At 57.9% G+C, this 57,671-nt stretch carries 46 protein-coding genes and 1 pseudogene (1 of these 47 only partly in view); 32 read left to right on the top strand and 15 right to left on the bottom strand.

The window, feature by feature from the left end; translation table 11 throughout:
• Positions 1–75 precede the first annotated feature (75 nt).
• Positions 76–1,119, bottom strand: a complete 1,044-nt coding sequence (locus CFN46_RS15970; protein WP_024952228.1) for a DctP family TRAP transporter solute-binding subunit — start codon at positions 1,117–1,119, stop codon at positions 76–78.
• Between the two features lie 556 nt (positions 1,120–1,675).
• Here CFN46_RS15970 and CFN46_RS15965 point away from each other — a divergent pair.
• The 9 genes from CFN46_RS15965 (at position 1,676) to CFN46_RS15925 (ending at position 12,884) form a co-directional block, all read left to right on the top strand.
• Positions 1,676–3,298, top strand: a complete 1,623-nt coding sequence (locus tag CFN46_RS15965; protein WP_024952227.1) for an MFS transporter — start codon at positions 1,676–1,678, stop codon at positions 3,296–3,298.
• Between the two features lie 262 nt (positions 3,299–3,560).
• On the top strand, positions 3,561–3,980 hold the full coding sequence (gene rbsD, locus CFN46_RS15960; protein WP_088744137.1) for a D-ribose pyranase: 420 nt from the start codon (positions 3,561–3,563) through the stop codon (positions 3,978–3,980).
• A gap of 11 nt (positions 3,981–3,991) precedes the next feature.
• On the top strand, positions 3,992–5,605 hold the full coding sequence (locus CFN46_RS15955) for a sugar ABC transporter ATP-binding protein (RefSeq protein WP_254918524.1): 1,614 nt from the start codon (positions 3,992–3,994) through the stop codon (positions 5,603–5,605).
• A complete protein-coding gene (gene rbsC, locus CFN46_RS15950) occupies positions 5,605–6,582 on the top strand; it encodes a ribose ABC transporter permease (protein WP_024952224.1) in 978 nt (325 codons plus the stop codon). The genes CFN46_RS15955 and rbsC overlap by 1 nt, the downstream gene beginning before the upstream one ends.
• 120 nt (positions 6,583–6,702) lie before the next feature.
• Complete coding sequence (gene rbsB, locus CFN46_RS15945) at positions 6,703–7,608, top strand: ribose ABC transporter substrate-binding protein RbsB (RefSeq protein ID WP_088744135.1); 906 nt, start codon at positions 6,703–6,705, stop codon at positions 7,606–7,608.
• A gap of 119 nt (positions 7,609–7,727) precedes the next feature.
• Entirely contained in the window at positions 7,728–8,738 is a 1,011-nt protein-coding gene (locus tag CFN46_RS15940) for a LacI family DNA-binding transcriptional regulator (protein WP_088744134.1), read from the top strand.
• A gap of 245 nt (positions 8,739–8,983) precedes the next feature.
• Positions 8,984–10,216: an MFS transporter gene (locus CFN46_RS15935; RefSeq protein WP_088744133.1), complete on the top strand. Its 1,233-nt coding sequence runs from the start codon at positions 8,984–8,986 to the stop codon at positions 10,214–10,216.
• A gap of 207 nt (positions 10,217–10,423) precedes the next feature.
• Positions 10,424–11,629, top strand: coding sequence for a dicarboxylate/amino acid:cation symporter (locus tag CFN46_RS15930; protein WP_088744132.1), 1,206 nt, complete (start codon positions 10,424–10,426; stop codon positions 11,627–11,629).
• A 217-nt stretch (positions 11,630–11,846) separates the two neighbouring features.
• The gene (locus CFN46_RS15925; protein ID WP_024952220.1) at positions 11,847–12,884 is read left to right on the top strand and encodes a hypothetical protein; all 1,038 of its coding nucleotides are present in this window, start codon (positions 11,847–11,849) and stop codon (positions 12,882–12,884) included.
• Between the two features lie 211 nt (positions 12,885–13,095).
• On the opposite strand, the gene CFN46_RS15920 is transcribed toward CFN46_RS15925, so the two are convergent.
• From CFN46_RS15920 to CFN46_RS15905, 4 genes are all read right to left on the bottom strand, one after another.
• A complete protein-coding gene (locus CFN46_RS15920; RefSeq protein ID WP_088744131.1) occupies positions 13,096–13,629 on the bottom strand; it encodes a hypothetical protein in 534 nt (177 codons plus the stop codon).
• 234 nt (positions 13,630–13,863) lie between these two features.
• The gene (locus CFN46_RS15915; protein ID WP_217897850.1) at positions 13,864–15,432 is read right to left on the bottom strand and encodes a cytochrome c; all 1,569 of its coding nucleotides are present in this window, start codon (positions 15,430–15,432) and stop codon (positions 13,864–13,866) included.
• A gap of 2 nt (positions 15,433–15,434) precedes the next feature.
• On the bottom strand, positions 15,435–17,048 hold the full coding sequence (locus CFN46_RS15910) for a GMC family oxidoreductase (protein WP_088744130.1): 1,614 nt from the start codon (positions 17,046–17,048) through the stop codon (positions 15,435–15,437).
• 228 nt (positions 17,049–17,276) lie between these two features.
• Positions 17,277–17,897 (bottom strand): sugar dehydrogenase complex small subunit, encoded by a 621-nt coding sequence (locus CFN46_RS15905; protein WP_088744129.1) that lies wholly within the window; start codon positions 17,895–17,897, stop codon positions 17,277–17,279.
• A gap of 376 nt (positions 17,898–18,273) precedes the next feature.
• Here CFN46_RS15905 and CFN46_RS15900 point away from each other — a divergent pair, with 376 nt between their 5' ends.
• The 4 genes from CFN46_RS15900 to CFN46_RS15885 all read left to right on the top strand — a co-directional run bounded on the left by CFN46_RS15900 (position 18,274) and on the right by CFN46_RS15885 (position 21,873).
• Positions 18,274–18,807, top strand: coding sequence for a hypothetical protein (locus CFN46_RS15900; RefSeq protein WP_024952216.1), 534 nt, complete (start codon positions 18,274–18,276; stop codon positions 18,805–18,807).
• An 81-nt stretch (positions 18,808–18,888) separates the two neighbouring features.
• Positions 18,889–19,623, top strand: coding sequence for an AraC family transcriptional regulator (locus tag CFN46_RS15895; RefSeq protein ID WP_024952215.1), 735 nt, complete (start codon positions 18,889–18,891; stop codon positions 19,621–19,623).
• Between the two features lie 153 nt (positions 19,624–19,776).
• On the top strand, positions 19,777–20,805 hold the full coding sequence (locus CFN46_RS15890) for a DMT family transporter (RefSeq protein WP_088744128.1): 1,029 nt from the start codon (positions 19,777–19,779) through the stop codon (positions 20,803–20,805).
• A gap of 141 nt (positions 20,806–20,946) precedes the next feature.
• Entirely contained in the window at positions 20,947–21,873 is a 927-nt protein-coding gene (locus tag CFN46_RS15885; protein WP_254918523.1) for a DMT family transporter, read from the top strand.
• 129 nt (positions 21,874–22,002) lie between these two features.
• Here CFN46_RS15885 and CFN46_RS15880 read toward each other — a convergent pair whose 3' ends face one another.
• The 4 genes from CFN46_RS15880 to CFN46_RS15860 all read right to left on the bottom strand — a co-directional run bounded on the left by CFN46_RS15880 (position 22,003) and on the right by CFN46_RS15860 (position 26,941).
• Positions 22,003–22,332, bottom strand: coding sequence for a HigA family addiction module antitoxin (locus CFN46_RS15880; RefSeq protein ID WP_088744126.1), 330 nt, complete (start codon positions 22,330–22,332; stop codon positions 22,003–22,005).
• Between the two features lie 107 nt (positions 22,333–22,439).
• Positions 22,440–22,532: a type II toxin-antitoxin system RelE/ParE family toxin gene (locus CFN46_RS17760; RefSeq protein WP_254918525.1), complete on the bottom strand. Its 93-nt coding sequence runs from the start codon at positions 22,530–22,532 to the stop codon at positions 22,440–22,442.
• A 140-nt stretch (positions 22,533–22,672) separates the two neighbouring features.
• A complete protein-coding gene (codB, locus tag CFN46_RS15870; RefSeq protein ID WP_024952211.1) occupies positions 22,673–23,968 on the bottom strand; it encodes a cytosine permease in 1,296 nt (431 codons plus the stop codon).
• Between the two features lie 480 nt (positions 23,969–24,448).
• A complete protein-coding gene (locus CFN46_RS15860) occupies positions 24,449–26,941 on the bottom strand; it encodes an FdhF/YdeP family oxidoreductase (protein WP_254918522.1) in 2,493 nt (830 codons plus the stop codon).
• Positions 26,942–27,232: 291 nt separating this feature from the next.
• Between CFN46_RS15860 and CFN46_RS15855 the strand changes: the two genes are divergently transcribed.
• Positions 27,233–27,685: a hemerythrin domain-containing protein gene (locus CFN46_RS15855; RefSeq protein WP_339379004.1), complete on the top strand. Its 453-nt coding sequence runs from the start codon at positions 27,233–27,235 to the stop codon at positions 27,683–27,685.
• 270 nt (positions 27,686–27,955) lie between these two features.
• Here CFN46_RS15855 and CFN46_RS15850 read toward each other — a convergent pair.
• Positions 27,956–28,624: pseudogene (locus CFN46_RS15850) on the bottom strand (spermidine synthase); the annotation flags it as partial.
• Positions 28,625–28,895: 271 nt separating this feature from the next.
• Between CFN46_RS15850 and CFN46_RS15845 the strand changes: the two are divergent.
• The 3 genes from CFN46_RS15845 (at position 28,896) to CFN46_RS15835 (ending at position 31,983) form a co-directional block, all read left to right on the top strand.
• Positions 28,896–29,261, top strand: coding sequence for a hypothetical protein (locus CFN46_RS15845; RefSeq protein ID WP_024952207.1), 366 nt, complete (start codon positions 28,896–28,898; stop codon positions 29,259–29,261).
• Positions 29,262–29,527: 266 nt separating this feature from the next.
• On the top strand, positions 29,528–30,601 hold the full coding sequence (locus tag CFN46_RS15840; RefSeq protein ID WP_217897849.1) for a patatin-like phospholipase family protein: 1,074 nt from the start codon (positions 29,528–29,530) through the stop codon (positions 30,599–30,601).
• A gap of 170 nt (positions 30,602–30,771) precedes the next feature.
• A complete protein-coding gene (locus tag CFN46_RS15835; protein ID WP_217897848.1) occupies positions 30,772–31,983 on the top strand; it encodes a hypothetical protein in 1,212 nt (403 codons plus the stop codon).
• A gap of 68 nt (positions 31,984–32,051) precedes the next feature.
• Here CFN46_RS15835 and CFN46_RS15830 read toward each other — a convergent pair whose 3' ends face one another.
• Positions 32,052–33,548, bottom strand: a complete 1,497-nt coding sequence (locus tag CFN46_RS15830) for a PLP-dependent aminotransferase family protein (RefSeq protein WP_088744123.1) — start codon at positions 33,546–33,548, stop codon at positions 32,052–32,054.
• Positions 33,549–33,799: 251 nt separating this feature from the next.
• Here CFN46_RS15830 and CFN46_RS15825 point away from each other — a divergent pair, with 251 nt between their 5' ends.
• The 9 genes from CFN46_RS15825 to CFN46_RS17660 all read left to right on the top strand — a co-directional run bounded on the left by CFN46_RS15825 (position 33,800) and on the right by CFN46_RS17660 (position 45,091).
• Positions 33,800–35,224 (top strand): APC family permease, encoded by a 1,425-nt coding sequence (locus tag CFN46_RS15825; RefSeq protein ID WP_024952204.1) that lies wholly within the window; start codon positions 33,800–33,802, stop codon positions 35,222–35,224.
• A 102-nt stretch (positions 35,225–35,326) separates the two neighbouring features.
• Positions 35,327–36,808 (top strand): NAD-dependent succinate-semialdehyde dehydrogenase, encoded by a 1,482-nt coding sequence (locus CFN46_RS15820; RefSeq protein WP_176426508.1) that lies wholly within the window; start codon positions 35,327–35,329, stop codon positions 36,806–36,808.
• Between the two features lie 143 nt (positions 36,809–36,951).
• On the top strand, positions 36,952–38,223 hold the full coding sequence (gabT, locus tag CFN46_RS15815; RefSeq protein ID WP_024952203.1) for a 4-aminobutyrate--2-oxoglutarate transaminase: 1,272 nt from the start codon (positions 36,952–36,954) through the stop codon (positions 38,221–38,223).
• A 326-nt stretch (positions 38,224–38,549) separates the two neighbouring features.
• On the top strand, positions 38,550–39,980 hold the full coding sequence (locus tag CFN46_RS15810; RefSeq protein WP_088744122.1) for an amino acid permease: 1,431 nt from the start codon (positions 38,550–38,552) through the stop codon (positions 39,978–39,980).
• Positions 39,970–40,953 carry a homocysteine S-methyltransferase gene (gene mmuM, locus CFN46_RS15805; RefSeq protein WP_088744121.1) on the top strand — a complete coding sequence of 328 codons (984 nt, stop codon included), beginning with the start codon at positions 39,970–39,972 and terminating at the stop codon, positions 40,951–40,953. The genes CFN46_RS15810 and mmuM overlap by 11 nt, the downstream gene beginning before the upstream one ends.
• A gap of 227 nt (positions 40,954–41,180) precedes the next feature.
• Positions 41,181–41,834, top strand: a complete 654-nt coding sequence (locus CFN46_RS15800) for a DsbA family oxidoreductase (RefSeq protein ID WP_088744120.1) — start codon at positions 41,181–41,183, stop codon at positions 41,832–41,834.
• Between the two features lie 185 nt (positions 41,835–42,019).
• Complete coding sequence (rihA, locus tag CFN46_RS15795) at positions 42,020–42,964, top strand: pyrimidine-specific ribonucleoside hydrolase RihA (protein WP_088744119.1); 945 nt, start codon at positions 42,020–42,022, stop codon at positions 42,962–42,964.
• An 85-nt stretch (positions 42,965–43,049) separates the two neighbouring features.
• A complete protein-coding gene (locus CFN46_RS15790; protein WP_088744118.1) occupies positions 43,050–44,708 on the top strand; it encodes a GMC oxidoreductase in 1,659 nt (552 codons plus the stop codon).
• An 8-nt stretch (positions 44,709–44,716) separates the two neighbouring features.
• Positions 44,717–45,091, top strand: a complete 375-nt coding sequence (locus CFN46_RS17660) for a glutaredoxin family protein (RefSeq protein WP_217897847.1) — start codon at positions 44,717–44,719, stop codon at positions 45,089–45,091.
• 407 nt (positions 45,092–45,498) lie between these two features.
• Here the strand turns inward: CFN46_RS17660 and CFN46_RS15780 are convergent, their stop codons facing one another.
• Positions 45,499–46,629: a hypothetical protein gene (locus CFN46_RS15780; protein WP_088744116.1), complete on the bottom strand. Its 1,131-nt coding sequence runs from the start codon at positions 46,627–46,629 to the stop codon at positions 45,499–45,501.
• A 316-nt stretch (positions 46,630–46,945) separates the two neighbouring features.
• On the opposite strand from CFN46_RS15780, the gene CFN46_RS15775 reads away from it, so the two are divergent.
• Complete coding sequence (locus CFN46_RS15775) at positions 46,946–47,353, top strand: hypothetical protein (protein ID WP_088744115.1); 408 nt, start codon at positions 46,946–46,948, stop codon at positions 47,351–47,353.
• A 660-nt stretch (positions 47,354–48,013) separates the two neighbouring features.
• Here the strand turns inward: CFN46_RS15775 and CFN46_RS15765 are convergent.
• On the bottom strand, positions 48,014–48,679 hold the full coding sequence (locus CFN46_RS15765; RefSeq protein WP_024953419.1) for a GntR family transcriptional regulator: 666 nt from the start codon (positions 48,677–48,679) through the stop codon (positions 48,014–48,016).
• A gap of 414 nt (positions 48,680–49,093) precedes the next feature.
• On the opposite strand from CFN46_RS15765, the gene CFN46_RS15760 reads away from it, so the two are divergent.
• The 4 genes from CFN46_RS15760 (at position 49,094) to madM (ending at position 53,694) form a co-directional block, all read left to right on the top strand.
• A complete protein-coding gene (locus tag CFN46_RS15760; protein ID WP_254918521.1) occupies positions 49,094–50,554 on the top strand; it encodes a malonyl-CoA decarboxylase in 1,461 nt (486 codons plus the stop codon).
• Between the two features lie 75 nt (positions 50,555–50,629).
• Complete coding sequence (locus tag CFN46_RS15755) at positions 50,630–52,174, top strand: malonyl-CoA synthase (protein WP_088744114.1); 1,545 nt, start codon at positions 50,630–50,632, stop codon at positions 52,172–52,174.
• 260 nt (positions 52,175–52,434) lie between these two features.
• On the top strand, positions 52,435–52,920 hold the full coding sequence (gene madL / locus CFN46_RS15750; RefSeq protein WP_088744113.1) for a malonate transporter subunit MadL: 486 nt from the start codon (positions 52,435–52,437) through the stop codon (positions 52,918–52,920).
• Between the two features lie 12 nt (positions 52,921–52,932).
• A complete protein-coding gene (madM, locus tag CFN46_RS15745; RefSeq protein WP_024953415.1) occupies positions 52,933–53,694 on the top strand; it encodes a malonate transporter subunit MadM in 762 nt (253 codons plus the stop codon).
• 142 nt (positions 53,695–53,836) lie between these two features.
• Here madM and CFN46_RS15740 read toward each other — a convergent pair whose 3' ends face one another.
• A complete protein-coding gene (locus CFN46_RS15740) occupies positions 53,837–54,727 on the bottom strand; it encodes an alpha/beta hydrolase (RefSeq protein WP_176426507.1) in 891 nt (296 codons plus the stop codon).
• An 89-nt stretch (positions 54,728–54,816) separates the two neighbouring features.
• Positions 54,817–56,988, bottom strand: coding sequence for a TonB-dependent siderophore receptor (locus tag CFN46_RS15735; protein ID WP_254918520.1), 2,172 nt, complete (start codon positions 56,986–56,988; stop codon positions 54,817–54,819).
• 135 nt (positions 56,989–57,123) lie between these two features.
• Between CFN46_RS15735 and CFN46_RS15730 the strand changes: the two genes are divergently transcribed.
• Positions 57,124–57,671, top strand: the 5' portion of a protein-coding gene (locus CFN46_RS15730) for an AraC family transcriptional regulator (protein WP_088744111.1). Its footprint extends 457 nt past the window's final position; the window shows 548 of its 1,005 coding nt (coding positions 1–548); it begins with the start codon at positions 57,124–57,126; the stop codon falls past the right edge of the window.

Below are 57,671 nucleotides of genomic sequence, written 5' to 3'. Positions count from 1 at the left end.
GCACTAGAACCTCAGTGAAAGAAACACTAGCGTGCAGCGTGCAGAGTGGGTCATCACGAAAACCACCCCACGCATTTAGCGCGATGCAGCGACCTCAGTGCGCGCCGTCTCGACCAATGCCTCACCAATCTTCGGCGTCCAGTTGGCGTAGACAGACTGTGTAGCATCACGGAAGGCCTGCATGGCGTCTTCATCGAGCGTGATCACGTTGACGCCACGGCTTTCGATATCCGCCAGCCGTTGAGCGTTGCCTTCGCGACTCATGGCCGTTTCCCAAGCACCCGCCTCTTTCGCCGTCTCAGTCAGCAACGTGCGCTCTTCTTCGTTGAGCGATTTCCAGACACGCTGATTGGCGGCAAAGATGAGCGGATCTGCCATGTAGTGCCACAGCGTCAGGTGGGCCTGGCCAACCTGATCGATACGTGCCACATCAAATACCGACAGCGGATTTTCCTGACCATCCACCGCACCAGTCGTCAGTGCCGGTTTGGCGTCGGCCCAGCTCATCTGAGTCGGGTTGGCACCCAGCGCAGTGAAAGTATCCTGGAACAGTGGCGAACCGACGACGCGAATCTTGAGACCTTTAAGGTCCTCAGGTGCCTCAATCGGACGTGAGGAGTTGGAAACTTCACGGAAGCCATTCTCCCCCCATGCCAACGGAACGATGCCCTTGGACTCAATTGCCGCAAACACCTGCTTGCCAGACTCACCCTGAGTCAGCGCATCAATCGCTGCGTGGTCTGGCATCAGGAACGGCAGCGAGAACAGATTGAGTTCGGGTACCTGCGGCGACCAGTTGATGGTCGAGCCCACCGCAAGATCAATCAGCCCCTGACGCATGGCCGAGAATTCCTTGGTCTGATCCCCTGCGACCAGCTGGGCATTGGGATAGACGCGCAGTGTCAGTTCACCGCCTGAGCGCTCCTTCACCAGCTCGGCCCATTTTTCAGCGGCCTGCCCCCACGGAAAAGCATCAGACAGTACAGTTGACACAGACAACTCACGCGCTTGCGCGTTATTGGCCATCAGCGGAGTCATCAATGCCAGCCCGAGTAGACCCGTGGCAAGGAAGGGACGGCGGCGTGTCGTGGCGGTGATATGTTCAGCAAGCAGGGTCATGAATAACCTCTTGATTATGATTTTTAGAGTGAAGTGTCAGCGTCCAACAGCAAAAACATGCGCGTGTTCATGATTCCTTCATTAGTTCATTAACTGCACGCGTCAACGAATGTCGCACATGCAGTACGCATGCAGAAGAAGATTCTCATCTGCATGGCGGGGTGACCATTCGACCATGCGACGGGAAGACTCGCCCACCGCCGGAGATCAAGCGACACGGAGCTGTATATAAATACAGCATTCGTAAATTTTGACATTTAACATCGAAAAATCACCGCCTCACAGAGCACTGAAAGCCCTTTTCTGGGCCAAATCCTTTCTTGATAGCCAATCAGTCATTAAAAGCTCGTGAGTTAAGGAAAATGCACTTTGCATCGATACTGTATATTAATACAGTATCATTCATGAATCCCACATACCCAGCAGCGACTCATCGGCTCTCGTCTGGTGCTTTCCTGTCGCAGTCCTGGCATAGGGTGGGTAGACTGGCCGCCATTCTCCCAAGGATTGACTCACGACTGCCAACGTTACCCCCTGAAGATGAGGCCCCTCTTACATGCAGAACCCCCAGCAGGAATCTATCTCCACTCCCGCCTTCGAGACCGCTTACGAAAGCCAGGACCTCGACACGCTGCCGCCTAGTAGCCACAAGCCGGCCAGCAGTCTGAGCGCTGCCATTGTGCTGTGGTCTCTCCTGCTAGGCGTTGGCATGCTGATGCTGGCCAACGGACTGCAAGGGAGTCTGCTGGGGATACGCGCCTCATCGGAAGGTTTCAGCAACACGATGACAGGCGTGATCATGTCGGCCTACTTTGCCGGTTTCCTGCTGGGCTCGACGCTGGCACCACGCAAACTGCGCAAGGTAGGCCACGTACGCACCTTCGCGGCGCTCGCCTCGATCACCTCGGTCTGCATCCTGGTGCATGCTCTGTATGTCGTGCCTGAGGTATGGATTGCGATGCGCTTCATTACCGGCTTCGCGTTTGCAGGCCTTTATGTTGTCGCCGAAAGCTGGCTCAACAGCCAGGCGACCAACCAGATGCGCGGGCGTCTACTCGCCATCTACATGGTTATCACCTATCTCGGAATGGGCGGCGGACAGCTATTGCTTAATGTCGGTAATCCCGACACCTACCTGCTATTCATTCTGGTCTCGGTGATCATGTCACTGGCCCTGGTGCCGATGCTGCTATCGGCTTCACCACAGCCAGAAGGCGCACAACCGGAAGCCATGGGACTGATGCGTCTACTGCGTCTCGCACCGCTTGGCACCGTGGGTAATTTTGCAACCGGCATCGCCAACGGCACCGTGTTTGGCATGGGCGCGGTCTATGCTGACCGTGCAGGATTGTCGCTACAGGAAGTCTCGTGGTTCATGAGTGCCTTCATCCTCGGGGCCGCGATACTGCAATGGCCGCTCGGCAAGCTGTCCGACAAGATATCAGCCAAGAAAGTCATCCTGGTATCGAGTGTCGGCGCCATCTCGCTCTCCTTCGGCGGCATACCACTGACCGGTGGCGGCATTTGGACCATGGCCCTGCTCGGTGCGGGCCTTGGCGGACTCATCCTCACGCAGTACTCATTGTTCTTGGCTGCTGCCAACAATCTGTTGACCACACCGCAGATCATCTCCGCCAGCGGCACCCTGGTACTAGTCCATGGCGCCGGCGCTATCCTCGGCCCGCTGACCGCAGGCCTGCTGATGGAGCGCTTCGGCGCCAACGGTTTCCTCTATACGCTGGCTGCAGTTCACATTCTGATCGTGATCGTCGCCGCCAGTGTTACCGGCAAGCCACGCCAGGAACTCGGGGATGATGACGGGAATCACCCCGGCCATTACGTTGTCGCGCCCTCGACCACCAGCCCACTGGGGGCTGTCTGGGTCGAAGAAGCCATCACGGAGCCAGACACCGGCCAGCTGGAATTCGACTTTGACGCCGACCCTGCACTGGAAGCAGAGATAGAGGCAGAACTTGAAGCCAAGCGCGACGCCGAACGGGAGAGTGAGGAAGGCGACGACGCAGTTCAGCAGGTTGATAGCGATGAAGGCGTAATGAATGATCGCGTTACCGGCATGGAAGATGACTGGCAGCTGGATGGCCATGTCGATGAGCAAGCGCAACATCTCTCCGAAGAGGAGCGACGCGTGAAAACCGAGCCTGAACGCGAGAGCTACTAGCCTTCTCCCTATCTAACCGCTGCTAGCATCGATCATCAAAAACACCGCCTTGAGGGCGGTGTTTTTGATTCTGCCTGTTAGAGCCGCTGTCCAAACCCCACTGAAACTTACCCTCAAACTACAAAAAAGTAGTCTCCTTACAGCATCTACGACGTTTCGCCTACCGCACCGCAAACGTTTGCGGTCCATACTTGGCACCATTGTGAACCCGTCAAGTAAACGACTGGATCGGCTCACCCCTGCCCCTTTCAAGGACTGAGACGTGAAACGACATGGCATATTGAACGCCCCGCTCAGCGGACATCTTGCTCGCCTCGGGCACACCCAGACGCTAGTCATCGCGGATGCCGGCTTGCCCATTCCGGCCGGAGTGTCCTGTGTCGATCTTGCCGTCGTGCCTGGTCTGCCCGGTATGCTGCCAGTGCTGGATGCGCTGCTCCACGAACTGTGCATCGAAGCGGTGACACTGGCCGAAGAGCTGCCGCTGAAGAGCCCGGCACTGCATGACACCCTCACCACACGCCTTGCAGCCATTGAACACCAGACCGGGACAGCCATGATTCGCCATGAGCTAAGCCATGAGGCCTTCAAGGCCGAACTGACCAAGGCCAGCGTGATCGTGCGTACCGGCGAATGTACCCCTTACGCCAACCTGATCTTGCATTGCGGGGTACCCTTCTAATGAGTGCGCTTTTGACGAGCAACGGCCAGGCCGCTGTCAGCGACGTGAGCGAAGAGCCACGCGTGCTGATGGCGCTGCGTGGTATCGACAAGGGCTTTTCGGGTGTCAGCGTGCTAAAGAGCGTCGACCTGACACTGCGTGCCGGGCGCGTACATGCGCTCGCAGGCGAGAACGGTGCCGGCAAGTCGACGCTGATGAAAATTCTCTCCGGCGTGTATCGCTACGATGCGGGCACGCTGTCATTACGAGGCGAGGAAGTTGTCTTCACGACGCCACGCCAGGCAATGGATAGCCGGATCGCCATCATCCACCAGGAGCTGAATCTGGTACCGGGCCTGTCCGCCGGCGAGAACATATTTCTCGGTCGTGAGCCGCGTACAAAAATCGGCACTGTCGATTGGAAGCGATTGCACGGTGATGCCAGTCGCCTGCTGGCACGTCTGCGCCAGTCATTGGATTCACGCACGGCGGTCGGTGAGCTGAGTATCGGTCAGCAGCAAATGGTCGAGATTGCACGTGCGCTGTCGCTGGATGCCGAAATCATCATCATGGATGAGCCGACGGACGCCCTGACGGACATCGAAACCGGGATATTGGCCGAGGTCGTCACTGAGCTGCGCGCAGAAGGCCGCTCGTTGGTACTGATCACTCATCGCCTGAATGAAATCTTCAGTATGTGCGATGAAGTTGCCGTGCTACGTGACGGCCAGATGATTCATCAGGGACCGACTGCTGATCTCGATGAAGATGGGCTGATTCGCCTGATGGTTGGCCGAGAGCTGGCCGAGCGCTATCCATTCATCCCCGCAAGCCTCGAGGGTGAAGTGATGTTGGAGGTCAATGATCTGACCGCGCCTGGAGTGAATGGCATCAGCTTCTCGGCGCGCAGCGGTGAAGTACTTGGCTTTGGCGGCCTGATGGGCGCTGGGCGCACCGAGCTTGCGCGAGCACTGTGTGGTGATACCCGCATCAGTGGTGGCGACGTCATCTTCAAGGGGCAGCGCCAGCAATTTTCCTCACCGGGCGCAGCGCTCGCTGCAGGTCTGGTCTATGTACCGGAAGACCGCAAGCAGGCCGGATTGATTCTGTCGCACTCGGTTGCCAACAACATGTCACTCAGCGCCCTGCCAAACTTCTGTGGTGCCTTTGGACGCATCCGTCACGGAGAGGAAGCTGCCGCGGTGGACCAGTTCGTCAAGAGCATGCAGATCAAGATCAGCGATACCGCTCAGCCGGTCGATACGCTGTCCGGCGGCAATCAGCAGAAAGTCTCGCTGGCCAAAGCGCTGATGCCCACACCAGAGCTGGTCATCCTTGATGAGCCGACACGCGGCGTGGATGTTGGCGCCAAGCGTGAAATCTACCTATTGATCAATGAGCTCAAGCGTCAAGGCAAGTGCATCCTGCTGATCTCCTCCGAGATGCCGGAACTGCTGGGCCTCGCTGATCGCATTCTAGTGGTGGCCGACGGGCGTATCTCCGGCGAGTTCAGCCGCGAGAATGCCACCCAGGAAGCCATCATGACCGCTGCCTCTGGCCTTGAGAGTGATCTCAGTACCAGCGCTGCCGCCTCGAACTCTACTGCCTCTCCTCTCTCCTCTTCCTGCAACGAGATGCCGATCTGATGTCCACACCTTCTTCTTCCGCCAGCAGCGCACGCCGCATCGACATGATGCGCCTGCTGGTCGACAACAAGGCGCTAATTGCACTGGCGCTACTGATCGCGGTTAGCGCGGGCCTGTCCGACAACTTCCTGTCGACAGACAATCTGCTTAACGTGCTGCGTCAAACCAGTATCAACGCCATCATCGCGATGGGTGTGACCTTCGTGATCCTGACCGCTGGCATCGACCTGTCCGTAGGCGCAGTGCTTGCCTTGACCGGTGCCTTCGCTGCCTCAATGACTGCCGCTGGCTTGTCACCGTGGCTGAGCGTGCCGGGCACCATCGTGGCCGGCGCTGCACTCGGGGCCATCTCGGGATTGTTTGTCGCGTTTGGTCGCATTCAAGCCTTTATCGTGACACTGGTCGCGATGACAGTGCTACGAGGCGCAACGCTTGTCTATACCGATGGACGTCCAGTCTCCATCGGCGTCAGCGAAGCCGCTGACAGCTTCTGGAACTTGGGCGGCGGCTACTGGCTGGGCGTACCGATCCCGATCTACATGATGTTCTTCGTCTACGTGCTGTGCTGGGGCGTGCTGCATCACACCCGCTTCGGGCGTCACGTCTATGCCGTCGGCGGCGGCGAAAAGGTCGCGCGCCTCTCCGGTATCAACGTCAATCGCATCAAGATCAGCGTCTATGCTATCGCCGGGGCCTTTGCAGCGCTGGCCGGTGCCATCCTCGCTGCACGCCTCGGCTCTGCCCAGCCCAATGCCGGCACGGGTTATGAGTTAGATGCCATCGCAGCTGTCGTCATTGGCGGCACCAGCTTGATGGGTGGCCGTGGGCGCATCTTTGGCACCTTGATCGGTGCGCTGGTGATCGGGGTGCTCAATAATGCCCTCAACATCATGGGCGTCTCGAGCTACTACCAGATGATTGCCAAGGGCGCGGTTATCCTGCTCGCCGTCCTGATCGACAGCCGCGCACAGAAATAGATCAGGTTTAGAGAAAGATCACAGAGAAGCCAGACGACGCAACACAACAACATTCTCGCAGCATCGAAAGCCCGGCTCTGCTCGCCAACCGCAGGGCCAACGCCAACAAGGAAATATCTCATGAAGAAACATCTTGCCAGCTCCATCAAGACAGCCATCGCCACCACCGTCGTGACAGCGGGTCTAGGACTTGTGACCACCCAGTCGGCCATGGCCGACAAGATCGCGCTAGTCGTATCGACACTGAACAATCCGTTCTTCGTCAGCCTTCAGCAGGGCGCCAAGGACAAGGCGGCAGAATTGGGCCACGAGTTGATCGTGCTGGATTCCGGCGATGATGCAGCGCGCGAGTTGTCCAATGTAGAAGATGCCCTGTCTCGTGGTGTCGATCTGCTGCTGATCAACCCGACCGATTCCGATGCCGTCGTTTCCAGCGTGCGCACCGCCAATGGCCGAGATGTACCAGTGGTGACACTTGATCGCAGCGCCAATGGCGGGCATGTCGCGGCCCACGTGGCGTCCGATAATGTTGCGGGTGGCAAGCTGGCCGGCGAGTTCATCGCCGACAAGCTTGAGGGCAAAGGCCAAGTCGTTCAGCTGGAAGGCGTCGCTGGGGCCTCCGCCACGCGTGATCGTGGTGAAGGCTTCATGAAGGCCATTGAAGGTAAGTCGGACATCAGCCTGGTCGCCAGCCAGCCGGCCAACTTCAACCGCACCCAAGGCCTCAATGTGATGGAGAACCTGCTGCAGGCACATCCGGAAGTGAACGCTGTATTCGCACAGAATGACGAGATGGCACTTGGTGCTCAGCGTGCATTACAAGCAGCAAACAAGGACATCCTGTTGGTCGGCTTTGATGGCACCGATGAAGGTATCAAGACAGTCAAGGCGGGCAAGATGGATGCGACCGTCGCTCAGCAACCGGCACTGATCGGTAGCCTGGGGGTCGAAGTGGCTGACAAGCTACTCAAGGGCGAGAAGGTCGAAGAGACCACCGCCGTGCCGCTCAAGTTGATTACCCAGTAAGCCCGATCGGCGCCCATGGCAATCAATAGCAGTGATCGAACGCCGGCCTTGAGTCGGCGTTCGTATTTGGACAATGAGCATGCCTCGCCTCTCCCGCCAGAATTTCAAGGAACCGTAACGTGATTCGACTCAAGGATGTGGCAGCACGCGCGGGCGTATCAGTAACGACGGTCTCACATGTCGTCAATGCCACGCGCCCGGTGGCCAGTGCCACCGAAGTGCGAGTGCGTGATGCGATTGCCGCGCTGGGCTATCGCCCCGACAGCGTAGCGCGGGCATTGAAATCCAATCGTAGCCGCACGCTAGGGATGATTGTCACCAGCGCACATAACCCATTCTTTGCCGAGGTCATTCGTGGCGTCGAGGACCGCTGCTACCAGGCAGGTTATAGCTTGATCCTGTGCAACAGCGACGATATCGATGACAAGCAGCTCAATTATCTGGCCACGCTTCGCGACAAGCGCATCGATGGCCTGGTCGTGATGACAGCCAAGAATGGTGCGGGCTTTCTCGAGGCGCTCAGCGCACTGCCTCTGCCAACGGTCATGATGGACGCCGATCCACAACCGGGCTGGGATATGACGGTAGTCAATGACGACTCACATCTCGGCGGACGGCTGGCCATCGAGCATCTGCTGGCACAAGGCATTGAACGCATCGCACTATTGACTGGCCCCACGGACCACGCCCGCTCGCGCGAGCGTCTCGCCGGCGCCATGTCCGCGTTATGTGATGCCGGGCAGGGACTGCCTGAAGACTGGCAAGTCGCGACAGAGTTGATGCTGGCCGATGGTCATCGCGCCGCTCATCTGCTGCTGGCCAATCCCGCGGATCGCCCTGAGGCGATATTTGCCTTCAATGATCTTCTGGCGCTCGGCTGTCTGCGCGCCGCACAGGATATGGGCATTCGCGTGCCGGAAGACCTCTCCATCATCGGCTATGACGATATCGAGATCAGCGCCTACCTCAGTCCAGCGCTGACCACCCTCCGCCAGCCGATCTACGCGCTCGGCACTACCGCTGTAGATCAGCTGATTGCTCGCCTGGAGGGCGCTCCCTTCCCGGGCCAGACACAGCTGGCACCATCACTGGTGGTACGCGATAGCGTCAAGCTCGCCACTCCAGCGTAAAGGCAGCCCCATCGCGACAGGCCTTGTGACGACAGACCTCGTTATGACAGCCCTGTCTCACGATGAGTGAGCAGGAAACCATTGCATGCACGTAATTCTCTTCCCACAGCATCCATACTGATTTGATATCAAATATATCAATTATCAACATTTCTCTTATAAATTTCCTGACCCTAGACTGTCCGTCATTCCCCATCTGTGCCCCTTGCTCAAGGGCGCGCGGGACACGACATCAAGGACATGACATGGTCAGCGCGACACCTTTGAGAGAGACATCCCCAATAGAGACCCAAACGCCACCGGCGATAGGACGCGCGCTATTACTGCTGATGGCCATTGCCGTCGCCGCCACCGCTGCCAATCTTTATTACAACCAGCCGCTACTGGCCGAAATGGCCGCCTCACTGGGTCTGAGCCAAGGCACTATCGGCCTGATACCGTCTGCGACCCAGTTTGGCTACGCCGCCGCTATCCTGCTGATTTCGCCTCTGGGTGACACCATGGACAGGCGCGTACTGATCCGTAATCTATCGATCACCCTGTCACTGGCCTCACTGGGCGTCTTTCTCGCGCCCAGCTTCTGGCCGTTGCTGGTCGCAAGCTTCGTCGTCGGACTCGGCGCCAACATCACCCAGCAGCTGATTCCGCTGGCAGCATCGCTGTCGACACCCGAAACACGTGGCAAGGTGATTGGTACGCTGATGACAGGCCTGACCATCGGCATCCTGCTGTCTCGCACCTTGAGCGGTACCATCGGTGAGTACTGGGGCTGGCGCAGCGTCTTCCTGGTGGCAGCCATCATTGCCGTGGTCATTGGTGTGCTGCTACATCGCCATCTGCCCAGCCAGAAAGCCTCGGTCAGCATGGCGTATCCGCAGTTGATCAGCTCGATGCTCACCCTCGTCAAACGTCATGCCTTGCTACGTGAATCGGCACTGACCGGCGCACTGTGGTTTGCAGCATTCAATGCAATGTGGGCCACGCTAGCCATTCACGTCACCGATGCGCCCTTCAGCTACAGCGTTCAACAGGCAGGGTTGTTTGGCATCATCGGACTGGCCGGCATCTTCGGCGCCAAGGCAGCAGGTCGTCTGGTCAACCGTGTCGGTGCTGGTCGTTTGATCACGCTGGCGTTGCTGATGGTGGTTGCTTCCTTCGTGGTACTGGCGCTCTGGGGCGATAGTCTGGCCGGATTGATCGTGGGCATCATCCTGCTGGATCTCGGCGTCTTCGGTGCGCAGATTCCCAACCAGGTACGCGTCTTCTCGATTGATCCCAAGGCGCAGAGCCGCATGAACGCCGTCTATATGCTGGGCTATTACCTGGGTGCAGCAGCGGGTTCTGCCATCGGCGTCAAGGTGATGAGTCTCTACGGCTGGGAGGGTCTGTCCATCTTCGGCCTGGCACTGGCCGCTGCCGCGCTGCTCCATCACGGCATCAAGCAGCGTCGCGATCCAGCGGTGACTTCAAAGGCGTGAGCCGGATGGCCTTGCGAAGTGACGAGGACGATTCTTGCGTGGTGAGCTCCCGGAAGCTAGTGGCCTGAAATGCCAGCGTAATTCAGGTAGACTCTGCGCGCCATTTCGGTGCATGCGCAGGGTCTGTTCAGTGCGATGCAATACGAAGTGGTACGCGATTCAAGGCCTGCGATCTGGGCAAGAACCCGTCAAACCTTCGAGATCCACATGAAGCTCATCGTTAAATTAATCCTCGGCATCATTGCCGGTCTGCTGATCGGCCTGATGGCTCCGGATGTTCTCGTCCGCATCGCCCTGACGGCGAAGATCATCATCGGCCAGCTGATCAACTTCACCATCCCGTTGATCATTCTGTTCTACGTCATGAGCGGCATCGCGTCGCTGCCGAAAAATTCCGGCGCCATGCTGGGCCGCACTGTCGGCATGGCGTACGGTTCGACGATTCTGGCCGGCATCCTGGCCTTCCTGGTGGCCAGTAACCTACTGCCGGGCATGCTGTCGGGCATGGCACCGGTCGCAGAGGGCCGCGAGGCACTGGCCCCCTTCATCGATCTCGAAATCCCGGCCGCGTTGCCGGTGATGACAGCGCTGGCCCTGGCCTTTGTATTCGGCGTGGTGATCAGTCGACGTGAACTGTCGACACTGAAGAGCGCCGTCTTTGAATCACGTGAAGTCGTCGATGTCTTCCTCAACCGCGTGATCATTCCACTACTGCCGCTCTTCATCGCAGGTACCTTTGCCGAGATGGCCTATGAAGGCCAGGCGCTCTCCACACTGGATACCTTCTGGAAGGTATTGATACTCGCAATCGTGATGCATTGGGTCTGGCTGAGCGCTGCCTACCTGATGACAGGCCTGTTGCAGCGTCGCTCGCCACTAGGTCTGTTACGCAACATGCTGCCGGCCTACCTGACGGCACTGGGCACCATGTCATCGGCAGCGACCATACCTGTCAGCTTGCGTCAGACCAAGGCCAATGGCGTGAGCGATGAGGTGGCCGATTTCAGCGTGCCGCTGTGCGCGACCATTCATCTGTCCGGTTCCACCATCACCATCGTGACCTGCGCCACGGCTGTGATGATGATGAGCCACAACCTGAACATCGCGAGTGTCGGTGAGATGGTGCCCTTCCTGATCATGCTGGGCCTGACCATGATTGCCGCTCCCGGTGCGCCGGGCGGTGCCGTGATGGCCGCGCTGGGTGTGCTGGGCAGCATGCTCGGCTTCGGCGAAGCGGAACTTGGCCTGATGATCGCGCTGTATCTGGCGCAGGACAGCTTCGGTACCGCTACCAACGTCACCGGTGACGGTGTCATCGCGCTGTGGGTCGATCACTTCGCGCGTCGCGATGGTGTCGTGTCGAAGAAGTCACCTGAGTGCCTCAACACGGCCGAGTCAGCCAGCAATCGCTGATTTCTGGCACTCGCTCCCGGGCTAGTACTCACACGCCCCATCAACCTCCCCTCACTCATGTGGCGGGAGGTTTTTTTGACCCACGACAGCACGCACGGACAACCTCGTCTCAGCGACAAGACGCCGCAACGAGGCCTCTGCCGCTGACAGTCACACTCCAAACGTCTACCATAGCCGCCATTCATGGCCACCATTCGTCCCGTTGCCGGAGTGCACGATGTCCCGTTCCTTTCTGTCCGTTCCCTCCCATCTATCAAAGCTTGGTCTGGTGGGTTCGCTGTTGCTGGGCGCCCAGTCCGCCAATGCGCTCGAGATTGGCATGCCGACAGATGCCGGTGTCAGCGCAAGCCCCAGCGTAATGCTCGCAGCGCAAGGCAGCCTGTCATCACCGCTGACACTCAAGGAATTTGCCAACACCCAAGCAGTCGAGCAAGGCCTGGCCGATGGCTCACTGGATGCTGTCTACGTCACACCACAGATGCTACGCGAGCTGATCGACCAGGGACTGACACTGCGCGTACTGGATGGCGCAGACCTTGATGATGTCAGCCTGGTCGCACGTGATGAGTTGATCCGCTATACCAAGCTGTTCGAGCCTGCCGAGATGCTGATTCGCTTCCTCAACGACACCACACGCGCCATGCGCGTTGCGATGAAGGATGATGACGCCCGTTCACATCTGGCGCTCAAGCAGTGGGTCGAGGTCAAGGTGGGTTCCAGCATGCAGCTGGTCAGCCCGCGTTCGTTGGATGAGCTGGAAGGCGATGAATACGCCGGTGATGCGCCCAAGGCGCTGGTCAACAGCCGCAAGATTCACGCAGCCTTCCTCAATGGAGATGATGCTACACGTCTTATCGCAATCCACCCGCTATCCAAGGATTGGCTACCACGCGCCAACATGCTGGACCTGCCGCGCATGTTGCTGATCAGCCTGGCCGATACACAAGACGCGACACTGAGCCGTGAACTGGACCAACTCGCCGTCGAACATGCGCGCGTGCAACATGCGCTGCACGACGACGAGCCCATGAAGGTCGCCTTTATGCTGAAGCAGGCCTGGCCTGCCGAGGCCGGTGAAGCACCGAGCCTACCGCGCGTGGTCCATGCACTGAACGGCCATTCGATTCCAGCCGTCGACATGCGCAAGGCACTCTCTGATTGGCTTGATCCCAAGGACAGCGATCAGCCAGCGGTCACCTGGCCTGACATCGCTACACCTCCCTCGCAGACAAAGGCTGAGGCGGCCAAGGGCTGACACTCATTTTCAAGACATAAAAAAACCCGCCATCTGCTATAAAGAGCAATTGGCGGGTTTTTCATGTCGCGAGTGACAGCATTCGATGATGCGTCTGACCAAACAGATGGCCGCCAATCATGCTTCACAGGAGAAGCTGACAGCGGCCAATCGATACTGAAGGGCCATCATCGACATCCGGTACCCATCAAGCGATACCGAAAGGTCTATCTCAGGCGTCGAGCGCTTCAGTGATCTGGGACTGAGCCTTGGGGCCAATACCCTTCACTTCTGCAATCACGCCATCAGCGTGCGCCTTGCGTACCTTGGCAACGTCATCGTAGCCAGCATCCGTCAGGGCGCGGATAGCAGCAGCGTTCAGACCGAGGTCTTCAAGCGTTGCTGCATCTTCTTCAGTCTGCCCGTCTTCAGCAGAAGCACCCATCGGCATCATGCGAGACTGGGCAATTGCCTGCTCGCGCGCCAGACGTGCCTTGTACTGGACCAGCTTCTGATTGAATTCGTGTTCAATCTGCTTGCGATGCTTGTCAGAAGCATTCGCCTTTTCGCTGAGACGCTCATTACGCGCGCGCAGCTCCTCAACTTCTTTCTTGGCCTTGTCACGGGCACTACGGAGCTTGTCGGCTTCCTTGGCAGCTTCACGCAGCTGACGTTCCAGCTCCTTGATGCGGGCATTCTGGTCTTGCTTGGTGTCCTGCTCCTGAAACAGGGATGCAAGCTGATCGTCAAGAGTGGCGTCGGTCATACTGCTATGTTGCCTCGAATAATTGGTAAAGAGCTAAAGTCTGGGCGCACATTCTACCGCAGTTCTTCAGTTTGTGCTGCATTTGCACGCAACCCGCACGGCATGAATGCGAAATAGGGGACTACGTGCTGCAATTTTACCCCAACTTCGCGATAGCGCCAGTGCGAGATGCACCTAAAAGTGATGTGAGCACGACAGACCGGCGCTCATCGAGTGAGCACCGGTCGGTGGCACTTACTCGCCGCGCCAGTCTTCGAGCTTATCGCTCAGCTGCTGACGGCGCGTATCCGGCGTTGCCAGTGTCTTGGCTTGATGACCTTCGCCGAAACGGTTTTCCAGGTAGTCCATCAGATTGATCAGCTCATCATCGGTCAGGCTGGTGTCAAAGGCCGGCATGAAGACGCTGTGGCCATTGTTCTCACGTTGCACACCATTGAGAATGGCCTGCGCCAGATTATCCGGATAGACGCTGCCGGTAACACTGTTGTGGAACAGTGACGGATAGTAGCCATCCTGCGTACCCGCACCATCAGCACCGTGACACATGGCGCAGTGGCCCAGATACAGGCGCACGCCAGGCGTGGCCTCTGTCAGCTGACCAATGAGGTCCTCGTCATCCGGACGCTTGTCCAGCGGCTGACCGCGCAGCAACAGCACATCGTCAGCCGGCGCGCCCTGATTGAAACGAGTCGCGACCTGCGGGGTATCTTGCGAGCCCTTGTCGTCGGCCTGCTTCTCAGAGGACTTCGCAGCTTCAGCCTTGCGATCGTCATCATTGACCGCTTCGCCCTGCTCGCCCTTGCCATTCAGCGCCGGCAGCGACTTCAGATAGACCGCCATCGCGTTGAGGTCTTCGTCAGTCATATGACGCATGGAGTGGGTGATGACATCCGCCATCGGACCACCTGCCTGCGCCTTGCCCTTCAGGTTGCCGGTCGAGAGATAGGTGACAATATCCTGCTCGCTCCAGCTGCCCAGGCCATCCTTGATGTCTGGCGTCAGGTTGAAGGCGCGCCAGCCTTCAATCATCGCACCACCGAGGTAACCCTCCTCATCGCCAGTCAGCGCCTTCTCCTGGAAGGCGAGGCCGCGCTCAGTGTGACAGCTGCCACAGTGACCCGGCCCCTGCACCAGATAGGCACCGCGATTCCAGTCAGCACTCTTGTCTGCGGTATCCTGCCACGGCTCCAACGGCGAGAAGATCTCCTCCCACAATCCCATCGGCCAACGCATGTTGAGCGGGAACGGAATCTCGCTTTCACGATTCGGCGTGCTGCTCGGCTCTACATCATGCATGTTCCACGCATACAGCGCCTTGATGTCGTCATCCGTCAGGCGCGCGTAGGATGGGAACGGCATCGCCGGGTAGAGATTATGGCCATCAGCGGCTTCACCTTCGCGCAATACACGGGTGTATTCCTCAAGGGTGTAGTTACCAATACCGTGCTCAGTGTCCGGTGTGATATTGGTGGAGAAAATCTCGCCGACCGGTGTCTCGAACGTGAGGCCACCTGCGTAGTCTTCACCATCCTCGGTCGTGTGACAGGCGGCACAGTCACTGGCCTGCGCCATATAAAGGCCTTGCTTGATCAGCGCTGAGTCACTGGTTGCTGCCTTGTCAGCCTCAACCTGCTTGGCATGCTCATCTTCACCGTTGCCACAACCACTCAACAGCAGCGTGCTGACACCGGCAAATGCCGCAAGACGAATGGCGCTTCCCAGATGGCGATGCGTAGGGCGGACCATCAGGCGTTTCTTGGCAATACTCTCATCATTCACGGCGTTACGACCTGGCTGGTCCATGCTCACATTTCCTGTTCTAGCTGATCGGCGATACGGAGAGACAAGGCCGCGATGGTCAGGGTGCAATTGACCGACCCAACGGTCGGCATGCAGCCGGAGCTGGCGACAAACAGGTTGTCATGGCCATGCACACGGCAATCGCGGTCCACCACGGACTGCTTGGGGTTGTCTCCCATCAGGGTCGTACCGCAGATATGCTGGTTGTTGGAGAATTCGTCACGGAACGCGATGTCCGTGCCTCCCATCAGCTGAGCGATACGTGCATATTGTTCACGGGTATGCACGGCGCTGCGCTTGACGTAATCATCTATAGCATAACGGAATTCTGGCCTTGGCAGGCCAAGTGCGTCACGTTTTTTCGACGGAGTGATGCGATTGCTCGGCTCCGGCAGTAACTCATGGAAGCTATCAAACTGCACAAAGCGGCTAGCACGATTATCGATCTGTGCCTGCAATTCGGCGCCAAGACGCAGCGGTGTTTCGGACAACACCTCCGTCGTCATCTGCTGTGTACGCGCCATGTTCGAGAGATGCAGCTTCTTGGAGGAATATTCACTGCGGAAGTCACCATCGCGCCAGGTAATGATCGAGGTCATCTCCTGCGGACCACGGCCGGCCCAGAGCGTTTCATCCGCCAGGAAGCTGACGCCAGTCCCCGGGTGGTCCATCAGGTGACGGCCCACCATGTCATTCTGGTTGCCCACGCCGTCCGGTGTATGTGCATTCACCGACATCTGCATCAGCTTGGGCGTCTCGATGCCATTGGCTGCCAGTACGACACGCCGCGCGCTCAGGCGGTGCTCCTTGCCCGCGGGGTCGAGATAGCGCACTTCTCGGATAGTCCCGCTCTCATCACTTTCCAGATGATGGACAACGGCATTATCAATCAACTTGGCGCCCGCGCGTTCAGCCTTCTCAACGTGGATGATGCCGGAATACATGGCCCCAATCGGACAGATCGGCATGCAGTTATTGTTGCCACAGCAGGTTGGGCGATCGTCATACGGACGACTATTGCGCGCGACCGGCTCGGTGACCATATCGAAACCGTGGGGGTTGATGCGATCACTGACGCGCTGCTCGTTCCAGGACAGCGGCAACGGCGCCATCGGATAGTCAGCACTTCGCGGGCTACCGAGATCGACATCGTTCGGCCCCCAGACACCCAATGCCACTTCTGCGCGAAAATAATAGGACTCAATGTCCTCATAGGCGATCGGCCAATCCAATCCGACGCCGTATTCGCTTTTCAGGCGAAAGTCGCTGGGCAGAAAGCGCCATGCGGACGCCGCCCAATGCCAGGTCGTGCCGCCAACGGCACGGATATATTGCGCGTCATATGGGTGTTCGCCCTTCTGCACCAGATAATTGGCATTCTCGCCGTAAAGCATCGGGTGAGGCGCGGCCTTGCTGGCCGGATAAGGGCCCATGAAGTCCATCTTGTCGGCCTGATTGCGGAAGCGCTCGACAATTTGCCAACGCTGCATGCGAGGGCCAGCCTCGAGCATGATCACTGATTTTCCAGCTTCGGCAAGCCGGTGAGCAATCAGGGCGCCAGCGACACCAGAACCGACGATGATCACATCGGCATCGTGCGAATGGGATTCCGCAGCCATGCAGGTTTCTCCTCAGGGGGACATCTTTTAGTGCGTAGGCCTTGAGCGGAAACTTCACGTCTCAAGGGGGCAGCAATAGGGAATAACGGTCCGGCATTTGCTGAAGCACTTATCTCAGGCACTGATTCTCAAGTGCTTGCTCTCAAGTGCTTCAGCAGCGCACGGCATACGCCCGATCAGATCGACAGTGTCAGGACTGATGATCCAGGGCGCAGTCAGCAGACGGCATCACTCAGGACGCTGCGTCCAGAACCCCGGCTGGTTGGGGCAATAGGTGCGGATGACCTGCACATCGCGCGGGCCGGCATACATGGCGGCGTACTCATAGGTGATCACTTCGGCAGCCGGGTCATCAATCGCCGTGCCGACAGTGCCCAGCATCCATGCCTGAAGCACCCGTCGCACCAGCTGCATCTCGGACGCCTCAAGATCATCATCCTTCAGATAGTCACGCGCTTCGCCAAGTGCCAGCAGCTTTTTCTTCAAGGCTGGCAAGCTGCCCATGCCGGGCACATTGGTGGCGGGAATGCGTACCATCGCCTCAAAGAAGCGCTGCCCCAGACGCTCATCCAGCGTCTTGTCGCTCAATAGCCAAGCTGACAAAGTCATGAATGCCGAGAAGGCAGAGGCATCCGTCGCATCAGCGGATGCTTCCTCTGATGAGGCGACACTGGCCGCCAACGCGGACAGTGACAGGCTGGAAAGTGCCGCCACACCCACTCCCGAAATACCTAGCTTGAGCAGATGACGGCGTGACGGACTCGCGGGAGTAGCGCCGTGGGGCTCGCCGTGATGATCAGTCTGTCGCCTTGAGACCTGGTGCGGAATACGCTCTTCACATGTGGGCATGCGACTCTCCGAAGAATGAAAACTCGATAACGAGCTTGCGATATACCCTCAGGTAGCCACGCAAATATTAACGATGTATGAATGGAGACAACTGTCTCCTATTAATAGACAAAGGTCTAATTAATAATGCTTTTCTGCTTTAGAAATCTCATAGGCTGCCTGACAACACACCAAATAGCATGAGAGGAAGTATAGGCAGATGCCACAAGCGCCACCCTGGAGCGACGATGCTCTTTGCTCACAGACATGTCGGTTACCACTGACAGTTTCCTGAACCCCGCCAGCCCAGTAGGATGGCGCTATCAAGGTGGCCCTTGTGACTCGCTGCGTCCATCAGCCGCCATCGGTACATCATCTTCTTCGAGGAAGGCCCATCATGCTTCGCCAATTGCGTACTCCCCTTGCCCTGCTGCTCTGCACGGCAGCACTTGCCGGTTGCGAAAGTGCCACGCGCATTGCCGACAGCATCTCCATGCCCGACTTCGGCATCACAGAGCCCAGCGAGCAACGCGTCGAGCGCACGGTTGCCTTCCCTGAAGCCGAATACGCCGAGCTTGAAAAGACCGGCAGCTCCGCCATCAAAGGCCGCATGTCCTACGACTGGCAGGGCCAGACGGTCTATGCCAACGGCGATGGCATCTCGGTCGCGCCTGTCACCACCTATTCGGCAGAAGCGGCTGAACTAGCCCTATCTGGCAAGACTGTTGAACGCGCCGACTCCCGTGCTCAGGCGTATACCCACATCGTGCGCACTGATAGCAATGGCTACTTCAATGCCACTGGCCTGCCCTCTGGCACCTTCTATGTCGCAGGCGTCATCAAGCTACCCGATGGCACCCGCAGCCCACTGATACTGAGCCAGGTTCAGGTAGGCCGTGGCCAGACCCGCAGCATCGAGCTGAGTCGCTGACAGCATTCTCACTCCTGATCTCACTGCCACTAGCACGGCTGCTCTCATTCGCATTCACCGCCTGACGATGGCCACAGCACCATGACGACACTCTCGCTGCGAGCCTATACCTCGCAGGCCACCGTACATGACCATGAGCAGCACCAGCTGGTGCTGCCGATTCGCGGGCATCTCGATATCCAGGTCGGCAGCCATCAGGGCACGGTGGTCACCGGGGAGTGCGTCATCATTCGCCCCGGTGAATCGCACCTGTTTCATGCCAAGGATGCCGCGCGCTTCATCGTCGCCGATCTCGACTCTCTGCCCGACAACCTCGCGGCGTCTCAGCGAGTGGTGTTCTCGATCAGCACTCTGCTGATGAATTACCTGCTGTTCCTCGAAGCCCAGCTGCAGGGTGAGGTAGACAGAAATATCGACCAGCTGTCGATCGCGCTGTTTCTCGGCTTGCTGGAGAAGCAGACCTGCGATCATCGAGTCGATCGGCGACTCCTGAGAGTCCTGGATACCATGAAGGCACAGCTTGACCAACCCCACGACGTCGCATCACTGGCCAGGCTGGCTCACTTGAGCCCGACCCAATTCCACAAGGTGTTTCGCGACAGCCTGGGGATCAGCGTCAAGCAGTACCTGACTGCAAGACGCATGGAGCGCGCCCGTGCCCAATTGATCCATACCGACCTGAGCGTCCAGCAAGTCGCCGAGGCCGTCGGCTACCAGAACCTCTCCGCCTTCTCGCGACGCTTTTCCTGCTATTTCGGGCAATCCCCGCGTGAGATGACACGCCAATATTCCAGCCTCACGCCAGCGACTGATTGAGATGTCTGCCTGAATTCTCGTTTTCTCTGACGTATGGGCATATGACGCTTTGCTTCTCTCGGCAGGTCAGAGCGTAGTTTCAGCACAATATCTTTCCGCAATGAAGCGTAATCTCGTCTTCACCGAGACACACTTCATTGCGAGTCACCCACCATGCAGCACTCCTTCTCCCATACGCCCTTGGGCCCTGCCCTCCAACGCCAGGTCGGCAACCTCTCCGTCCTCACGGCAGCCTTGTTATGGGGCACGACCGGTACCGCCGCCCACTTCAATCAGGATGTCAGTCCACTGGCGACCGGCGCCTTTGCCATGGGCTTTGGTGGCATATTGCAGGCAGTGCTATCGCGCAGAATCCTGCGCGCTGAGCTAGCCACACTGCTCGTCCACAAGCACCTCATCCTGTGGGCTGCGCTCTTCATCATCGTCTATCCCCTGGCGTTCTATTCCGCGATGGAATACACCGGTGTGGCGATGGGAACCGTCATCACCATTGCCACGGCACCGTTGGCGGCAGTCATCCTGGAGTATGTGCTGGACCGCAAGCAGGTCAGTGCACGCTGGTATGCAGCGTTGATGCTGGGCATGGTCGGAGTGGGCCTGATGGCCATGGGCGAGACACGCCTTCCTGATGCATCAATGCCGGCAGATGCCACTGGCTTCGCACAGGAAAGCCACAAGCTCATCGGCATCGGGCTGGGAATACTTGCCGGCGTCAGCTACGCCACCTACTCCCTGCTAGCACGACGCATGATGCTGTTGGGCATCCACCGGCGCGCGGCCATGGGCGCGATGTTCGGCATCGCAGGAGTGATGTTGTTGATCGGCCTAGCGATCAGCTGTCTGTTCATCAATCCTCGCCTGTTCGCCACGCCGGTGAACGCCACGGTCGCTGTGTACATGGCATTGACCCCGATGCTGTTGGCCAGCTTGATCTTCGGGCGTGGACTCGCCTGCGTGCCCATCAGTCGGGTCACCGTACTGACGATGTTCGAGCCGCTGGTCGCCGGCCTGCTGGCCGTCATCGTGGTAGGCGAACAATTCACGCTGATGGGTGCCGTCGGCATGGTGCTGATCATGACGTGCCTGATGCTGCAATTGCGTTCGCAGACGTCACAGGCCGCGATGACAAGGCATCAGGCAGAGCCTGGGGCATTGAACATTCATGATACCTCGTCACATTGAGCGAAAGTGGTTTTAGCACACTTGTTGGCCAAGGTACCGACCAGACTATCGGCCATGATTAAGCCGCAGTATTGACATGAAAAGGGCAGCAGAATGACAACGGCACACTCCAATATTGCAGCACCTTCAAGGTCCACCGACATGGGAAGCCTCGCGGTACTGTTTGCCGCGCTGCTGTGGGGCACCACTGGCACGGCAGCCCACTTCAATCAGGATGTCAGCCCGCTGGCGACTGGCGCCTTTGCCATGGGCGTCGGTGGCATGCTGCAGGCATTGATCGCACGCCCCAACATTCTGGGGTGTCTGGAGCTGCTGTTGGCTCAGAAACGGCTGGTGTTGCTCGGCGCAGTCTGTGTCGTCATCTATCCGCTGGCCTTCTACTCCTCCATGCATCTGGCAGGCGTCGCCATTGGCACGGTGATCACCATCGCGACGGCGCCACTGGCAGCGGCGATTCTCGAGCGCCTGTTCGGCAACCACCGACTCACGCTGAGCTGGTATATCAGCCTCGCGCTGGGCATAGCCGGCGTGGTGATGATGGCGATGGATGAAACAGCCAGTCATGGAGTCACCGTTGCCCCAGCCAGTGAGCTCAATGCGAGAGGTGAGCCCAGCGAAGAATGGCAACGGCTGGCCGGTATCGTGCTGGGCATCATCGCCGGCGTGACCTACGCCGCCTACTCCCTGATCGCACGACGTATGATGGACCGTGGCACCCACGCACGCGCTGCCATGGGTAGTCTGTTCGGCGTCGCCGGTATCGCGCTGATCGCAGGTCTAGGGTTGAGCATGCTGTTTTCCGACCCACGCCTGTTCGCTACGCTTGGCAACACCAGCGTAGCGCTCTACATGGCACTGGTGCCGATGTTCCTCGGCTATCTCGCCTTCGGCTACGGTCTCAAGACCATCGCCGCCAGCAAAGCCACGTTGCTGACATTGTTCGAGCCACTCGTGGCTGCCCTGCTCGCCGTTACTATCGTCGGAGAGCATATCGCCCCACTCGGCTGGCTCGGCATGGCGCTGATCGCCGTGTGCCTGGTGATTCAGGTGAAGCCGAAAACAGCCTGAAAAACACGCCCTGCTCAGTAAAGATTCCCGAGGTACAGAAAGCAAAAAGACCCAGCCTGACAATCAGGCTGGGTCTTTTCATTGCTGCGCAGATACCTTGCTGGCTCGGACAACCATCTAATCGGTGCGCTAGCTGGAGACCAGCTCGCCGGCATCAGCTTTCGGCGTTATGCGACATACACCCTTGGCATCCTGCGCGTAGGCACGATGGCGCACATCCCAGAGCTCCACGGCGTGCTTGATATTGAGCCAGAACTCCGGCGTATTGCCCAACGCAGCCGCCAGCTTGATCGCCATCGGAGCCGTCAATGTCCCCTTGTCGTGCACGATACGGCTCAGCGTATTTCTATGAACCCCCATCGCCTCGGCTAGAGTACGAATGTCGATATTCATCGGCTCCAGAAACTTTACCGCCAACATCTGGCCTACCGTCAAGGGACGCCGCTTGGTATTTCTCATGACTGCCACCTCCTCTAGCCCTTGTAAGCATACGGGTCTAGATATGTATCGTGGGCAACACCCTCTACCCAGCGAAAGATCAATCGATACTGTTTGTTGATGCGAATCTAACACCAGCCTGCGAGATTACCCTGGAGATGCTCAAAGCGATTTCCTGGTGGAATCCTCAAGTCAGATTCCTGAGTCGCAGCATCGAGGATCTGTACCTTGCGATACCATCATTCTATGCACAACGACACTGTGCATAAAGTCTATCTGCAGCCACAAAAAACGCCCAACAAGTCCATGGCTCATTGGGCGATTCGTGTTCACCATCTCTTCAGTAAAGGCGTTCAGACACTTATGCAGCGGTCTTGTTGGCGAGCTCGACCTTGGAGAGCTTGAGCAGTGCGCCATAGACGACGAAGGCGACCACGACCCCGACAACTGGCGGCATGAAGGGCGAAGCCCAGGCACACAGGCAGGCGATGGCATAGGCCGCAAGGCCAGGCCAGTGATAATCAACCTGTGACATCTCGGCGAGACGCGGATATTTGCCACGATGACCAAGCCAGAAGTTGGCCATGATCACGCCACCGATCGGCGGAATGAAGGTACCGAGCAGAATCAGGAACGGGATCAGCCATTCATACATGCCCAGCACAGCCAGCAGCGTACCGATGGCGGCACCTACCAAGGTGACACGTTGGCGATGCGGGGTGCGCAGCAGGTTGCAGCCGGCAATCGCGAAGTTGTAGATGGTGTTGTCCTGCGTGGTCCAGATATTCAGGAACAGCATCAGTACGGCGAGACTCACCAGCCCCTGAGCAATCATCACATCGACGATATCGGCCTGCTGATAGATCATCGCGCCGAGCGCGCCCGTCAGCACCATCAGGCCATTGCCGACGAAGAAGGCCGCCAGCGTCGCGATCACGGCGATACGTGGTGTGCGAGCAAAGCGGCTCCAGTTGGTCGCTTGCGTCCCACCACTGATAAAGGTGCCGATGACGGCGGTGATGGCAGCCGTCCAACTCATGCTCTCGCTCGGGACAATCGAGGCCAGTCCTGACATGCCGCCGATATCGACCATGCCGGTATAGAGGCTGAACAGGATGAACAGCAGCATTGCCGGGACAGCAAGACGTGACAGCATGTCCAACCCGCGATAACCGATCATGGCGGTCAGACAGAAGGCGAAGCCAAACACCACCATCAGTGGAATGGTCAGCCACTGTGGCAGTGACAGCGTCTTGACCAGCACGATGGCAATGGTCGCGGTACCCCAGGCGTACCAGCCAATCTGAGTGAAGCCGAGTACGATGTCCGACAGGCGGCTGCCCTTCTGCCCGAAGCACAGGCGACCCATCAACACCGAATTCAGGCCACTCTTGCAGGCGATATACGCCAACGCCGCCGCATAGCCGCCCAGCAGCAGATTGCCGATCACGATGATCCAGACAAGCTCGCTGAGGGCAAAGGCGGAACCAAGACTGCCACCGGCCCACATCGTCGCAGTGAAGAAGGTGAAGCCGAGCAGTACCATCGAGGTGGACAGCAGGCCACGACGTGCCGAGCTTGGCACTTCACTCAGGGGGTAGTCGTTGCCAGCCTCTGCCGCCATCGACGTGGCAGCGTGGGAAATGTGGTCAGCCATGAGAGGGTTCCTTGGTGGCTTGATCGCCGCAGCGTCGAGCCTTGTAGTGGTGAGTCCATGACATGTCTCGACAACGCCCGGAGCCTCGTCGCTCAGGCTCCCTGGTCGCGTCAACGCGGAGCACGATATCAGATGGCAAGAATCGGGCCACCCTTGCGTTTCCGCCGTCAGCCCCCGCCGCAACACTGGCCACAAAAGCTGTCTCTAGCGTCAAGTTGGCAAGCCTTCTGCTCGCCGAAAATAATCTTCCTCGTGACAACAGCGTAGAAAACCGCCAAGCCAAAGAAGTGGCATAAACCGATCAACATGGAGGGGAAATGTGCCGATTTACCGCACAAGATCGCAAGACGCACCACCATGGTGCGTCTTGCGATGTCCCTGACATCGTGCGAGTCATGCCCTATGGCAAATGCCTCGGTCTATCAGGGACTCCATAACCTGTCGCAGTGTTCAACATGCACTTTTTCAGCAACCACACCTTCAGGCGCTAGCCAGCACTCCTTCACTCGCGTTGATCTCCTCACTGCTCATCAACTCAATCCGCACGGGCACAGACTTGGAAGCTGGTGTATTGCTACGAGCATCACGGTGGCCCAGCGGGATCAGGTCGTTGGTCTCAGGGTAGTACGCCGCCAGGCAACCGCTAGGGATGTCATACGCCTTGAGCCTGAAGCCGGGTACGCTGCGCTCGATACCATCGTCACTGACCGTGTGCAATGTCACGCGCTGACCTTCCGACAGTCCCAGCGTTTTTAGATCCTGCGGGCTGATCATCACCGCCATGCGGGTGCCATAGACATCACGGTAGCGGTCATCGTAGGAATAGATGGTGGTATTGAACTGATCATGGCCGCGCATGGTGATCAACAGGAAAGTACTGTCGAGATCCAACGTCTGGTGCGTGACCTTGTCAAGCTCGGCTTCATCCGTCCCCAGGCCCTCGGGGAACAGGAAATTGGCGCGCTGAGTCTCGGTATGCCAGATGCGTTCACGCGGCGCGATACGAATATGAAAGCCGCCCTGCGCCAGGCGTGCGTTGTAGTCCGGGAATATCTGGGGAAAGACCGCTTCGATACGCTCACGAATGCGCGCGTAATCCGCCTGAAGCCAGTCCCAGTCGAGCGTCGGATGCGCCGGCAAGGCCGCCTTGGCCAGCTGACAGGTGATGGCGATTTCCGAGTGCATGCTCGGGTCTGCCGGCGCCATCACACCGCGCGATGGCGCCACGTTGCACATGCCATCCTCGACACTGGTGGTTTGCTCCGCGCCCTTGCCATCGGCACCGGCCTGCAGATCTCGCTCACTATGACCAAGTGTCGGCAGCACCCAGCCCTGCTTGCCGGGATGCAGGTGACTGCGATTGAGCTTGGTGGCGATGTGCACGGTCATGTCGAGCTCACGCACCTTGTCAACCACGCGCTTCTGATCAGGAATGGCACGGAAGAAATTGCCGCCCATGCCGATGAAGGCACGTACCTCTCCACGCAGGATCGCCTCACAGCATTCCGAGACATCGTGCCCCGGCGCGCGCGGGCACTGGATGTCAAAGACGCGATCGAAGGCATCGAGCATCTCATCCTTGGGCAGGTTCTCTATCCCCACCGTGCGATCGCCCTGCACGTTGGAATGCCCACGTACCGGACACGGCCCCGCCCCCGGCTTGCCGATATTGCCGCGCAGCAACAACAGATTGACGATCTGCTGGATGGTATCGCCACCGCGTGCATGCTGAGTGATGCCCATCCCCCAGCAGCAGATGACTCGCTCAGCTTCCAGATAGGTACGTCCCGCCTGCTCCAGTGACTGACGCGATAGCCCCGAGGTCTCGACCAGCGTATCCCAATCAAGCGAGCGGCAGTGATCGGCGAAGGCCTCGAACCCATGGGTATGCTGCGCGATGAAGTCGTGATCCAGATAATGCTGCGCATGAGGGTCTCGCACCTGCAGCGCATCATCCGCTTCGATCACGTACTTGCACATGGCCTGAATCGCCGCCATGTCGCCACCGATACGTACCTGGTGATACTGCGTACTGATATCCACGCCCTTGCCAGACATCATGTCCTTGGGCGACTGCGGATCAGCGAAGCTGACCAACGCCCTCTCACGCAGCGGATTGAAGGTGACGACCTCAGCGTCACGGCCACGCGCCTCGTGCAGATCGCCCAGCATGCGTGGGCTATTGGTGCCGCTATTCTGGCCGAAGATGAAGATGGCATCGGCCTGCTTGAAATCCTCCAGGTTGACCGTCGCCTTGCCGATGCCGATGGATTCCGGCAAGGCCCGCGAAGTGGTCTCGTGGCACATGTTGGAGCAATCCGGGAAGTTGTTGGTACCGTACATGCGCCCCAGCAACGAAAACAGGAACGCTGCTTCATTCGAGGTACGCCCCGAGGTGTAGAGCTCCACCTCATTGGGATCATCGTAGCCCTTGAGTCGTGCGCCAATCTCGGCATAGGCAGATTCCCAACTCACCACTTCGTAGCGATCCGAGGCTGCGTTGTAGCGCAAAGGATGCGTCAGACGGCCCTCAAGCTCGAGATGGTGGTCTGTCCACTCACGCAGTTCGCTCAGCGTGTTGTCCGCGAAGAGTTGATCACTCACGCGGGCATGTGTGGCCTCCCACGCCAGTGCTTTGGCACCGTTTTCGCAGAAGTTGGCTCCCTTCGGCTTGTCACCATTGGGCCAGGCGCAGCTGGGACACACGAAACCGTCCGGCTTGTTCATCTTCATCAGACTGGCGTGCCCCTTGATGGGCAGGTGCGCTTGCCAGATGAATTTCTCGACGGCCTTGAGCGAAGGCCAGCCACCGCCGGGGGGCGTATCCACCTGACTGCCCGCCAGCGAGCGTGAAAGCGGCGGTGCGTAAGAGCCCTTGTCACTGAATTCTGTCGCTGCAGTCAAAATGGGGTCTTCTTGCGTCGAAGACGACGACATATCAGCGTCAGACTCCGTCCGGGATTCAGTGGACATATCAGGAACTCCTGTAAAAGCTAGGACGTGGATCAGAGGGGGGCATCGCCATCTGATCCTTGGCAGTGGTGCATCAGCTGATCCATGCATCCGCCAAGGTGTCTTTTCAAGGACCGCCAACGCTGAACAGTCGTTCCCGATAACAGTATCAATACACCCCTTGAAGTTTCCCTACATCGTCACCAAGCTTATACAGACCTGACACAGGGCATGCTTCTCTTGGCTTTTTCACTTTTTCACAGACTACCGGCCGCGCATGCCTGATATGCCCACTGATGAGGACATCCTGACATGAAGACTGACATGACCGTTTTTGAAGCTTTGCGTCAAAGCCACGATGAACAACGTCGTTTGTTGAGCATGCTGGTACAGACGGAAGGTGACAGCACCCCACGTGATGACATCTTCGGACGTCTCAAGGCTGAGCTGGCCAACCATGCCGGAGCCGAAGAGCGCGCGCTGTATATCCCGATGATGGAACATGACATGACGCAGGAGAAAGCGCGTCACAGTGTGGCAGAGCACCATGAGATCGATGAGCTAGTCGAAAAGCTCGAAGCGACGGATTACAGCTCCTCTGCCTGGCTGACCACGGCCAAGCAGCTTGAGCACCTGGTGACACACCATCTGGAAGAAGAAGAGCAGGAAGTGTTCCAACTGGCAGGGCGTGCCCTTGATGACGCCACCAAGCACACGCTGGCAGAGGAATATCTCGCCGACATGAAGGCCCGCGAAAAGGCCTGATGCGTGATAGGCACAACGACACTGCTGACTGTTACGTATAAACGACAGGACTGGAGAGCATCATCTCAGTCATGAAAAGAGGGGCTGACCATGATGGCCAGCCCCTCTTGCGTTCCTACCTGAACGACGCCCTGCCCAAGCTAGCCGCGCGGCTTACTTGCGACGCGCTGGACGAGCGACTGCCCCGCGCTTGCGAGCCCCCTTCGGGCCGCCTTTGTCCTCGCGCGACTTACGGGCAGTTACCTGGGCATTCGGACGACCCACATAGCGTGCAATCCAGATGGTGTGCTTGGCACCGGCGCTGCCATGAGCGTAGACCTGCTCGGCCTTGGCCTTGAAACCTGCCTTGGAGAGACGCTGGGAGAAGCGCGGATCGGCACTCGCCGACCACACGGCCAGAATGCCGCTCGGACGTAGCGCACGAGCACACACCGCCAGCCCTTCTGCACTGTAAAGCCAGTCATTGTCGTCCGCCGTGAGTCCTTCAGGGCCGTTGTCGACATCCAGCATGATGGCATCGAAACCGGCAGGCGCTTCACGCAGCACATCGGCCACATCACGATTTTCAATGCGTGTGCGCGCATCACGGATCGGATAACCCGCCTTTTCACCCAGCGGTCCGTCATTCCAGGCCACCACCCCTGGCACCAGTTCAGCCACGACCACCTCGGCATCGGCTTTGAAATGCTTGAGCGCCGAGGCCAGCGTAAAGCCCATCCCCAGCCCGCCGATCAATACACGCTGCGAGGTGCGGCTTGCCAACAGGCGCGCTGGTATCTCCGCCAGCGCATCTTCTGAGCCATGCATGCGAGTGTTCATCAACTGACCGCCCTTGCCACTCTCGATCTTGATGACGAAATCCTCGCCATACTCAAACAGACAGAGTGAATCTGTCGTGCCGGGAATCGGAGCAGTATCAAGCAGCACAAAACGTTTCATGGCACATCCAGAACAAGAGAAAAATCAGAAGACGAGCGAAAAGTTCACCATTGCGTGACATGGCAGGCATCTGCACGACTTGAAGAGACGTTATCCTAACATTCTCTTGCTGACAGTCTCGTACGCGAGGCCGCGCATGCCAGCATGCAAGGAAAAATAGCGACCTGAGCACATCATTGCTGGCACATCTCCGCAGATTCTCTAATACTGCTTTTGAAACACATCAGACCGAGTATTCCGATCCATCGGAAATCGATAAGGGGACATTTCGATGCCGCACACACACCCAGAACAACTCACGATGATCGGTGCTTCACAGGTCGGGGAGCGTTTTCGTAACCTTCATCCTGTTGTGGCGTTGATCTCGGCGACTAGACTACTGCAATTTCTTGAGCGCGAAGGCCTGTTGATGGTTGAACATCGCCGTCTGTGCGCCGACGTCATCCGCAGCGCACTGCCCAGCCTTGAGGCCGGCCCTGGTCATGACCCTGCCAACCTTCCACCGCTGCATGGTGTGGAAAACGGTGAACTCGAGAAAATGGACGGCGAGCAAATCATCGGCAGCGCCCCTTCCGTCTCAGCAGGTGTCAGCACACCGGCCACCGTGCATGACAAGACTCAGGGTGTGGTCTCTTGATACTTGAGACCTGATGCTGGCAGTGCGCTAGAGTCCCCTGACATGCGCCTTGAGCCTGAATCAGGATCTGACAAGACCTCATGATGCACAACCAACAGTGGCCACCCTGATCGGTGGCCACTGTTGCATGGTAATACCACTTTCAATGGGCCAAGCGGTGCGCATGCCCATTGAGCACCGCCCTCTTGACCGCTTTCCCATCAAGCCTTCATAAAGGGCTGCCATTATTAATCTATTCTTATCCCTGCATTGAGAGAATTATCATCTTGCAGCACTTCCCCTGTGTTGCAACGAACGATAAATCACAGGAGATAAGCATGTCTAAACTCATACTTTCCCTGGATGGAGGGGGTATTCGTGGCGCGGCCACCACGCAATTTCTGACGCATGTTGAAAAGGCCCTGCAGTCCACCTATCAAAAATCCTTGCGCGACTGCGTCGACTTCTACGCAGGCACCAGTACAGGAAGCCTGATTGCCTTGGCGCTAGCTACAACAGATATGGATATGCAGACGATCAATCAACTGTATAGCTATGGTAATGCCAAGAAAATATTCATCAAGAATCGTGGCTTATTTGAGGTTGACGGTATCAATGCACCTAAATATGAAGCCAAAGGCAAGACCGTGACTCTCAAGAAATATCTCGGTAATGCCCGGATTAAAGATGTGCCGGAGGGCAAGCACATACTTGCGGTGACGTACGGCATCGAGAAGCGCAGACCTTACGTGATCAAATCAACCGAGGATGAGTTCCAGAACCTGCTGTCCTATCAGGTAGCAGATGCTTCAAGTGCCGCGCCCACCTACTTTCCTACCCAGGACATGAAACTTCCTCCTGATAACGAACAAGGCTGGTTGATCGATGGCGGCGTCATTGCCAACAACCCCACCATGTGCGCCATAGCCGAGGCGTGCCGCCTGTGGCCGGAATCTCCTCGCCGCGTCTTGTCAGTCGGCACGGGGACGCGTACCCGCAAGATCAATGGCCCGGAATCTCAACAATGGGGCGCGCTGCAGTGGATGCTGAAAGGCTGCATCATCGATGTGCTCTCGGATGAGAAAGTGGTGGGCTATCAAGCCATCACCATCTCGCCGCAGGGCAGCTACATCCGCGTCAATGCTGAAATGCGCCCCCAGCCAGGCTTTGATAAAACGCCTGATGATGCAATGGATGATATTAGCCAGACGAACATCAAGCGCCTGAAAGGCATGGGAGACTTCTGGTTCAGTCGATATGGCGATGCTGTCATCGAGTTGCTGAACGACAACTATGACGGCCCCTCACTGGATAGAATCGACCCGAATACCGGCATGCCAGTGGAATATCATCTCGAGTGAGCTCGCCTTGGGATCACAAGACGCAAGCCAGCGCCTTTGCTACCCTAGCGCGCTGTTCTGTGTCGCGCGTCTTTCAGCGCAGTTCTTCTAGCGCAGTTCTGTAGCAGCGCTTTAGCTTTACTCTCCGTCGTTGCTTGCGCCCTTATCGTATCCGTTATCGAGATTACTCAATGTCATCATCCCTTGGCCCGCGTGCGCGCAGCCTGGCGTTTGCGCTCTCCTTGATCGGTAGCCTGTCAGCTTCCGCACTTATGTCCCCATTGCTCACGACGACAGCCATTGCCGCTGACGACAGCATGAATTTCGACCAGCCAGAAGCCTTTGCCACATTGAAGAAGGCGGTGGGCTATTTCGATGAAATGGAGACATTGCCGGAAGATACCTGGATCAGCCGTGACCAGAACTCCGCGCGCGCCGACATGGACGATATGATCAAAGAGGCGATGGAAGCACTCGACGTACCGCAGTTGACTCAACTGCGCAGCACCTATCGCAAGGTCGAGGACAAGATCAGCGAGACACGTCAGCAGATCTCGGAGCTGAAGGAGAAACGAATTCTTGCACCGGACACTGATGTCTCGACACTTACTCGCTTCACGCCGACCGAGACGCTGCGCGAATTCACGGCCAGCACACGTGGAGACTATGATCTGCTGATTGAGGCTCACAAGAAGAATATCGTGGCCTATCAGGGCGAGCTGAAGACACTGGAAGGCACGCTGGCCGCGCGGCTGAAAGACATCGGCATTCAGCTGACACCAGACCAGGTGCAGGTGTGGTTGTCTTCTGTGGTCGGCGATGACGTACTGGACATGAGTGTCGTATTCGCGAGCATCAAGTCAGTGGCACAGCAGCTGGCTGAGTTGACCCGCGATAGTGGCGAGAATCTGGAATACGCGCGCCGCTATTACGGCATGGTTGTCATGTTGCATCGCATGATCGTGACCATGCAGGAAGACTTCATCACGCGTGTAAATGATGAGGTATTGCCAAAGTTGAAAGGCTTTGCCACAGAGGCTGAGGCCACGACCCGTGACGCCCGTTCACTCATCAAGCAAGGCGGTCAACGTGAGAGTCTGGAAAACAACATCCGCGCCAATGCCCTGACACTCAAGACCATCACTCTGTATCGCACCCTGGTCAGCGAGCAGCGTGATCGGGTCAAGCAGTCGCTGAGCCAGAGCCAACGTGAATTGGCAGTGGCGACCAACACCTACCGCACCGTCAAGCTGAGCGCGCATGTCGCCGACCTGATCCGTCAGGGCGTGAAGACGTTCGATACGCTGGCAGAGCTACAGGTGCCCGTCGCGATCAGCTTCCAGAACAGCGCGATGCGCGAGGAATTCCGCAAGTTGACTGAACGGATGCAGCAAGCGAAATAATGTCGCTATACCTGCCTGTCACACTGCTCCTGCTTGTGACACGCACTGCTAGCCACCCTCGTTACAGCTCATTCGCCCTGCTTCTCCATGGCATTCGTGGAAGCGGGGCTACTGCGCAACCGAACATCGCGCAGCTTCAGTACGGTATCAAGCGTGCGCCGCAGACGTGCTGCCTCACTGACCAGACTGTCACCCGCCAACATCCCCACGCCGAGCACCAATCCACAACGCGTGTCGCCAGGCCCGCATACCGGACTCAAGGGTCGCACGATCAGATGCTCCTTCATGAGCAACTGGGCGACTCGCTGATCATCGATACCCTCCTCAAGCTGTACACACAGGCTGATACCCCGTGTAGGGGGGGACACACTCACGACCCCCTTCACCTGACGCAACTGATCGTGCACCACCTGCTGACGCCCGAGATAATCACGCTGGATGCGCTGATACCAAGCATCGAGATCACCATCGGCGATGAATTGCGCCAACACGGCCTGGTCCAGCATTCGCCCTTCGCGGAAGACTTCACTGCGCAGACGATTCATCGGCCCGGCGAGTGCCTTGGGCACCACCAGATACCCCAGCCGCAAGCCGGGGAACATCAGCTTTGAAAATGAGCCGACCAGTAGCTGATTGTCGGATTCAGGGTCAAACAACAATGCCTGAAAGTCATCACCACTGAATTCGTAATCATCCTCGAGGATATAGGCCGGCTGGCACGCCTCACACAGCGCCATCTTGTCCTCGCGTGAGGTCGGCACACTCAGCGGGTAGTGATGCGACCCGGTGAAGTACGCCATCTGGACCGGCGCCGTTGGCAAGCGTGTCAGCTCATGCCCCGCATCCGGTCGCCACGGAATCAGATGCGGTTGAAGGCCTGCCGCCAGAAAGACATTGCGCGCCCCCCAATAACAGGGCGACTCCATCACGACATGCTGCTCGGTATCGGCCAGCGCCAGCGCACACAGCTCGATGCCATGATGTGTGCCTTCAGTGATGATGATCTGCTGGGTATCACACTCGATATTGCGCCAGCGACGCAGAAAATCGCGTATCTCACGCTTCAGCGGACCGTAACCCCCACTGGAATACGAAAGTAGTAGCGCGTTATGCGGCACCGTGACACTGGCATACAGCTGCCGCCATTTGCGCATCGGAAAGCGCGCGATATCCGGGATACCCGGCACGAAGGCACCGCTCTGAATCAGACTGGCCCCCTGGCCATCCAGCACCTTGCGGGCACGTTCAGACAACGGCAAGGGGGTAGTCACAGCTGCCTGAGACATCAGGCGCTGTGGATGATGCGGCCGTCGTGTCCAGGTGCCCTGCCCATGACCAGTATGAAGATAACCTTCTGATATCAATGACTTGATCGCCATTGCCAGTGTGTTTCTCGCCACTCCCAGCGCACTGCACAGGCTGCGATGCGATGGCAATTTCGCCCCGATAGGCCAATCGTGACGAATCACCTCAAGCAAGGCCTGCTCAAGACGCACCTGTTTCCCCAATGCCAGTGACTGGCGCGTGTAACGCTCTATCAATGGGCTGATTGCCACCTGTTCCATGACACATGCTCCTGATCACGCCGTACCGCCATCCTACGACCAAGGATATAGGCAATATTGCATTATCCAAGCGAGGCCGGGATTGGTCTAGTCAAACGTGGAATTGGTCCATTCGCAGACATCAGATCCGCTGATAGCGTGTCATCCAGGCGCTGCAGATAGACCGTCTCCCCCGGACAGCATGTACGAGCACGACTCGTGCCCACTACAGTGCTCTATAACAACTTCCAAAAGCATTCGGATGAATATTCATGAGCAACACTTCTCCTCCCGCAGAACAGCTTGTCAGAGTCCTGGCCCGTGGTGATGTACTGGCACTGGCTTTCGGTGCCATGGTCGGCTGGGGCTGGATTGTCCTGACTGGCGGCATGATTCAGGACGCCGGCAGCATGGGCGCCATCATCGCCTTCATCATTGGCGGCCTGGCCGTGGTATTGATTGGATTGACCTACGCTGAACTGGCCGCAGCAATGCCGAAGGTCGGTGGCGAGCACGTCTACAGCTATCGTGCGATGGGCCATTTCTCATCCTTCATCTGCACCTGGACCATCATCCTCGGCTATCTGAGCGTGGTGTCGTTTGAAGCAGTGGCGCTGCCGACCGTCATCGAGAATCTGGCGCCCAACTACGCCATCGGCCACATGTGGACCATCGCGGGCTGGGACGTCAAGGCAACCTGGGTAGCCGTCGGTGTCGGCGGCTCACTGGCCATGATGGCCATCAACTATGTCGGCATCAGCACCGCAGCGCTGCTACAGAAGGTCGTCACCGGCGTCATCCTCATCGCGGGGGTGTTGTTCGTGACCGGTGCGCTGTTTGAAGGCGAGGTCGCCAACATGACGCCGCTGTTCACCCAGTCAGAAGGTGGCGTGACCGCCGGTATCATCGCCGTGCTGGTACTGGTGCCCTTCCTGTTCGTCGGCTTCGACGTCATCCCGCAGGCCGCTGAAGAGATCAACCTGCCGTATAACGCCATCGGTAAGGTGCTGATGATGTCGGTCGTGCTGGCCGTGGTCTGGTATGCGCTGATCATCCTCGCTACCAGCATGGCGCTGGATCACGATGCGCTGGTCGCCAGTTCACTGAGCGTGCCGGATGCCATGGGCTCGCTGTTCAATTCTCCGTGGGCCAGCAAGCTGATGATTCTCGCGGGTATCGCCGGCATCATCACCAGCTGGAATGCCTTCTATATCGGCGGCTCGCGTGCCATCTATGCACTCGCTCACGCCGGCATGCTGCCTGCTGCACTGGGCAAGCTGCACCCGAAACACAAGACCCCGACCAACGCCGTGCTGCTGATCGGTCTGCTGTCGTGCATCGCACCATTCTTCGGGCGCCCGGCACTGGTCTGGATCGTGGATGCCGGTGGCCTGGGCATCGTCATCGCCTATCTCTTCGTCGCGCTGTCCTTCGTGATTCTGCGCGTCCGTGAGCCGAACATGCCGCGTCCGTTCCGCGTCAAGAATGGCATGGTGTGTGGCGTACTCGCCGTCATCCTGTCTTTCGCGATGGCATGTCTGTATTTACCGGGCAGTCCGTCTGCCCTCACCGGCACCGAGTGGATGATCTTCGGTGGCTGGATGCTACTGGGCCTGGTGATGTATGCCATCGCGCTCAAGCAATATGGCCGCGACTACAGTGATCGCATCATGAAACCGGCCTTTGTCGACGAGTGAGTCTGTCCTGCTTGCTCACCCTGCACGTCCCTGCAAGACGCTGTCCCATGCTCAACGTCAGCGCTTGAACGCCAAGCACTCATAAAGCAAGAGGAACTTCACATGTCCCATACCGCAGTCGAGATGTCCGCCTTCCTGAAACGCTATGTCGGTGAGGGTGTCTTCGTTCCCGCACTGATCGGTACCGAGCGACGCGAGACCGGCACCACCTTCGATGTCACCAACCCGGCCACGGGAGAGCTGTTGGCGCGCGTTGCTGAAGTCAGTGCCGACGATACGCGTGATGCCGTGGCTGCCGCTGATCTGGCCGGTCAGGCATGGAAGAAGGTCCCGGTCAAGGAACGCTCCGCGCTGCTGCGTCGCTGGTTTGATCTGGTACTGGAGCATCGTGAAGACCTCGCGCAACTGATGACGCTTGAGCAAGGCAAGCCGCTGGGCGAAGCCCGTGGCGAAGTGACCTACGGCGCCTCTTTCATCGAGTTCTTCGCGGAAGAAGCCAAGCGCATGGCCGGTGAGACACTGCCCTCCCACGGTGCTGACAAGCGTCTGATGGTGCTGCGCGAGCCGATCGGTGTTGTCGCGGCCATCACGCCGTGGAACTTCCCGCTGGCGATGATCACCCGCAAGTGTGCACCGGCCATCGCGGCGGGCTGCTCAGTGGTCATCAAGCCGGCAGAAGCGACACCGCTGACCGCACTGGCACTGGCAGACCTCGCCCTGGAAGCTGGCTTGCCGGCAGGCCTGATCAGCGTTGTCACTGCCTTGAAGCCGATCGCCATCGGTGAAGTGCTGACGACGGACCCGCGCATCCGCAAGGTGTCCTTCACGGGTTCCACGCCGGTTGGCAAGATGCTGATGGCGCAGTGTGCCTCTACCGTCAAGAAGACGGCGATGGAACTGGGCGGCAACGCCCCGTTCATCGTCTTTGATGATGCCGATGTCGATGCTGCCGTCGAAGGCGCCCTTGTCTCCAAGTTCCGCAATGCCGGTCAAACCTGCGTGTGCACCAACCGCTTCCTCGTCCAGGACGGCGTGTATGACGCCTTCGTCGAGAAACTGGCCGCACGTGTCGCTGCCATGCAGGTCGGCGATGGCCTGGTCGACGGCAACACGATCGGTCCGCTGATCAATGATGCCGCCGTCATCAAGGTGCAAAGCCATATCGACGATGCGGTCGCCAAGGGCGCGCGTCTGGTCTGTGGTGGCAAGCAGCACGCACTGGGTCACAGCTTCTTCGAGCCAAGCGTACTGGCCGATGTCACCACTGACATGCTCGTCGCGGATGAAGAAACGTTCGGCCCGCTGGCGCCGATCTTCCGCTTCAGCAAGGACGAAGAGGCCATCGCGATGGCCAATGACACACCCTTCGGTCTGGCGGCGTACTTCTACGCCAACGACTACCGTCGTATCTGGCACACGCTGGAAGCGCTGGAATACGGCATGGTCGGCGTCAATGAAGGTCTTATCTCGACTGAGCTGGCGCCCTTTGGCGGCATCAAGGAATCCGGACTGGGTCGCGAAGGCTCGCACCACGGCCTGGAAGAGTTCACCGAGCTGAAGTACGTCTGCATCGGCGGCCTGTAAGACTGCCTGTTCTTGAGTGGTAAACGTCACACGAAAATCCCCCGCATGCCACGGCGTGCGGGCACCCGACAACGAGATGGCAGGCAGCGATTCTGCCTGACGACTTTCAGGAGAATGACATGAGCACCGATACCTCCAACGGCCTGAGCAATGCACAGCTCGACGTCCTCAAGCACAAGTACGTCGCCAAGGGTGCCGTAACGGCCACACCGCAGTTCGCGGACACCGCGCTGAACGCTGAAATCTGGGATGCCGACGGCACGCGCTGGATCGATTTCGCCGGCGGCATCGGCGTACTGAACCTGGGTCACCGTCACCCGAAGATCGTCGCCGCCGTCAAGGCACAGCTCGACAAGGTCATGCACACCGCAGCCGGTGTCATCTCCTACGCGCCGTACGTGCTGCTGAGCCAGAAGCTGGCCGAGCTGACGCCGGTACGTGGCCCGGAACGCAAGACACTGCTGGTCAATTCCGGCGCGGAAGCGGTCGAGAACGCCATCAAGATCGCACGTGCCGCCACTGGCCGTAGTGGTGTCATCACCTTCGACGGCGCCTTCCACGGCCGTACCATGATGACGCTGGCGATGACAGGCAAGGTGCTGCCGTACAAGAATGACTTCGGCCCGATGCCGGGCGACATCTTCCGTGCGCCCTACCCGAATCCGATTCACGGCATCAGCGAAGAAGCGTCTCTGAACGCCATTCGCACCCTGTTCAAGACTGACATCGCACCGCATCGCACTGCCGCCATCGTCATCGAGCCGGTGCAGGGTGAAGGCGGCTTCTACATCGCCTCGCCGAGCTTCCTCACCGCGCTGCGTGAGCTGTGTGACGAGCACGGTATCCTGCTGATCGCCGATGAAGTGCAGTCCGGCTTCGCACGGACCGGCAAGCTGTTCGCGATGGAGCACAGCGGTGTCGAAGCCGACATCATGACCATGGCCAAGAGTCTGGCCAACGGCATGCCGCTGTCCGCTGTCGTCGGTACTGCCGCGCTGATGGATTCCTCTGGCCCGGGATCACTGGGCGGCACCTACAGTGGTAACCCACTGTCCTGCGCCGCGGCGCTGGCCGTCATCGACGTCATCCGTGAAGAGAACATCCTCGAGCGCAGCACTCAGATGGGTGAGCTACTGGCGGCGCGTTTCGCCAGCTGGCAAGCGCGTTTCACACACGTCGATCACTCGCGCAATCTGGGTTCCATGGCAGCGTTCGAACTGGTCGATGCCGATGGCAAGCCGGATCCGGCGGCCACTGTTGCCGTATGCGCCAAGGCCAAGGAACTGGGCCTGATTCTGCTGTCGTGTGGCTTCTACTCCAACACCATCCGCGTGCTGGTGCCGCTGACCGTCGAGCCAGAAGTGCTCGAGGAAGGCCTCACTATCATCGAGAAAGCGCTGGAAAGCCTCGCCTGATCGATTGCCTGTCGCAAGGCAATAATCGCACAAGGCAATCGCGTGAGGACAACGGTCACCTTCGGGTGGCCGTTGTGCGTTTCCAGCGCCACTCGCTGCACTGGACGGAAATCCTGGGCCGAGAAATGAATCGCAAGCTCATTACCCATCTAACCATATAGCCAATCAACCCAAGCAGCCTTTTGTGGCAACTAATTGATTACATTATGATATTCGCTGAATTTCTGCGTATTTCCGACCAATTCCCGCCATGCCACACGCCGTCGTGAACGACGGCTGCCTGAGAGAGGCCTTTCTCATCGGCAGTACCTCGAGTGACCTCTACCATGACTGACAGCAACGCCCACGACTTCAAACGCAGCATGCAGCAGCGCCACCTGGTGATGTTGTCATTGGGCGGTGTCATCGGCACCGGCCTGTTTCTCAGCTCCGGCTACACCATTCAGCAGGCAGGGCCGGCGGGCGCCGTGCTCGCCTACCTGATCGGCGGCTTAGTGGTCTACCTAGTGATGATGTGCCTCGGTGAACTGGCCGTACATCATCCGGAACCCGGCGCCTTCAGCGCCCATGCCACCCGCTATCTCGGTCCTGCCACCGGCTATACCGTCGCCTGGCTCTACTGGCTGACCTGGGCCGTGGCACTCGGCTCGGAATTCACCGCCTCCGCTGTCTTCATGGGCCGCTGGTTCCCCGGCGTCGAGCCGTGGATCTGGTGCGGCATCTTCTCGCTGATCGTGTTCGGCATGAACATCATCTCGGCGCGCTTCTTTGCTGAATCCGAATTCTGGCTATCGTTGATCAAGGTCGCTGCGGTGATCATCTTCATCGCCGTCGGGGCCGCGGCCATGTTCGGTTTCGCTCCACTGTCGGGCAACGTCGAGGCTCCGGGTATCACACGCATCCTGCAGGAAGGCGTGTTCGATCATGGTGTGATGCCGATCCTGATGACATTGCTGGCCGTCAGCTTCGCCTTCTCCGGCACCGAGTTGATCGGCATTGCCGCCGGTGAAAGCGAGAATCCAGAGAAGAACGTGCCGCTCGCGATTCGCGCGACCCTGTGGCGCCTGATCATCTTCTTCATCGGCACCATCATCGTCATCGCCGCCCTGTTGCCGCAGGACAGCGCTGGCCTCAAGGAAAGCCCCTTTGTGGCGGTCTTCCAGCTCACCGGCATTCCCTATGCGGCCGATATCATGAATTTCGTGATCATCACCGCGCTGCTGTCGGCGGCCAATTCCGGCCTCTATGCCGCCTCGCGCATGCTATGGACCCTGGCCGACCAGAAGACGCTGCCCAAGGTATTCAGTCGCGTCAATCAGCGCGGCATTCCGGTACCGGCGATTCTGGTCACCATGCTGGGCGGTCTGTTGTCGCTGTTGTCGAGTGTCTACGCTGAGGACTCACTGTATCTGGCACTGGTGTCGATTTCCGGCCTCGCCGTGGTGCTGGTGTGGATGGCAATCGCTGCCAGTCAGTTCAGCTTCCGCCGCCAGTGGCTCAAGGCCGGGCGCAGTGCCAACGAGTTGACCTATCGCACTCCGCTGTATCCCATCGTGCCCATCGCTGCCTTCCTGTTCTGTGCGCTGGCCTGCATCGGTATCGCCTTTGATCCCAACCAGCGCATTGCGCTCTACTTCGGCGTGCCCTTCGTGGCGCTGTGCTATCTGGTGCATTATCTGACACGCCGCGCTTCCGAAAACGACGCTTATGTAAACGACTCACTCTCGACTCAGCAGGAGGCCATCGATGCCCGCTAATGCCACCCTCAACCCGCTGAGTGCGATCACCGCTCACCAGCCATTCATGATCGTCGATGGCGCACTGGCCACTGAGCTTGAGCGTGCCGGCTTCGACCTCAATGACTCGCTGTGGTCGGCCAAGATCCTCGCCGATGACCCGCAGGCGATCGTCGATGTGCACCGCGCCTACTTTGATGCCGGTGCCGATGTCGCCACCACCGCCAGCTATCAGGCCACGCTCGAGGGCCTGATGGCGCGCAGCTTGAGCGAAACCCAGGCATCCGCATTGATTCAGCGCTCCATCACGCTGGCCGCGCAGGCGCGCAGTGAATATCTCGCCGCGAATCCTGAACGTCTGGACTGCCCGCCGCTGATCGCGGCCTCCGTCGGCCCCTATGGCGCCTATCTCGCTGATGGCAGCGAGTACCGTGGCGGCTACGCGCTTGACCGCGCCGGCCTGCGCGACTTCCACCGTGCCCGTCTTGCCACGCTGCTCGAGGCCAAGCCGGACATACTCGCCATCGAGACATTGCCGTGTGTCGACGAAGCGCTGGCCCTGTGTGACTTGCTGCGTGACGAGTTTCCCACTGCACGCGCCTGGATCGCCTTCAGTGCCCGCAACGCCACCGAGCTGAGCGACGGCACGCTGATTCGAGACGCCGTGCGCGCCATCGCCGACTGCGAGCAGGTCCTCGCCATCGGCGTCAATTGCACAGCGCTTGAGCACATCGAATCACTGGTCAGCGAGATTCGTAGCGAGACAGGCAAGGACATTGTCATCTATCCGAATTCGGGCGAGGTCTATGACCCAGTCACCAAGACCTGGTCGGCCGCTTGCGGTGTCTCAGTGCACCCTGATGGCCACGACCACGATCTCGCCGGCTGGACACCGCGCTGGCTGTCCGCAGGCGCCACGGCCATCGGCGGCTGCTGCCGTACCGGGCCGGACGATATCCGCGCACTGACGGACCTGCGCAAGGCGCTGAGTTGAATCAATTTGAGTTGCGCGCTAGCCAAACGCCCCGTCTGATCTCTTTAAACGCCCTGCCTGGAGAGTACAGGCGAAAGTGTTTTTTGGTGGCGTCCACGAGGCAAAATCTCTAGGATGGCCTGATAGGCGTGAGCGATTGCTCAAATTCAATTTTCCGCGATTCTCAAATGGTTGAATGATCTTTACGAGAGTTGAGTGTCGCGAGAGAGGTCAGCAGGAGAGTCCCAATGTCACAGCTCGATATCCAGGTCGCCTACGATGTGGTCTGCCCGTGGTGCTGGATAGGCAAACGCCATCTGGACGAGGCCATCGCACAACTCGATTTCAAGGATGAGGTGCGCGTCAGCTATCTGCCCTTCCAGCTCAATCCGTGGGTGCCACGTGAAGGCATGGCGCGGGCCGACTATCGCGCGCAGAAGTTCGGCAGTGTCGAGCGTGGCGAAGAGTTGGATGCCCAGGTCGCGCAAAGCGGCGCGCAGAGTGGCGTCACCTTCCGTCACTCACTGATGCAGCGCACCCCCAATTCCACCGATGCCCAGCGTATCGTCTGGCGTCAGCAGTCGGCAGGTCTGCCGGAACGTCCGCTGCTGGAAGCGCTATTTGTCGCCTACTTCCACGATGGCAAGGACGTGGGAGATAAGCAGGTACTGGCCGAGATCGCCAGCCAGTACGATGACAGCGTGAGCGTCGAGCAGGTACTCGCCTTCCTGCAATCGTCCGAAGGTGAGCAGGACGTCGCTGCCCAGCAGGAAGCGCTGCGCGAAGCCGGTATCCAGTCCGTGCCCAGCACCATCGTCGGCAAGTTCTATGTCCCCGGTGCACAGCCGGCGGAAGTGCTGGTGCAGATGCTGACCGAGGCACGTCAGCAGCAGGCGGAGTGACCCGCGACACTGTGTAGACAGGTAGCCTGAAACGACACGCCCTTCGCAAGGATGGCGTGTCGTTTTGCGTTCAGGCATAAAGGGATGGCATATAGAGAGGCAAGCCACGACACCCATACGGTGACGATGCGACAGCGACAATACGACAAAGACAATACGACAAAAACGACGACAAGGATTTCTGCATGCCGCGCCCCATCATTCTCGATTGCGATCCCGGTCACGACGATGCCATCTCGCTGATTCTGGCCCTCAGCGCAGCTGAACTTGAGGTGCTGGCGGTTACTACCAGCGCCGGTAATCAGACGCCGGACAAGACGCTCAATAACGCACTGCGCGTGCTGACCCTGCTCGGGCGTCACGATATTCCGGTGGCAGGCGGTGCGCCAAAACCGCTGGCGCGCGAGCTAATCATCGCCGACAACGTGCATGGCGAAAGCGGCCTGGACGGTCCCAAGCTACCCGACCCCGCCTTTGCACCGGTCAAGCAGACGGCTATCGAGCTGATGGCCGAGAAGGTGCGCGCATGTGAGCAGGCCGTCACCCTGGTGCCCACTGGCCCGCTGACCAATATCGCGCTGTTTCTTGCCGCTCACCCGGAGCTGCACCACAAGATCGACAGCATCGTGTTGATGGGCGGTGCGGCGGGTGTCGGCAACTGGACGCCTGCCGCCGAGTTCAACATCTTCGTTGACCCTGAAGCCGCTGACATGGTGTTCAAGTCTGGCCTGCCGATCGTGATGTGCGGCCTGGATGTCACGCATCAAGCGCAGATCATGGACGAGGATATCGAGCGCTTCCGCGCCATCGACAACCCTGCCGCACAATGCGTCGCGGAGCTGCTCGACTTCTTCATGATCTACCACCGCGACCCGAAATGGGGCTTCAGCGGTGCCCCGCTGCATGACCCGTGTACCATCGCCTGGCTGCTCAAGCCTGAGCTATTCACTGCCATCGATTGTTGGGTCGGGATCGAGACGCAAGGCGAATACACCCAAGGCATGACGGTGGTGGATCGCTACCAGCTTACCGGCAAGCCTCACACTGCCAAGGTGCTGTTCGAGATTGACCGAGAAGGATTTGTGGGATTTATCGCCAGCCAGTTGAAAGAGTATTCAAAAGCCAGATAGCGTCATGAAGCGCGCCGCTTCAGACTTAGCGTCAATAGATTCAGCGCCAATGGATCCAGCGCCAATCAACACGTGAGGCATTGCCATGCAAAACGCTCAGAGCCACGATCATGACGACGCGTTCGATTACGACTATATCGTCGTAGGTTCCGGGTTTGGCGGTTCAGTCTGTGCGCATCGCCTCACTGAGAAAGGCTATGACGTTGGCATCATGGAACAGGGCAAGCGCTGGACACCTGACAACATGCCAAGCTCCAACTGGCGTGTGAGCCGCTGGCTGTGGCGGCCGATGCTGGGCCTGCGCGGCTTTTTCACCATGAGCTTCTTTCGCCATGTCATCGTGCTGCACGGCAACGCGGTGGGCGGTGGCTCCATCACCTATGCACAAACCCTGCTCGTGCCGCCCGAGAAAGTGTGGGACAACGGCCAATGGGCGGGGCTCAACGATTGGCATGCGGTGATGCCAAGGCACTACGCCACGGCGAAGAAGATGCTTGGCGTCACCACCAATCAGATCATCGCGCCTGCGGATCTCGGCCTGAAACGCATGGCGGCGGTCGCCGGCTGCGAAGACACCTGGTACCCCACCGAGGTCGGCATCTTCTTCGGCCCCGAGGGCGAAAGCGGCACACCGGCCGCCGGTAGCGCGCATCCAGACCCCTACTTCGCTGGTGAAGGGCCTGAACGAAAAAGCTGCATCGGCTGTGGCGGCTGCATGATGGGTTGTCAGCACAACGCCAAGAACTCACTGGACAAGAACTACCTGTATCTGGCCGAGAAGCACGGCGCCAAGGTGCATGCTGAAACCAAGGTGATTGATGTCGTGCCGCTCAATGGCAAGACGGATGGAGCCGATGGCTATGTGGTGACGACGGTGCCTTCCACCTTTGCCGGGCTGACTCTTGGCAGAGGCAAGCGCACGTTCACTTGTCACTCCATCGTCTTTTCCGGCTCATCACTTGGCACGCAGGAGTTGCTGTTCACGCTAAAGGACAGGGGCTCATTGCCGAACATCTCGGCGGCACTGGGCCAGCGAGTGCGCACCAATGCGGAGTCTCTGATCAGCTGTCGTATCCCGGATAGCGAGGCCGACATGTCGAAAGGTATCGCCATCGGCTCAGGCATTCATATTGATGAATACACGCACATTGAAGCCACCCGCTACCCTGCCGGCTCTGACTTCATGGGATTGCTGTTTACCGCGATGGCCAAGGGCAAGCCCGGCTGGACACGCCCCTTCTCATGGCTGAGCGCGATGGCAAGACTCTTCGTCGCCAACCCGCTGCGCGCGGTGAAATTCCAGCTGCCGTGGAGATTCGCAAAAGAAACGATCATCTTCCTGTGCATGCAGACGGCAGATGGTCACCTCGACATGAAGCTCAAACGCCTGTGGTATTGGCCATTCCGCAAGGCGCTGGTGACTGAGGGCAAGCGCATCGCCACCTTCATTCCTGAAGCGAATGATTTCGTGACCCGTGGTGCCAAGGCCATCGGCGCCATCCCCGGCAGCAGCTTCACCGAAATACTGTTCAATATCCCGACGACAGCGCACTGCATGGGCGGCGCGGCCATGGCGGCCTCCCCCGAGGAAGGCGTCTGCGATGGCCACAATCGCGTCTTCCACTACCAGAACATGCTGATCTGCGACAGCTCAATGCTCGCCGCCAACCTCGGCGTCAATCCCAGCCTGACCATCACGGCGCTGACGGAACATGCGATGAGCCATATCCCGCGCAAGGATTGATCTGCAGGATGCGTGGTGTCGAATGTGCTGATGCGGGAAGTGCTGGTGTAGAAAGTGCTGGTGTAGAGAGAAAGCGACGGCTGGTATCATTTCCCGCCAGCGTCTCAGGCCAGGTGCGTACAACGCGCGGGATCGATCAACACGGGAGCACAGCAATGAAACGAGTGTCACTCTTCACCATGGCGAACTGCCCGCACTGCAAGACAGCGAAGCAGTATCTGGAGCAGCAGAAAATCGGCTTCCGCCTGGTGGATGTCAAATCACCGGCGGGACAGAAAGAATTCGCCAAGACAGGCTTTCGCAGTGTGCCCGTCCTGAAGATTGGCGATCAGTTCTTGAAGGGGTTCAGCGTGAAAGGCTTCAATCAGTTATATAAAGAATAAATATATCATCATCAAGTGGCATGGATTTGATTTTAACTCTCACTTTAAAATATGAAACTAAATTACATATTTCGTAGCCCAAGTTTTTAGTTAGCTTTTTTATTATAAATCAGTATTCCAATCATTGTTAATAAAACCTCCCCGAGCGTTAAAAATATTTGGCCGATATAAATACTAATCAAATAACTTAACAACATGACAAGTAAAATAACAACAATTATAAATGTGCCTACATGTAACATCTCAATACTCGTCGCCAACCCCAGTCTACCGCTCGCTGTATTGACAAAATATATGGTAATTCATATTCCATCAATACGGCAATTAACGCTGTAGCTCAGCAATCCAGATAATCTTATAAATCCGGCAATAATATAGACGTTAATACAAGTTTACACACCCTTCATCTATTTATTTTTACTTTGTACAACCTCTAATAGTTTCAACATCAATTCTTGAGTATTAATTGGGAATGCTTCTTCAGAATTATTTCCACTATTTTTCCCAGAAAACAGCTTACTAGCAGCATCAGCTTTGATAATATATTGAAATTCATCTGGTAAACTAGCAATATACAAAGGTAACGCTTGTAATTCTAGAGATGTCTGCTGATACAGGTATTGTTGAGCGCGATGTTTAGCAGATTCTTTAGCAAGATATGCAGATGGTATTGATAACACCGTTACTAATAGCAACCTAAATACCGACACCTGCCAATCAAAGGTAGAAGTAACTGTTTCCCAAAAAGAATAGCCTACTACACCAACCATTGACGTCATGAAAATAACAGATAAAACGCGTAATGTCTCTGCAGCAAATCGCTCAGAACTAGCGCTTTTCTGAAATCCAGAAACTAAACTTTTCTCAGATATTATCTCAATCAAAGCATTAACTTCTTGATTTTTTCCTTCCAAATAATTCTTACTATATTCGTAAAGCTCTTGAGCATTATTAATTTGGTTGTTAATTTTCGAATCAAGTGAGCTCGCAGATAAAGATATATTTTTGAGCTTGTTTTCTTGATCTGCTAAGGCATCGTCAATCTTTGAGCTCAACTCTCTTACTTTTCTATTTGCTTCGTTTACATCTTCTCCAAATTTATTGAAGAAATTATTGTCAATGTTATTTGGCATATTCTTCAATTCGTAATTCTCATATTCTTTAGACCCACTTGAATTATTGATTTTATTGTAATCAAACTTGAATGTATCGATATGCTTTTTTAGTTCCACTGCGTTATTGGCGAGCACCTCTCCTTTTTCTTTCACGGCAATCGGCATATTATTCAACTTTAATACGTCGCCTCCAATATTAGTAGCATAGATAGATGCATTTTTAGCATATTTCACCAAGTCCCCAAAGTCAGTGTTATCGTTATTTTCAAGTGATGAGATACGATCAAATGTTCTATCAAGACGCGAAAGCATATCGATCATATCATTTGGCAAAGATATATTTTTTAAAGAGTCAGCCAAATCCCTATATGCATTATTTAAATTTATATTTTTAATAAAAAATTCATTATATTCATCACTCATCACATCTCCCTAAATATTTCAGTCAACCCACTCATGAAATAAAGACAAATATTCATAAAAATAAAATTCTAAAATATACTTTCCCAGTATAGCTCGAGGATGGCGTGCAATACTCATGATTGCTTTCAAGAAAGCACTAGATCAGCCTCGCTGCAACTATTCATTAGAATAATGAGATCAAGCCCCTCAGCTGGCTATTTGAATGTCATAATGATCGTCATGTCTAGCGGCAGCGACGGCTTGGCCATCGAATGGGGGGCCGCTAGTATCAGCCAAGCAATACTAACCATCGTGATCATCAGGGAATGAGATCAACATGAAGAAATGGAGCATTGGCGTTGCAGTATTGCTATCCGCCACCTTGGTATCGGCGGGATGCTACGCCGAGGGTGGCATAGAATTGGCAGTGGCAGGTGAATCGTGGCTGTCGATACTGAGAAGCCATCCGGTGGAGTTGGCGTCGATGGTGGTCATGATTGGTGCGTTGCTCGTGACCATCAAAATCAGAAATCCCGCTATCTACTTCGCTCCGGCGTACCTGCAAGGCGTGCTGCCGCTGCTCAAACTGATACTGGTCGGGCCACGCTGGCTGGAGACAAGCACAACATCAGGGCTAGTGATGACACTTGGCCTGACAGTGGCAATCGAGTTGATGGTGGTGATGTTCGCGTTAACACTTCATCGCCTCTACAAGGCACGCCAAACTGTTAGCGCAAGTCAGTGATTGAGGTGCCCTTCTTCACGCTGAGACTCACTTCGCGCTGAGACTCAGGCGGATGGGGGTATTTCACCGGCAGTCATTCAGAGGTTTTATAGGCGAAGCCATCGATGATGTACGCTCGATCCAGGCAGAGATCACTCATGTACTCATCTTGCTGCTTGACGATTTGAACGTAATTCCCCCCACGCGCGACCGCCTTCTCCCTCAGTATAATGACAGCACCTTCATAATTCCCTTGAGACCCAAACAGGCCACACCCCCGTCCATGCCTAGCTGTTATCGGGCCTAGATTCCGGTATTTACCGCCAGGTGCGACATTCTGGATGTCAACCTCTAGCGTAGCCTGATGCAGGCCCGATGGCCCTGCAGTACAAGCAGAAAGCACCAGTGCAGAGACGGAAATCATTGCCATTCGTAACATAGAAATCACCTAATTAATGGCATATGATCCACATGTTAAATCAACACATCGTATAAATTCCTATAAACCTCCTATCTACTACCAGACGCAGAGTACAGCATTTTACTGACAATCCATACACACAATATTGGCCACTAACGTTAATCTTGAAATATCACGATGTAAATATCTCTTCATTACATAAATATTCTCATGAGTAATTCGAGATAATATAAACATTCATAAATGGTCTATTATTTACATCAAGCTGATTCATGTAACCTCTCAATATTAGCGACCAGATCCGTGAACCTTTCCCCCTGAATATGCACGTGGTCTTTCAGTGCCTGTTCAGCGGCCGCCGCATCGCCCGTTTCAATGGCGGCGACGATGGCTTCGTGCTCCACGAAGGAGCTGTGCATGCGGTGGCGCACGTGCAGCTGCAAGCGGCGATATGGCTTGAGGATCGCGTGCAGGCGCGTGGCTTCTTCCGTCAGAAAGGCGTTGTGGCTGGCACGGTAGAGGCAGTGATGAAAGCAGCCATTCTCGTAGTAGTAACCATTGGCGTCGTCGGCTTCCAGCCGCTCGCGGCAGGCGGCATGGGCGGTTTTCAGCTCGCTCAACTCTTGCGAGGTGATACGCCGCGCGGCAAGACGGCCACACATGGCCTCCAGTTCTGCCATGACTTCAAAGCGTTCGACCAGCTCTGAAATCCCCAATTGCGTGACGAAGGTGCCGCGCTTGGGCACGACCTTCACCATGCCGGAGGCCGCCAGCTGCTGGAGCGCCTCGCGAATCGGCGTGCGTGAACACTGGTACTCGCGGCCCAGCGCTTCGGGGTCAAGCTTGGTGCCTGGTGGAAAGCGCCCTTCGACGATGGCGTCTTCCAGCAGATCGCGCAGGCGTTGAGCATGAGACATCTTGATCATCAGCGGAGTCCTTTTACGGCGCCATACCTTCCGGCTATCCCTGTGACCAGCGCCCCTGGTCATCACGTCTGGCCATTCCGATGGCCGTCTTTCTCTATCTTGCCATCTCGCTATCGCATGACGTCTAGCTCATGACACCTGAACCGTGACATTTGAACCAGAACGTCTGGCCCATGACGACAAGGTAACTTTGGTCGTGTTCGGCAGCAACTGACTTGACAGTAACACACCAGACGCCTATCTGTTGTATACAACAAGACGGGACAAGATATATCAGCTCTCAGGTACAAGACTGCAAATGCCCCCTGAGACTCTGAATCCAATTCCGCCGCCAGTGCCGTGTGCTATTGATGGGTTAGCGGGTTCCATCTCGCTTCGTTGCTGCTCTAGCCATGTGCACCAAGAGGATACGCCGTGAACATCAATCTCAGTTTCCTGCAAGACCTGCTCACGCATGTCGGCAATCGCGCCCGTCATCAGGTGGGCCTGCCGCCGAGTCAGAATGGCAACGAGAATCGACTCGCACGCCTGACCGACAACTGCCATCGCCTGACCGAGAGCAGCGGTGAAGCCTCGCGCATCATGATTGCGCAACGCGCCCTCGAGGATTATCAGGCACTGGATGATGAGGAGCGTTACGCCTTCTTCCAGCTGCTGGCCGATGACTACGCCGCCAACCCGGAGGCCATTCACGCGGCCTATGCCGAGTACCGCGAGTCACCGGACAATGCCTGCCTCGAGACGTTATTCGCGGCCTGCGAACCCAAGCGACAGTCACTGCTTCGTCGCCTTAACCTGTGTCCGGGTGGCACCTATGAAATCGTGCGCATGCGGGCTGATCTGCTCAAGGTCATCAAGGCGCACCCCGAACTCAAACCGCTGGATGCTGATTTCGCGCACCTGTTCGGCTCCTGGTTCAATCGTGGCTTCCTGATGCTGGAAGCCATCGACTGGAACACGCCTGCTGCCGTGCTTGAAAAGATCATCCGCTACGAGGCCGTGCATGCCATTCAGGATTGGAGCGACCTGCGAGGACGCCTCGACCCGGAAGACCGCCGCTGCTACGCCTTCTTCCACCCGGCCATCGGCGATGAGCCGCTGATCTTCGTCGAGGTGGCGCTGTGCAAGGGCGTGCCCAACAACATCCAGCATCTGCTCGCCAATAGCGGTCAGACCACCGAGCGCGAAGCCGATACTGCCGTCTTCTATAGCATCAGCAACTGTCAGGCGGGCCTGAAGGGAATTTCCTTCGGCAACTTCCTGATCAAGCAGGTAGTGCAGGAGCTACAACGCGAGCTGCCCAATCTCAATCGTTTCGTCACTCTCTCGCCAGTGCCCGGCTTCAGCCAGTGGCTCAGTCAGGCGCGCGAGGAAGAGGGGCTATCTGTCTCGGATGCACTGGCCGAACAACTCGAGAGTGATGATTGGACTAGCGACGAGACTGCCCAGCAGAAGATCGCGCCGGAGCTACGCTCACTGGCCGCGCATTATCTGGTCAACATCAAACATCGCAGCGGTCAGCCGCTGAATCCGGTCGCGCGCTTCCACCTCGGCAACGGCGCCAGTCTGCATCGCATCAACTGGCCCGGCGACACCTCTGCCAATGGCTTGAAACAGGCGCATGGCCTGATGGTCAACTACCTCTACGAGCCTGATCGCATCGAGCAGAACCACGAAGCGTTCAGTCGTAATGACACCGTGGCGTGCAGCAACGAGGTCAAGAAAGAGGCCAAGCAAGGGGCGAGCAACGTCGAAAAAGACAAGCGAGCAGTGGAGAAAGATACCAAGCGTATCGCGAAGAAAGATGCCAAACCGAGTGCCCGCGAGTTGGAGGCTTCTGACGAAAGATCCGACGAACGCTCTCAGACCAGCTGATCAATAGACGACTAGTGATCGATCAAACGCCAACGGTTTACACCAATAACAACACGCCAATACCAGGAAGACGTCATGAACCAGAACCTTTATCAGCAGTTCGCCGTCAATTTCACGCAACGTGCCGATGCCCCCTTCATGAGCACGCCCGGCGCCCGCAGCTACACCTTTGATCAGGCACGTCAGGCAGCGGGTCGCATGGCGACGGTACTTCGTGAGTTGGGTGTCTCGCCGGGCGACCGCATCGCCGTTCAGGTCGATAAAAGCTGTGAAGCCGTACTGCTGTATCTGGCCAGTCTGCAGGTCGGCGCGGTCTACCTGCCGCTGAATACCGCCTACACCGGCGAAGAGATTCGCTACTTCCTGAGCGATGCCCAGCCGCATCTGTATGTCTGCCAGCCTGCCGTACTGGACACCGCCCGACAGCTTGCCAGCGAATGTGGCGTGGCCTGCGTCGAGAGCCTGGGTGATGCCAATGATGGCAGCCTGATGACGAAGGTGGCGACGGCCGAGATCAGCGCGGCTGTCGAACCTCGCAGTGGCGATGATCTCGCCGCCATCCTCTATACCTCCGGCACCACGGGACGCTCCAAGGGCGCGATGCTCAGCCATGACAACCTGGCCTCCAACTGCCTCGCACTGGCCAAGACCTGGCGCTTCACGAATGATGACCACCTGATCCACGCGCTGCCCCTCTTCCATACCCACGGCTTGTTTGTGGCCTGCAACATCGTGCTGACGGTCGGTGCCTCAATGACCTTCCTGCCCAAATTCGATGCTGATCAGATTCTTGACCTGATGCCTGACGCGACCGTACTGATGGGTGTGCCCACTTTCTATACGCGCCTGCTCGGCTCTGAACGCCTCAATCGCGAAACGACCGCCAACATGCGCCTGTTCGTCTCCGGTTCCGCACCGCTGCTCAGCGAGACACACAGCGAATTCAGTGCACGCACCGGCCATGCGATTCTCGAACGCTACGGGATGACCGAGACCAACATGAATACCTCCAATCCCTACGACGGCGAACGTCGCCCCGGCACGGTCGGCATGGCATTGCCGGGGACTGAAGTGCGCATCACGGACCGCGAAAGTGGCGCGACACTACCGCAGGGCGAGACAGGCTTGCTTGAGGTCAAGGGACCCAACGTCTTCGTTGGTTACTGGAACATGCCGGAAAAGACTGCCGAAGAATTCCGCAAAGACGGCTACTTCATCACCGGTGATCTTGCCCTGATCGATGCCGATGGCTACGTCAACATCGTGGGCCGCGACAAGGACTTGATCATCTCCGGTGGCTACAACATCTATCCGAAAGAAGTCGAGCTGCTGATCGATGACCTGCCTGGCGTCAATGAATCCGCCGTGTTCGGCATCGCACACCCTGATTTCGGTGAAGCTGTCTGCGCGGTGGTCGTGATGCAGCCAGGCCAGCAAGACAAGGCCAGTGAAGCCAGCATTCTGGCGGCCTTGCAGGACAATCTGGCGCGCTACAAGCAGCCCAAGCGCCTCTTCTTCATTGATAGCCTGCCACGCAACGTGATGGGCAAGGTACAGAAGAAACAGCTGCGCGATGACTACGCAGGCCTGTTCAGTCCCGAAAAATCCGTCAGCGCTTGAGGGCTGAGCTGGTCTGAGCAGAGTTGATCTGTACTGATCGATCCGACTTGACCCGATACGCATCACAGCGCCCACCGGCATGGCGAATTCGTCCACTTTGCCATGCCGGTGATGCCAGTCCACTGCCACATCTACCTGACTTCCAATTTACGTTTGATTCGCAACACTCAAAAAACGCCACATGTCCTACGCCGCATTCGGCTTACGCAACACCCACTAACGCCACACATAATCACAACAACAATGAAGGTATCCATGCCATGGTGATTTACGGAGTTGCCCTGCTCGCAGGGTGCATGATGGCCGGTCTCGTGATCGGTGACATGCTCGGAGAAATTCTCAATATCGATTCAAATCTCGGCGGTGTCGGCATCGCCATGCTGCTGCTTATCTTCATCACTGGCGTGCTGAAAGAGCGCGGCAAGATGGCCGACAGTACCTCCAGCGGCATCAACTTCTGGAATGCGATGTACATTCCGATAGTGGTCGCGATGGCCGCCAGCCAGAACGTGGCTGCTGCCTTCAGCGGTGGCATGGTCGCGTTGGTAGCGGGTGTGCTCGCCGTGGCACTTGGTCTCGCACTGGTCCCTATCCTGACGGGCAAGCGTCCTGAAACCGCGCTCGATGACGCGGCAGATGATGGCTATACGCCTACCAAGACCTCCGTCACGACCGGCGCGGCAGTATTGGACCGCAGCCGTCACGCGACACCGGCCACCAACACCACACCCACCCATCGCCAGTAAGGAGGCAGCATCATGATCGATTCCATCGTCCACCTGTTCGATAAATATCATCTGGTTGCCGCCTTCGCCGTCATCGGCCTGGCCATGTACGTGGCCTACTGGATCAGTAACAACCTGACGCGCGGCAAGCTGCACGGCTCGGCCATTGCCATCATCCTCGGCCTGATACTGGCCTATGTCGGTGGCATCAGCACTGGCGGCAGCAAGGGTCTCTCGGACGTCACGCTCTTCTCGGGTCTCGGCCTGATGGGCGGCGGCATGCTGCGTGATCTCGCGATCATTGCCACCGCCTACGGTGTCAACCTGAAAGAGATTCGCCAGACAGGTTTCAGAGGTGTCATCGCGCTGTTCGTCGGGGTACTGATCTCCTTCATCGCCGGTGCGGGTGTCGCCATCGCCTTTGGTTATACCGATCCTGTCGATATCACCACCATCGGTGCGGGCGCTGTCACCTACATCGTTGGCCCGGTCACCGGTGCCACGTTGGGCGCAAGCTCCGAAGTGGTCGCACTCTCCATCGCGGCAGGCCTGGTGAAGTCGATCCTGACCATGGTCGCCACGCCAATGACGGCGCGCCTGATCGGGCTCGACAATCCGCGCTCCGCGATGATCTTCGGCGGGTTGATCGGCACCACCAGTGGCGTGGCCGCTGGCCTTGCCGCTACCGACGCCCGCCTGGTGCCCTACGGCGCGATGACGGCCACCTTCTACACCGGCCTGGGCATCCTGCTCGCCCCGACAGTGTTGTTCCTCGCGGTACGTGCGGTGATGTAAGCGCTGCTCTGACACAAGCAGCCCTGAAGCAAAACGACGGCGGCATCAGCCAGGACGAAGAATGTCCCATGCTGATGCCGCCGTTTGCTTTCACTCTCTACTCCATTTCACTGCTTACGTTGTTCAGCTCATGCATCCGCGATCAGCGTGGCCTCAACAATCGCTCCATCACTGCCCGCGCGGCGGGCCACATCACGCTGCCGTGGTCTTCGCCCTCGAACAGCCGCCACTGGACGGCTGCCTGCGGACAGTGCTCGCGAAGATGGCGTGCATGCTCATGTGCGTTGTCGATCATCGCGCGCTGGACACGCAGCCTGTCACGCTCAGGGTCCTGTCGCCTGGGCTGCGGCGATTGCTCACGTCCGCCAGCGGCTATGTACACCGGGCCCGCCGCCTCGGAGCAGGCAAGACGCAGCGGCCAGCTGGCCTGGTCATTCTCCTGCAGCCACCACAGTGAAGGGCTGATCGCGAAGATGGCCCCGAAGGCCTCGGGTGCCTTCTGCTGGGCATGGAGCGCGAACAGGCCGCCGAGTGAGTGGCCGACCAGCGCAGGCCGCTCAAGATCGAGCGGATAGCGTGAGGCCAGTTCAGGCGGCAGAGCCTGGGTCAGATAGGCGAGGAAATCCTCGCCACCGCCGGTACCCTCTGGCGCCGTGCCGGTGGTGAGCGGTGGCGTAAAATCCTTGAAGCGTGCTGTTGAGATAAAGGCTCTGTCAGGGCCGCGACCGTCACTCCCCGCATAACCGACCGCGACGATGGCGAGGTCTGACGGCGCCTTGTCAAAGCCACGGCGTCCCAATATGTCGCGCGCTGCCGTGAACAGATCCAGGTGGCGATTGCCATCCAGTACCATCAGCACTGGGTAGCCTCCTTGCGGGGGGGCGACCTTGGGTAACGCTACCTGAATCAGATACTCCTGCCCCGTGGTGCTGGAATGCTGGGTGAAGGAGGTCGTGGTGCCTGGCAGCGCGTCATTGTCAGCAGCGTGAGTCATGGCAAAGGCCGGCAGACTGACAGCGCCGGATGTCAGCATGATGAGTCCCCATGCCTGTACTCTTGTGAAGAGACGTGTAAATGGCCGTGGGAATAACCGCGTGCGCACTCGCAATCCGATTCTCATGTTCAGAACTCATACTTCATGGTGGCAACGGCGCTGGCCGGACGTCCCACGAAGTTGAAGACACTGGCGGAACCGGCGCGCACATAATATTCACGATCGAACAGGTTGTAGACGTTGAGCTGGCCACTGAGTTTCGGCGTGAACTGATAGCCCAGCATGGCATCGAACACGGCATAGCCCGGTGCCTGGATGGTGCCCTGGGTGCTTTCGAAATCGCTCAGCGCCGTCATGCCGGCACCGACGGACACGCCATCCAGCAGGTTGCCCTCGAAGCGATACTGGGTCCACAGATTGACCATGTTGTTGGGCATCAGCATCAGCAGTGCATCGGAGCTGCCGGCCTCCAGCACCTCGGAGTCCATGTAGGTGTAGCCGAAGATGACATCCCATTGCGGCGTGATGTTGCCGGCCAGCTCAAGCTCCGCACCGGTGATGCGCATCTTGCCGGAATCCACCGAATAACTGACGCTACCGTCGGTCGAGGAGGCAGCGCGGTGGCTATCGGTCAGCTGGAAGCCACTGATACGCGCATTCAGTGCGCCATCCAGATAGCTGCCCTTGATCCCGATCTCGTATTGCTCGCCTTCGCGCGGATCGATCAGGTCCCCATCCTCGCCTTCGCGGGTCTGTGGCTCGAAGACTCTGGAGTAGCTGGCATAGAGAGAGTGGTCGGCGTCCAGGTCATAGACGAGTCCGCCGTAGGGCGTGACGGCGGTGTCCTGCATGTCGCTGCTGCCGCCATTGAGCTTGTCTTCGGTCTCGGCCGAGAACTGACTGACGCGCGCGCCCAGTATCACCGCCAGCGGTGCCACGGGACGCAGTGTCACCTTGCCGTACAGGCCCTGCTCTTCCAGGGTGGTCTCGGTGCGCGACAGGCTGTAGCCGCTCACGCCATCACGGGCATTGCCGAGTATGTCGACATAGGCCAGGCTGTTCAGCTCGCTGATGCTGGCGCTGGAGCCGGTCAGGTTGCTGGTGCGCGCCGCGGTGGTATCCGATTCCGATGTCTTGTAATCGACCCCGACCACGAATTCGTTCTGGTTACCGAAGGCATCGAAGCCCTGGGTGTAGCTGGCATCCACGGTCACCGAGGTCTCATCGGTGAAACCGGCATAGCCCGCGACACTGCTCAAGTCGCCGGTATCGCTCAGTGCCGAGCCGCTGTAGGCGTATTCGTAATCCGCATTGCGATCACTGTAACGCGCCGCCAGTCGGCCATAGCCGCGTGAGCTGAAGCGGTGGGTCAGCTCGGCGATCACATCGGTGGCATCACTCTCGAAGCTGTTCCAGTCTGCGCCGTAGAATGCCGAACGGCGGCCATAGCTGAAGTTGTTGTCACCATCGACCGGCTGACCCTGATTGACGGTGATGTCCTTGGTGTTGTGGATCACCCCCAGTGACAGCTCGGTATTCTCGTCGAGGTCGACATCCAGCGCGCCATAGAAATCATTCAGCGTGTTGTCGTTGTCATCCACCCATTGCGCCTGCTCGGTGGAGCGGGTCACCAGGCGTCCGCGGATACGGCCCTGCTCATCGATGGGCCCGGAGAGATCGACACTGACGCTTCGGTCTTCCAGCGTACCGACACTGCCGCTGATAGCGCCCTGAAAGGTATCGGTCGGGCGCTTGCGCACCAGATTGATGACGCCACCCAGCTCACTGGTGCTGTTGAACAGACCCGATGGCCCACGCATGACCTCGACCCGGTCGATGGCGGTCAAGGATGGCACCGAGCCCGTCAGACTCGACATCGGAGCGGACAGCCCATCGATGCTGTAGGCATCATATTCATAGCCACGCGCGAAGATCGACGAACGACCGCTGTCATTGTTCAGCACCCGCACACCCGGCGTACGTGCCGCCAGCTGATCCAGGGTGATGAAGTTCTGGTCCTCGATGGCGTCATGGGTCACCACGCTTACCGACTGCGGAATGTCGCGCAGCGAGGCCGGCACCTTCGAGCCCACCGTGGCAGCGTCAACGCTGTAGCCGCCGCTCTGCTCACTGGACGCCATGTCATACAGACGCAGGCCCGTCACCCGCTGGGTATCCAGCACCATCGTCGCGTCTTCCGCCTGTGCCGGCAGGCTGACCAGCACCACCCCCGCCCCGACCATCAAGCGACGCGTGCCTGCCCCGCACAGACCGCGTCCCCATACCGTCACCTTCTTCATCGTGTCCCCTTGGCTCACCTGGCTATTGCTACTAATGATAATTATTTGCATCTGTGTGACTGACGGGGCATTTTGGCACTCCATGACGACAAAAACCTTTGCGGGACCCTCCCTGATGTTTGCAGGTGCGACAAGATGAGCCTTACTCCCCCTCCCGGCCTCCCCAGCTCTCACACCTCGGCAGGCGCACGCCACCGGATCATCGAGCTCGATCACGTGCACCGCATGGCGCGGGCGCTGACCAGCGACCACCAATGCCAGCCCGCCGAGGGCCAGTCAGCCGATGGCGCGCTGATCGGCAACATGCAGCTGCAGGAAGTGCAGCCAGGCCTGTTCATGCGCCTCAACCGCATCCGCAAGCGGGCGGATCTGATGATTCGCTCCCGCATCGAGCCGTCCCTCAAGATCGCCGTGGTGTGGCGTGGGGAGCCAAAGGTCAGTTTCGGGCCACAGCACCATGCGCTGAAGCCGGGACGAGCGCTGTGCATCGCCCTCGATGAGCCCACCGAATTCCGGCTGCAAAGCCCCAAGGGGGCTTATGAGCACAGCGCCATCCTGACGCTGACGCCGGCGTGGCTGACGTGGCATCTGGGGGTTTCAAGCGCCAGCGAGGTGATGCCCGAGGCGCGGCATCTGGCGCATTACCATTGGCAGCCATCTGCGCGTCTGATCGAGCGCTTGGA

It is taken from the genome of Cobetia sp. QF-1 (assembly GCF_002213105.1).
GTDB classification, from domain to species: Bacteria; Pseudomonadota; Gammaproteobacteria; order Pseudomonadales; family Halomonadaceae; genus Cobetia; species Cobetia crustatorum.
Note: the sequence above shows the minus strand (reverse complement) of the source record. Positions and strands in the feature narration are given on the sequence as shown.

What these genes read in the sequence shown, in the direction of transcription:
- CFN46_RS15860 (WP_254918522.1), bottom strand. Translation starts at nt 26,941, where the DNA reads ATGTCCACTGAATCCCGGACGGAGTCTGACGCTGATATGTCGTCGTCT.
- madL (WP_088744113.1), top strand. Translation starts at nt 52,435, where the DNA reads ATGGTGATTTACGGAGTTGCCCTGCTCGCAGGGTGCATGATGGCCGGT.
- CFN46_RS15845 (WP_024952207.1), top strand. Translation starts at nt 28,896, where the DNA reads ATGCCGCACACACACCCAGAACAACTCACGATGATCGGTGCTTCACAG.
- madM (WP_024953415.1), top strand. Translation starts at nt 52,933, where the DNA reads ATGATCGATTCCATCGTCCACCTGTTCGATAAATATCATCTGGTTGCC.
- CFN46_RS15790 (WP_088744118.1), top strand. Translation starts at nt 43,050, where the DNA reads ATGCAAAACGCTCAGAGCCACGATCATGACGACGCGTTCGATTACGAC.
- CFN46_RS15885 (WP_254918523.1), top strand. Translation starts at nt 20,947, where the DNA reads ATGGGAAGCCTCGCGGTACTGTTTGCCGCGCTGCTGTGGGGCACCACT.
- CFN46_RS15780 (WP_088744116.1), bottom strand. Translation starts at nt 46,629, where the DNA reads ATGAGTGATGAATATAATGAATTTTTTATTAAAAATATAAATTTAAAT.
- CFN46_RS15800 (WP_088744120.1), top strand. Translation starts at nt 41,181, where the DNA reads ATGTCACAGCTCGATATCCAGGTCGCCTACGATGTGGTCTGCCCGTGG.
- CFN46_RS15915 (WP_217897850.1), bottom strand. Translation starts at nt 15,432, where the DNA reads ATGGACCAGCCAGGTCGTAACGCCGTGAATGATGAGAGTATTGCCAAG.
- CFN46_RS15965 (WP_024952227.1), top strand. Translation starts at nt 1,676, where the DNA reads ATGCAGAACCCCCAGCAGGAATCTATCTCCACTCCCGCCTTCGAGACC.
- CFN46_RS15910 (WP_088744130.1), bottom strand. Translation starts at nt 17,048, where the DNA reads ATGGCTGCGGAATCCCATTCGCACGATGCCGATGTGATCATCGTCGGT.
- CFN46_RS15905 (WP_088744129.1), bottom strand. Translation starts at nt 17,897, where the DNA reads ATGCCCACATGTGAAGAGCGTATTCCGCACCAGGTCTCAAGGCGACAG.
- CFN46_RS15775 (WP_088744115.1), top strand. Translation starts at nt 46,946, where the DNA reads ATGAAGAAATGGAGCATTGGCGTTGCAGTATTGCTATCCGCCACCTTG.
- CFN46_RS15835 (WP_217897848.1), top strand. Translation starts at nt 30,772, where the DNA reads ATGTCATCATCCCTTGGCCCGCGTGCGCGCAGCCTGGCGTTTGCGCTC.
- CFN46_RS15735 (WP_254918520.1), bottom strand. Translation starts at nt 56,988, where the DNA reads ATGAAGAAGGTGACGGTATGGGGACGCGGTCTGTGCGGGGCAGGCACG.
- CFN46_RS15935 (WP_088744133.1), top strand. Translation starts at nt 8,984, where the DNA reads ATGGTCAGCGCGACACCTTTGAGAGAGACATCCCCAATAGAGACCCAA.
- CFN46_RS15765 (WP_024953419.1), bottom strand. Translation starts at nt 48,679, where the DNA reads ATGATCAAGATGTCTCATGCTCAACGCCTGCGCGATCTGCTGGAAGAC.
- CFN46_RS15820 (WP_176426508.1), top strand. Translation starts at nt 35,327, where the DNA reads ATGTCCCATACCGCAGTCGAGATGTCCGCCTTCCTGAAACGCTATGTC.
- CFN46_RS15970 (WP_024952228.1), bottom strand. Translation starts at nt 1,119, where the DNA reads ATGACCCTGCTTGCTGAACATATCACCGCCACGACACGCCGCCGTCCC.
- CFN46_RS15890 (WP_088744128.1), top strand. Translation starts at nt 19,777, where the DNA reads ATGCAGCACTCCTTCTCCCATACGCCCTTGGGCCCTGCCCTCCAACGC.
- rbsB (WP_088744135.1), top strand. Translation starts at nt 6,703, where the DNA reads ATGAAGAAACATCTTGCCAGCTCCATCAAGACAGCCATCGCCACCACC.
- CFN46_RS15755 (WP_088744114.1), top strand. Translation starts at nt 50,630, where the DNA reads ATGAACCAGAACCTTTATCAGCAGTTCGCCGTCAATTTCACGCAACGT.
- CFN46_RS15900 (WP_024952216.1), top strand. Translation starts at nt 18,274, where the DNA reads ATGCTTCGCCAATTGCGTACTCCCCTTGCCCTGCTGCTCTGCACGGCA.
- CFN46_RS15920 (WP_088744131.1), bottom strand. Translation starts at nt 13,629, where the DNA reads ATGACCGACGCCACTCTTGACGATCAGCTTGCATCCCTGTTTCAGGAG.
- CFN46_RS17660 (WP_217897847.1), top strand. Translation starts at nt 44,717, where the DNA reads ATGCGTGGTGTCGAATGTGCTGATGCGGGAAGTGCTGGTGTAGAAAGT.
- CFN46_RS15825 (WP_024952204.1), top strand. Translation starts at nt 33,800, where the DNA reads ATGAGCAACACTTCTCCTCCCGCAGAACAGCTTGTCAGAGTCCTGGCC.
- mmuM (WP_088744121.1), top strand. Translation starts at nt 39,970, where the DNA reads ATGCCCGCTAATGCCACCCTCAACCCGCTGAGTGCGATCACCGCTCAC.
- rihA (WP_088744119.1), top strand. Translation starts at nt 42,020, where the DNA reads ATGCCGCGCCCCATCATTCTCGATTGCGATCCCGGTCACGACGATGCC.
- CFN46_RS15830 (WP_088744123.1), bottom strand. Translation starts at nt 33,548, where the DNA reads ATGGAACAGGTGGCAATCAGCCCATTGATAGAGCGTTACACGCGCCAG.
- CFN46_RS15925 (WP_024952220.1), top strand. Translation starts at nt 11,847, where the DNA reads ATGTCCCGTTCCTTTCTGTCCGTTCCCTCCCATCTATCAAAGCTTGGT.
- CFN46_RS15740 (WP_176426507.1), bottom strand. Translation starts at nt 54,727, where the DNA reads ATGCTGACATCCGGCGCTGTCAGTCTGCCGGCCTTTGCCATGACTCAC.
- codB (WP_024952211.1), bottom strand. Translation starts at nt 23,968, where the DNA reads ATGGCTGACCACATTTCCCACGCTGCCACGTCGATGGCGGCAGAGGCT.
- CFN46_RS15810 (WP_088744122.1), top strand. Translation starts at nt 38,550, where the DNA reads ATGACTGACAGCAACGCCCACGACTTCAAACGCAGCATGCAGCAGCGC.
- CFN46_RS15895 (WP_024952215.1), top strand. Translation starts at nt 18,889, where the DNA reads ATGACGACACTCTCGCTGCGAGCCTATACCTCGCAGGCCACCGTACAT.
- CFN46_RS15855 (WP_339379004.1), top strand. Translation starts at nt 27,233, where the DNA reads ATGAAGACTGACATGACCGTTTTTGAAGCTTTGCGTCAAAGCCACGAT.
- CFN46_RS15930 (WP_088744132.1), top strand. Translation starts at nt 10,424, where the DNA reads ATGAAGCTCATCGTTAAATTAATCCTCGGCATCATTGCCGGTCTGCTG.
- rbsC (WP_024952224.1), top strand. Translation starts at nt 5,605, where the DNA reads ATGTCCACACCTTCTTCTTCCGCCAGCAGCGCACGCCGCATCGACATG.
- CFN46_RS15880 (WP_088744126.1), bottom strand. Translation starts at nt 22,332, where the DNA reads ATGAGAAATACCAAGCGGCGTCCCTTGACGGTAGGCCAGATGTTGGCG.